The 55,648-nt window shown below is 65.3% G+C and carries 56 protein-coding genes (2 of these 56 running past the window's edge); 36 read left to right on the top strand and 20 right to left on the bottom strand.

The features are described from left to right. The 4 genes in view from HT578_RS02395 to exbB are tightly spaced (at most 53 nt apart) and all read right to left on the bottom strand, a layout consistent with a single transcriptional unit that may run on beyond the window. Window positions 1-571, bottom strand: the 5' portion of a protein-coding gene (locus HT578_RS02395; RefSeq protein WP_213502000.1) for a TonB-dependent receptor. Its footprint begins 1,781 nt before the window's first position; 571 of the gene's 2,352 nt are visible here — the first part of the coding sequence; the start codon lies at window positions 569-571; the stop codon falls past the left edge of the window. Between the two features lie 53 nt (window positions 572-624). Then, a complete protein-coding gene (locus HT578_RS02390) occupies window positions 625-1,410 on the bottom strand; it encodes a TonB family protein (protein WP_213501999.1) in 786 nt (261 codons plus the stop codon). Between the two features lie 2 nt (window positions 1,411-1,412). Continuing rightward, complete coding sequence (gene exbD, locus HT578_RS02385) at window positions 1,413-1,838, bottom strand: TonB system transport protein ExbD (RefSeq protein WP_039393430.1); 426 nt, start codon at window positions 1,836-1,838, stop codon at window positions 1,413-1,415. Between the two features lie 6 nt (window positions 1,839-1,844). Then, window positions 1,845-2,579, bottom strand: coding sequence for a tonB-system energizer ExbB (exbB, locus tag HT578_RS02380; protein ID WP_239026590.1), 735 nt, complete (start codon window positions 2,577-2,579; stop codon window positions 1,845-1,847). 466 nt (window positions 2,580-3,045) lie between these two features. Here exbB and HT578_RS02375 point away from each other — a divergent pair, with 466 nt between their 5' ends. The 3 genes from HT578_RS02375 to HT578_RS02365 all read left to right on the top strand — a co-directional run bounded on the left by HT578_RS02375 (window position 3,046) and on the right by HT578_RS02365 (window position 5,953). Beyond that, window positions 3,046-3,297: an FtsB family cell division protein gene (locus HT578_RS02375; RefSeq protein WP_338422159.1), complete on the top strand. Its 252-nt coding sequence runs from the start codon at window positions 3,046-3,048 to the stop codon at window positions 3,295-3,297. 182 nt (window positions 3,298-3,479) lie between these two features. Continuing rightward, window positions 3,480-4,568 (top strand): pyruvate dehydrogenase (acetyl-transferring) E1 component subunit alpha, encoded by a 1,089-nt coding sequence (gene pdhA, locus HT578_RS02370; RefSeq protein ID WP_213501997.1) that lies wholly within the window; start codon window positions 3,480-3,482, stop codon window positions 4,566-4,568. Beyond that, complete coding sequence (locus HT578_RS02365; RefSeq protein ID WP_039393437.1) at window positions 4,568-5,953, top strand: pyruvate dehydrogenase complex E1 component subunit beta; 1,386 nt, start codon at window positions 4,568-4,570, stop codon at window positions 5,951-5,953. The genes pdhA and HT578_RS02365 overlap by 1 nt, the downstream gene beginning before the upstream one ends. An 85-nt stretch (window positions 5,954-6,038) precedes the next feature. Here the strand turns inward: HT578_RS02365 and HT578_RS02360 are convergent, their stop codons facing one another. From HT578_RS02360 to HT578_RS02350, 3 genes are read right to left on the bottom strand one after another with little or no spacing between them, the layout of a single operon-like run. Further along, window positions 6,039-6,728, bottom strand: coding sequence for a TadE/TadG family type IV pilus assembly protein (locus tag HT578_RS02360; protein WP_213501995.1), 690 nt, complete (start codon window positions 6,726-6,728; stop codon window positions 6,039-6,041). Then, window positions 6,725-7,321: a TadE/TadG family type IV pilus assembly protein gene (locus HT578_RS02355; protein WP_213501993.1), complete on the bottom strand. Its 597-nt coding sequence runs from the start codon at window positions 7,319-7,321 to the stop codon at window positions 6,725-6,727. Before HT578_RS02355 ends, HT578_RS02360 begins: the two co-directional genes overlap by 4 nt. Beyond that, window positions 7,318-9,210 carry a Tad domain-containing protein gene (locus HT578_RS02350; RefSeq protein ID WP_213501991.1) on the bottom strand — a complete coding sequence of 631 codons (1,893 nt, stop codon included), beginning with the start codon at window positions 9,208-9,210 and terminating at the stop codon, window positions 7,318-7,320. The genes HT578_RS02355 and HT578_RS02350 overlap by 4 nt, the downstream gene beginning before the upstream one ends. 276 nt (window positions 9,211-9,486) lie before the next feature. Between HT578_RS02350 and HT578_RS02345 the strand changes: the two genes are divergently transcribed. Further along, window positions 9,487-10,200: a squalene/phytoene synthase family protein gene (locus HT578_RS02345; protein ID WP_239026448.1), complete on the top strand. Its 714-nt coding sequence runs from the start codon at window positions 9,487-9,489 to the stop codon at window positions 10,198-10,200. 75 nt (window positions 10,201-10,275) lie between these two features. Continuing rightward, complete coding sequence (locus HT578_RS02340) at window positions 10,276-10,767, top strand: EF-hand domain-containing protein (protein WP_213501989.1); 492 nt, start codon at window positions 10,276-10,278, stop codon at window positions 10,765-10,767. A gap of 63 nt (window positions 10,768-10,830) precedes the next feature. Here the strand turns inward: HT578_RS02340 and trmFO are convergent, their stop codons facing one another. Further along, on the bottom strand, window positions 10,831-12,195 hold the full coding sequence (gene trmFO / locus HT578_RS02335) for a methylenetetrahydrofolate--tRNA-(uracil(54)-C(5))-methyltransferase (FADH(2)-oxidizing) TrmFO (protein WP_213501987.1): 1,365 nt from the start codon (window positions 12,193-12,195) through the stop codon (window positions 10,831-10,833). 190 nt (window positions 12,196-12,385) lie between these two features. On the opposite strand from trmFO, the gene HT578_RS02330 reads away from it, so the two are divergent. Further along, on the top strand, window positions 12,386-13,054 hold the full coding sequence (locus tag HT578_RS02330) for a hypothetical protein (protein WP_239026447.1): 669 nt from the start codon (window positions 12,386-12,388) through the stop codon (window positions 13,052-13,054). Between the two features lie 98 nt (window positions 13,055-13,152). On the opposite strand, the gene HT578_RS02325 is transcribed toward HT578_RS02330, so the two are convergent. Then, window positions 13,153-13,509, bottom strand: a complete 357-nt coding sequence (locus HT578_RS02325) for a DUF952 domain-containing protein (RefSeq protein ID WP_213501984.1) — start codon at window positions 13,507-13,509, stop codon at window positions 13,153-13,155. Next, entirely contained in the window at window positions 13,506-16,220 is a 2,715-nt protein-coding gene (gyrA, locus tag HT578_RS02320) for a DNA gyrase subunit A (RefSeq protein ID WP_422394386.1), read from the bottom strand. Before gyrA ends, HT578_RS02325 begins: the two co-directional genes overlap by 4 nt. Window positions 16,221-16,644: 424 nt before the next feature. On the opposite strand from gyrA, the gene HT578_RS02315 reads away from it, so the two are divergent. The 5 genes from HT578_RS02315 (at window position 16,645) to HT578_RS02295 (ending at window position 19,929) form a co-directional block, all read left to right on the top strand. After that, entirely contained in the window at window positions 16,645-17,961 is a 1,317-nt protein-coding gene (locus HT578_RS02315; RefSeq protein ID WP_213501982.1) for a hypothetical protein, read from the top strand. A gap of 516 nt (window positions 17,962-18,477) precedes the next feature. Continuing rightward, on the top strand, window positions 18,478-18,942 hold the full coding sequence (locus HT578_RS02310; protein ID WP_213501979.1) for a reverse transcriptase family protein: 465 nt from the start codon (window positions 18,478-18,480) through the stop codon (window positions 18,940-18,942). Window positions 18,943-19,071: 129 nt separating this feature from the next. Continuing rightward, on the top strand, window positions 19,072-19,236 hold the full coding sequence (locus HT578_RS02305; RefSeq protein WP_213501978.1) for a hypothetical protein: 165 nt from the start codon (window positions 19,072-19,074) through the stop codon (window positions 19,234-19,236). After that, on the top strand, window positions 19,175-19,474 hold the full coding sequence (locus HT578_RS02300; RefSeq protein ID WP_213501976.1) for a reverse transcriptase domain-containing protein: 300 nt from the start codon (window positions 19,175-19,177) through the stop codon (window positions 19,472-19,474). The genes HT578_RS02305 and HT578_RS02300 overlap by 62 nt, the downstream gene beginning before the upstream one ends. Continuing rightward, window positions 19,471-19,929, top strand: a complete 459-nt coding sequence (locus HT578_RS02295; protein WP_213501431.1) for a group II intron maturase-specific domain-containing protein — start codon at window positions 19,471-19,473, stop codon at window positions 19,927-19,929. The genes HT578_RS02300 and HT578_RS02295 overlap by 4 nt, the downstream gene beginning before the upstream one ends. A gap of 110 nt (window positions 19,930-20,039) precedes the next feature. Here HT578_RS02295 and HT578_RS02290 read toward each other — a convergent pair whose 3' ends face one another. Beyond that, the gene (locus tag HT578_RS02290; protein WP_039393456.1) at window positions 20,040-20,693 is read right to left on the bottom strand and encodes a carbonic anhydrase; all 654 of its coding nucleotides are present in this window, start codon (window positions 20,691-20,693) and stop codon (window positions 20,040-20,042) included. Window positions 20,694-20,847: 154 nt separating this feature from the next. Here HT578_RS02290 and lipA point away from each other — a divergent pair, with 154 nt between their 5' ends. Further along, window positions 20,848-21,780 carry a lipoyl synthase gene (gene lipA, locus HT578_RS02285; RefSeq protein ID WP_039393458.1) on the top strand — a complete coding sequence of 311 codons (933 nt, stop codon included), beginning with the start codon at window positions 20,848-20,850 and terminating at the stop codon, window positions 21,778-21,780. 81 nt (window positions 21,781-21,861) lie between these two features. Beyond that, window positions 21,862-22,308, top strand: coding sequence for a type II toxin-antitoxin system RatA family toxin (locus tag HT578_RS02280; RefSeq protein WP_039393459.1), 447 nt, complete (start codon window positions 21,862-21,864; stop codon window positions 22,306-22,308). Window positions 22,309-22,453: 145 nt separating this feature from the next. Here HT578_RS02280 and HT578_RS02275 read toward each other — a convergent pair whose 3' ends face one another. Genes HT578_RS02275 through HT578_RS02265 form a run of 3 tightly spaced genes read right to left on the bottom strand, consistent with a single transcriptional unit; the run spans window position 22,454 to window position 24,760 of the window. Continuing rightward, window positions 22,454-22,954: a CinA family protein gene (locus tag HT578_RS02275; protein ID WP_213501972.1), complete on the bottom strand. Its 501-nt coding sequence runs from the start codon at window positions 22,952-22,954 to the stop codon at window positions 22,454-22,456. A 1-nt stretch (window position 22,955) separates the two neighbouring features. Beyond that, entirely contained in the window at window positions 22,956-23,549 is a 594-nt protein-coding gene (locus HT578_RS02270) for a hypothetical protein (protein WP_239026446.1), read from the bottom strand. Between the two features lie 26 nt (window positions 23,550-23,575). Then, entirely contained in the window at window positions 23,576-24,760 is a 1,185-nt protein-coding gene (locus tag HT578_RS02265) for a bifunctional 2-C-methyl-D-erythritol 4-phosphate cytidylyltransferase/2-C-methyl-D-erythritol 2,4-cyclodiphosphate synthase (protein WP_213501969.1), read from the bottom strand. A gap of 81 nt (window positions 24,761-24,841) precedes the next feature. Between HT578_RS02265 and dusB the strand changes: the two genes are divergently transcribed. From dusB to hflX, 7 genes are all read left to right on the top strand, one after another. After that, a complete protein-coding gene (gene dusB / locus HT578_RS02260) occupies window positions 24,842-25,870 on the top strand; it encodes a tRNA dihydrouridine synthase DusB (RefSeq protein WP_213501967.1) in 1,029 nt (342 codons plus the stop codon). Then, window positions 25,867-26,991 carry a two-component system sensor histidine kinase NtrB gene (locus HT578_RS02255; RefSeq protein WP_213501966.1) on the top strand — a complete coding sequence of 375 codons (1,125 nt, stop codon included), beginning with the start codon at window positions 25,867-25,869 and terminating at the stop codon, window positions 26,989-26,991. Before dusB ends, HT578_RS02255 begins: the two co-directional genes overlap by 4 nt. After that, a complete protein-coding gene (gene ntrC, locus HT578_RS02250) occupies window positions 26,991-28,412 on the top strand; it encodes a nitrogen regulation protein NR(I) (protein ID WP_422394385.1) in 1,422 nt (473 codons plus the stop codon). The genes HT578_RS02255 and ntrC overlap by 1 nt, the downstream gene beginning before the upstream one ends. A gap of 124 nt (window positions 28,413-28,536) precedes the next feature. Then, on the top strand, window positions 28,537-30,753 hold the full coding sequence (locus tag HT578_RS02245) for a sensor histidine kinase (protein WP_213501963.1): 2,217 nt from the start codon (window positions 28,537-28,539) through the stop codon (window positions 30,751-30,753). Between the two features lie 73 nt (window positions 30,754-30,826). Further along, a complete protein-coding gene (gene ntrX, locus HT578_RS02240; RefSeq protein WP_039393472.1) occupies window positions 30,827-32,224 on the top strand; it encodes a nitrogen assimilation response regulator NtrX in 1,398 nt (465 codons plus the stop codon). A 143-nt stretch (window positions 32,225-32,367) separates the two neighbouring features. Next, window positions 32,368-32,943, top strand: a complete 576-nt coding sequence (hfq, locus tag HT578_RS02235; RefSeq protein WP_213501961.1) for an RNA chaperone Hfq — start codon at window positions 32,368-32,370, stop codon at window positions 32,941-32,943. A gap of 7 nt (window positions 32,944-32,950) precedes the next feature. After that, window positions 32,951-34,297, top strand: coding sequence for a GTPase HflX (gene hflX, locus HT578_RS02230; protein WP_213501959.1), 1,347 nt, complete (start codon window positions 32,951-32,953; stop codon window positions 34,295-34,297). Here the strand turns inward: hflX and mazG are convergent. Both mazG and HT578_RS02220 read right to left on the bottom strand, forming a co-directional pair. Further along, window positions 34,274-35,065, bottom strand: a complete 792-nt coding sequence (mazG, locus tag HT578_RS02225; protein WP_213501957.1) for a nucleoside triphosphate pyrophosphohydrolase — start codon at window positions 35,063-35,065, stop codon at window positions 34,274-34,276. The genes hflX and mazG overlap by 24 nt on opposite strands. Before the next feature lie 55 nt (window positions 35,066-35,120). Continuing rightward, window positions 35,121-36,869: an acyl-CoA dehydrogenase C-terminal domain-containing protein gene (locus tag HT578_RS02220; protein WP_213501953.1), complete on the bottom strand. Its 1,749-nt coding sequence runs from the start codon at window positions 36,867-36,869 to the stop codon at window positions 35,121-35,123. A gap of 204 nt (window positions 36,870-37,073) precedes the next feature. Here HT578_RS02220 and HT578_RS02215 point away from each other — a divergent pair, with 204 nt between their 5' ends. Next, window positions 37,074-37,955 (top strand): DUF1838 family protein, encoded by an 882-nt coding sequence (locus tag HT578_RS02215; RefSeq protein WP_213501951.1) that lies wholly within the window; start codon window positions 37,074-37,076, stop codon window positions 37,953-37,955. 11 nt (window positions 37,956-37,966) lie between these two features. Here HT578_RS02215 and HT578_RS02210 read toward each other — a convergent pair whose 3' ends face one another. Further along, window positions 37,967-39,211, bottom strand: a complete 1,245-nt coding sequence (locus HT578_RS02210; RefSeq protein ID WP_213501949.1) for a serine hydrolase domain-containing protein — start codon at window positions 39,209-39,211, stop codon at window positions 37,967-37,969. A 268-nt stretch (window positions 39,212-39,479) separates the two neighbouring features. Here HT578_RS02210 and HT578_RS02205 point away from each other — a divergent pair, with 268 nt between their 5' ends. From HT578_RS02205 to HT578_RS02155, 11 genes are all read left to right on the top strand, one after another. Next, a complete protein-coding gene (locus tag HT578_RS02205) occupies window positions 39,480-40,658 on the top strand; it encodes an alpha/beta hydrolase-fold protein (RefSeq protein WP_239026445.1) in 1,179 nt (392 codons plus the stop codon). 14 nt (window positions 40,659-40,672) lie between these two features. Then, window positions 40,673-41,692 (top strand): alpha/beta hydrolase, encoded by a 1,020-nt coding sequence (locus HT578_RS02200; protein WP_213501945.1) that lies wholly within the window; start codon window positions 40,673-40,675, stop codon window positions 41,690-41,692. 22 nt (window positions 41,693-41,714) lie between these two features. After that, entirely contained in the window at window positions 41,715-42,431 is a 717-nt protein-coding gene (locus HT578_RS02195) for an SDR family oxidoreductase (RefSeq protein ID WP_213501943.1), read from the top strand. Between the two features lie 148 nt (window positions 42,432-42,579). Then, window positions 42,580-43,995 (top strand): MFS transporter, encoded by a 1,416-nt coding sequence (locus tag HT578_RS02190; protein ID WP_213501940.1) that lies wholly within the window; start codon window positions 42,580-42,582, stop codon window positions 43,993-43,995. Between the two features lie 8 nt (window positions 43,996-44,003). Continuing rightward, entirely contained in the window at window positions 44,004-44,831 is an 828-nt protein-coding gene (locus HT578_RS02185) for an alpha/beta fold hydrolase (RefSeq protein WP_213501938.1), read from the top strand. A gap of 14 nt (window positions 44,832-44,845) precedes the next feature. Beyond that, window positions 44,846-45,991: a DUF3089 domain-containing protein gene (locus HT578_RS02180; RefSeq protein ID WP_213501935.1), complete on the top strand. Its 1,146-nt coding sequence runs from the start codon at window positions 44,846-44,848 to the stop codon at window positions 45,989-45,991. Window positions 45,992-46,173: 182 nt separating this feature from the next. Beyond that, complete coding sequence (locus HT578_RS02175) at window positions 46,174-46,560, top strand: c-type cytochrome (RefSeq protein ID WP_213501933.1); 387 nt, start codon at window positions 46,174-46,176, stop codon at window positions 46,558-46,560. Window positions 46,561-46,562: 2 nt separating this feature from the next. Next, entirely contained in the window at window positions 46,563-47,474 is a 912-nt protein-coding gene (locus tag HT578_RS02170) for an alpha/beta hydrolase family protein (protein WP_239026444.1), read from the top strand. Window positions 47,475-47,647: 173 nt separating this feature from the next. After that, the gene (locus HT578_RS02165; RefSeq protein ID WP_213501932.1) at window positions 47,648-48,214 is read left to right on the top strand and encodes an ureidoglycolate lyase; all 567 of its coding nucleotides are present in this window, start codon (window positions 47,648-47,650) and stop codon (window positions 48,212-48,214) included. An 8-nt stretch (window positions 48,215-48,222) separates the two neighbouring features. Beyond that, window positions 48,223-48,579 (top strand): hypothetical protein, encoded by a 357-nt coding sequence (locus tag HT578_RS02160; RefSeq protein WP_039395444.1) that lies wholly within the window; start codon window positions 48,223-48,225, stop codon window positions 48,577-48,579. Window positions 48,580-48,618: 39 nt separating this feature from the next. Then, entirely contained in the window at window positions 48,619-49,803 is a 1,185-nt protein-coding gene (locus HT578_RS02155) for a class I SAM-dependent methyltransferase (RefSeq protein WP_213501930.1), read from the top strand. Window positions 49,804-49,816: 13 nt separating this feature from the next. On the opposite strand, the gene HT578_RS02150 is transcribed toward HT578_RS02155, so the two are convergent. After that, window positions 49,817-50,884, bottom strand: a complete 1,068-nt coding sequence (locus HT578_RS02150) for an amidohydrolase family protein (protein ID WP_213501927.1) — start codon at window positions 50,882-50,884, stop codon at window positions 49,817-49,819. A gap of 30 nt (window positions 50,885-50,914) precedes the next feature. On the opposite strand from HT578_RS02150, the gene istA reads away from it, so the two are divergent. From istA to HT578_RS02135, 4 genes are all read left to right on the top strand, one after another. Further along, window positions 50,915-51,778: an IS21 family transposase gene (gene istA, locus HT578_RS22355; protein WP_277884187.1), complete on the top strand. Its 864-nt coding sequence runs from the start codon at window positions 50,915-50,917 to the stop codon at window positions 51,776-51,778. Between the two features lie 96 nt (window positions 51,779-51,874). Then, complete coding sequence (locus HT578_RS22350; RefSeq protein ID WP_422394366.1) at window positions 51,875-52,420, top strand: Mu transposase domain-containing protein; 546 nt, start codon at window positions 51,875-51,877, stop codon at window positions 52,418-52,420. Continuing rightward, on the top strand, window positions 52,417-53,184 hold the full coding sequence (istB, locus tag HT578_RS02140; RefSeq protein ID WP_213500153.1) for an IS21-like element helper ATPase IstB: 768 nt from the start codon (window positions 52,417-52,419) through the stop codon (window positions 53,182-53,184). The genes HT578_RS22350 and istB overlap by 4 nt, the downstream gene beginning before the upstream one ends. Before the next feature lie 95 nt (window positions 53,185-53,279). Further along, a complete protein-coding gene (locus HT578_RS02135; protein ID WP_213501925.1) occupies window positions 53,280-53,477 on the top strand; it encodes a hypothetical protein in 198 nt (65 codons plus the stop codon). A gap of 160 nt (window positions 53,478-53,637) precedes the next feature. On the opposite strand, the gene HT578_RS02130 is transcribed toward HT578_RS02135, so the two are convergent. Next, on the bottom strand, window positions 53,638-54,831 hold the full coding sequence (locus tag HT578_RS02130) for a CaiB/BaiF CoA transferase family protein (protein WP_213501922.1): 1,194 nt from the start codon (window positions 54,829-54,831) through the stop codon (window positions 53,638-53,640). Next, a protein-coding gene (locus HT578_RS02125; protein ID WP_213501920.1) for a hydroxymethylglutaryl-CoA lyase crosses the window boundary here: on the bottom strand, window positions 54,828-55,648 show its 3' portion. The gene runs 100 nt beyond the window's last position; only the last 821 of its 921 coding nucleotides appear in the window; the start codon falls outside the window, past its right edge; the stop codon is at window positions 54,828-54,830. The genes HT578_RS02130 and HT578_RS02125 overlap by 4 nt, the downstream gene beginning before the upstream one ends.

The raw sequence follows: 55,648 nt of genomic DNA, 5'->3' as shown, positions 1-55,648 counted from the left end.
CGCCCGAGGCACCGCGCCCGGCGAAGGTCGCGCTGGGACCCTTGGTGATCTCGACCTGATCGACCGCGAAGCTCTCGCGCGTGGTCATGCCCGGATCGCGCAGGCCATCGACGAAGACGTCGCTGCGCGCTTCCTCGCCGCGGATGATGTAGCGGTCGCCGAAGGCGTTGCCGTTTTCACCCGTGCCGATGGTAACGCCCGGCTGCAGGCGCAGCACTTCCTTGAGGTCGGTCGTGCCCGCTTCCTCCATCTGCGTCTCGGTGACAACGGTGATGGTGGCGGGGGTTTCGGCGAGCGGCTTCACGCGGCGCGGGTCGGCCGAGACGCGCGCCTTGTAGGGCGCGCCCTGCGAGGTGTAGGGATTGACGTCGGCCGCACGGTCCTCGATCTGCAGCGTTTCGAGCTGGATCTCTTCCTCGTCCTCGACCTCCTGCGCGATGGCCGGCACGGCGAACGTGGCGGCGGTCACGCCCAGCAGGGCGGCCGTGCCCGAGCGGCGCAGTCCCGAGGCACGCAGGCCAGTTGCGCGCAGGCTGGTTGGACGCAGGATTCCCCCGGAGTTCTTTTTCACGAAACTTCCCTCATTACGAATGTGATCGGTTCTGGATTGTGGCGGCGCGCCGGTCAGTCGGTGCGCAGCGAGTAATCAATCGGAAGCGCCAGCGTGACGCTGTCGCGCTCCATGGAAGACGGCATGCGCGGCAGCGGGGCCACGCGGCGCAAGAGGTCGAGCGTCGCCCCATCAAGCAGGTCGTGCCCGCTCGAGGTCTTGATCGAGACGGCGCTGACCGATCCGTCGCGCGCCACGGTGAAGCGCACCGTCACGGTGCCCTGCTGGCGCGCCTTCTTGGCTTCCGTGGGATAGCTCTTCTTGCGCTGCAGATGTGCGGCGATCATCGCGAAGTAGTCGGCCTGGGCCTTGCGTGCCTTGGCGCTGGTGCCCGGGCCATCGCCCCTCTTGCCACTGCCCGTGCTGCGGCTCGCCGGCGCGGGAGCCGGCGGGGCAGGGGCAGGCACGGAGACGGCTCGCTCAGGCGCCGCGAGTGGCGCACTTTGCGCAAGGGCGACGGGCATGGGACGCGGCATCGGGCGCGGTTCGCTCGGCACCGGATCGGCCGTCTGCAGAGGCGGGATCGGCTCGGCGCGCGCGGGCTGGGCCTGCGTCGGCTGAGGCGGTTGCGGCGTGGTTTCGGGCGTGGCGGCGGCTTCAGCGTCAGCCTGCGAGGCCGCCGGGGCCGAGGCGCCTTCGGGCAATTCGACAAGGACCACGGGCTCGGGCGGGGGCGGCGCTGCGTCGCGGCTCCACAGGAGCACTGCGCCAAGCGCCAGGGCATGTCCCCCAAGGGCAATGCCGGTGGCCCCGGCCCAACGCTGGCGCGCGCCCGGATCGAGGAGGTCGGGGCTGCGCATGGTCAGGCTCCCGCGCCCATTTCCGCGCCAACAAGGGCAACATGGCGATAGCCCGCTGCGCGCAGGACATTCATCGCGTCCATGATCGCTTCGTAGGTCACGTTCTTGTCCGCGCGCAGGAACACGCGCTGTTCCCGGTCCCCCGAAGTGGCGCGGGTGATCGCCTCGCCAAGTGCTGCGGGAGAGACCACCGTCTCGCCCACGCGCATCTCGCCGCTCTGGCGCAACGTCAGGTAGACGGGAGCCTCGGGCTTGGGTGCGGGCGCTGCGGTCGAAGACGGCAGGTCGACCTTGACGTCGACGGTCGCGAGCGGCGCGGCCACCATGAAGATGATGAGCAGGACCAGCATGACGTCGATGAAGGGCGTCACGTTGATGTCGTGGTTGACCGGCAGGTCCTCGCCGCCGTCGGAGAGCTGGATCGCCATCCCGCGTCAGCCTTCCTTGGCGAGCGGGATCGGCTGCCCGCGGCTGAGGTCGCGCGAGACGAGGCGCAGGATGGCGGCCGCGCTGTCGGAAACGAGTGCCTTGTGCGCGGCGATCTGGCGCGCGAAGTGGTTGTAGATGACGACGGCCGGGATCGCCGCGACAAGGCCGATGGCGGTCGCCAGCAGGGCCTCGGCGATGCCGGGCGCGACAACGGCGAGGTTCGTGGTCTGCTTCTCGGCAATGCCGATGAAGCTGTTCATGATACCCCAGACCGTTCCGAACAGGCCGACGAAAGGCGCGGTCGCCCCGATTGTGGCGAGCACGTTGACGCCGCGGGTCATGCGCCGGGTCACCAGCGCTTCGTGACGCTGGAAGCGGGAGACGACACGCTCCTTGATGCCTTCGGGATCGGAAAGCGCATCACTGGAGAGGCGCAGTTCGGCGAGCGCCTCGCGCACCAGCGGGGTGAAGGCAAGGTTGCCGTCGAGCGCGGCGTCGCGCAGCGAGCGCAGCGAGACGAGCTGGTCGTGGACCTGCTTCTCGGCCGCGTTGGCCTTGCGCAGCTCCATGAGCTTGGCGACGAAGATCGTCCAGGTCGCGAGCGAGGCGAGACCCAGGCCGATCATGACGATTTTGACGAGCCAGTCGGCCTGCCAGAACATGGCCCCGACCGAGAGATTTTCGGGAAGGGCGATGGCCGCGGCATGGGCCGGGCTGGTCGCGAGCAGTGCAGCAATCATGGCAGGCACCCCAAGCCTCTTGCCAGTGATCATCGTATGTCCCCCTGATGTTCCGAGCGTTGCCCGGAGATGTCTGCTGTATGTTGTTGCGAACCATTCGCATGGGTTGCGAAGGTTTGCAAGAGTTTTGCAAGAGATTCGCATTAGCGGACTTTAGGGTGTGCCGCGCCCTCGCTGGGAAGTGGCGGAAAGTCTTGGGAAAAGGCTGGCGCGAAGGGGCGGTCTCGACGTGGAACCAATCGCGTTTGCCTGCGTTTCAGGAGGCTCGTTGCAGGGGCTTGCAACTTATCGACACAATTCGTTCCGGGTATCGGACGGACTGATGTGCGCGCCTCTGTATCGAAAAGGGCGAATCGCCTAGAATTAGCGCTTGTCAGGGCGAATCAGTTGTGATTCTATCGAAGTCATGAGGACCATGCGGGGCGATACCACCATCGTGCGAAAGCGACTTGTGCAGGGGCTGCCCGTGGCGGCGCTTCTGCTCATGGGTGCCTTTGCCGTGGCCGGGCCGAGCGGTCTGCTCGCCTGGGGGGAAAACCAGCGCGTGCTCGAACAGCGCCGGACGAGCCTTGTCGACTTGCAGGACAAGCGTGACCGCTTGCGCAACCGGGTGAACCTGCTCGCACCGGACCACGTTGATCCCGATCTTGCCGGCGAATTGCTGCGCAGCAATCTCAATGTCGCCCGTCCCGATGAAAAGGTTCTCCTGCTTCCCTGATTTGCGCCCTCCCGCGCGTCCCGGAAAACGGCGGCTATGCACTTTTTTGCAAGGCTAGTTGCGTCGAATGGTACAAAAAGTGCTTTGAATCGCCCTCGATTCAGGGTTGGAACGCTTCCCGTATCCAAGCGATCTCCCTATATCGCGTGGACGAAGCCATCCTTACCCCAGGGGGAGCAGCATTGCCCAAAACAAAGACTGACGCCGCGTCCGGCACGACCGATACGCCGGTAACGCCAGCCACCCAAGACGACTTCGATCTCGGCAGCCTCCAGCAGGCGCTCGAAGGCGACAAGCGCTACAAGGCGGACAAGGAAGAGCTGCTCAAGCTCTATGAGCAGATGCTGCTCATCCGGCGTTTCGAAGAGAAGGCGGGCCAGCTCTACGGTCTTGGCCTGATCGGTGGCTTCTGCCACCTCTACATCGGCCAGGAAGCCGTTGCGGTGGGCCTGCAGTCCGCGCTCGACGGCGACAAGGACTCGGTCATCACCGGCTACCGTGACCACGGCCACATGCTGGCCTACGGCATCGACCCCAAGGTCATCATGGCCGAGCTCACCGGACGTGCCGCGGGCATCTCCAAGGGCAAGGGCGGCTCGATGCACATGTTCAGTGTCGAGCACAAGTTCTACGGCGGCCACGGCATCGTCGGCGCGCAGGTGCCGCTGGGTGCGGGCCTGGCCTTCGCGCACAAGTACAACGAGGACGGCGGCGTCGCCATGTCCTACTTCGGCGATGGCGCCGCGAACCAGGGCCAGGTCTACGAGGCCTTCAACATGGCCGCGCTGTGGAAGCTCCCGATCATCTTCGTGATCGAGAACAACCAGTACGCCATGGGCACCGCAGTCAAGCGTTCCTCGGCCGAAACCCACTTCTACCGCCGCGGCAGCGCGTTCCGCATTCCGGGCATGCAGGTCGATGGCATGGATGTCCTCGAAGTGCGCAAGGCCGCCGAGATCGCGCTCGAATACGTGCGCGCCGGCAATGGTCCCGTGCTCATGGAACTGAACACCTACCGCTACCGTGGTCACTCGATGTCCGACCCGGCCAAGTATCGCAGCCGCGAGGAAGTGCAGGGCGTTCGCGACAAGCGTGATCCGATCGAACACGCCAAGGCCGAACTGGTCGAACTGGGCGTGAGCGAAGAATCGCTCAAGGATCTCGACAAGACCGTGCGCAAGGCCATCACCGAGGCCGCCGACTTTGCGGAAAGCTCGCCCGAACCCGAAATGTCCGAACTCTATACTGACGTGCTGGTGGAGCGCTACTGATGGCGATTGAACTGAAGATGCCCGCGCTCTCCCCGACGATGGAAGAGGGCAAGCTTGCCAAGTGGCTGGTCAAGGAAGGCGACGAAGTGTCCTCGGGCACGATCCTCGCCGAAATCGAGACCGACAAGGCGACGATGGAATTCGAATCCATCGATGAAGGTACCGTCGGCAAGATCCTCGTCGAGGAAGGCACCGAAGGCGTGAAGGTCGGCACGGTCATTGCCATGCTGGCCGGCGAAGGCGAAGACGCTTCCTCGATCGAAGCGCCCGCCGAACCCAAGGTCGAAGCGCAGCAGGTCAAGTCGGACGTCATCCAGGACGTTTCGGCCACCAGCGGCACCGCCAAGCTCGCGACCGAGGAAAAGCCCAAGAAGCGCGACCCCGAAGTGCCACATGGCACCAACATGAAGACCTCGACCGTGCGCGACGCGCTGCGCGACGCGATGGCCGAGGAAATGCGCCGCGACGAGCGCGTCTTCGTGATGGGCGAGGAAGTCGCCGAGTACCAGGGCGCCTACAAGGTGACCCAGGGCCTGCTCGACGAATTCGGCCCCAAGCGCGTGATCGACACCCCGATCACCGAGTACGGCTTTGCCGGTATCGGCACGGGCGCCGCGATGGGCGGCCTGCGTCCCGTCGTCGAGTTCATGACGTTCAACTTCGCCATGCAGGCGATTGACCACATCATCAACTCGGCCGCCAAGACCAACTACATGTCCGGTGGCCAGATGCGCTGCCCGATCGTGTTCCGTGGTCCCAACGGCGCGGCCTCGCGCGTGGGTGCGCAGCACTCGCAGAACTACGGTCCGTGGTACGCCAGCGTTCCCGGCCTCGTGGTCATCGCGCCCTACGATGCCTCGGACGCCAAGGGTCTCCTGAAGGCCGCGATCCGCAGCGAGGACCCGGTGGTCTTCCTCGAGAACGAGCTCGTCTACGGTCGCAACTTCGAGCTGCCCGAGCTTGATGATCACGTCCTGCCGATCGGCAAGGCCCGCATCATGCGCGAAGGTTCGGACGTGACCATCGTCTCGTACTCGATCGGCGTGGGCGTGGCTCTGGAAGCCGCCGAGAAGCTCGCCGAGGAAGGCATTGATGCCGAAGTCCTCGACCTGCGCACGCTGCGTCCGCTCGACAAGGAAGCGGTGCTGGAGAGCCTCGCCAAGACCAACCGCATCGTGGTTGCCGAAGAAGGCTTCCCGGTCTGCTCGATTGCCTCGGAGATCGCCTCGATCTGCATGGAAGAGGGCTTCGACGATCTCGACGCGCCGGTCACCCGCGTGTGCAACGAAGACGTTCCGCTGCCTTATGCGGCGAACCTCGAGCATGCTGCGCTGATCGACACCGACCGTGTGATCGAAGCGGTCAAGAAGGTCTGCTACCGCTGATCGTGACTGCCGCGGCCTGACCGCGGCGCAAGGAATGACGAAGGGGCCCGTGACCATCCGGTCGCGGGCCCTTTTCTCATGGCGCTCAGGCGGTGGTGTCGGTGAACTTGTCGCAGGAGGAGACGGGCGCGTGGGCCTGGCCCTCGACCTGGTAGATCTGCGAGAGATCCCGGCTCGATCGCACCGTGTAGGAGGCGGTGCTCTCGATCCGGCGTGCGCCCATCAGGGCTTCGGAAATGAGCGGCCGATAGGTGTAGGCGATCTCCACGAAGACGACCGCATCGCCGCTTTGGGCGAGCACCTTGCGATCATCCGGCCCGATGCCGTCGGGCAGCTCATCGCCTTCTTTTCCGTAGCTGGACACGATCTTGAGCGTGCCCATGCAGCGCTGCCAGTGGATGTACTGATCCCCGTCCGCATTGACCTCCAGGCTGCTGACGATCACCCGCCCGTTTTCGTAGAGATCCATGCCCGATCCGGCCTGGACCTTGGCGCCCAGAAGCAGGTCGTTGATGTCGGCCTCGTAGATCTTGCGGTTCTCCAGGGTCGAGATGTCGCCGATGCGCGAGGCGTTGTCCGCGACCTGGACAGCCAGCTGGCCCACGCGCAGCGTCGTCAGCGAGTAGTTGGCCAGCTCGATGCCGGCGAGGCCCGCCCCCAGAAAGAACGGGAGCACAAGGGCTGTCTCGGTTACCGCGACCCCGGCACGGGCGCAGGGCAGGGCCTTGAGGCGGCGCGCGACAGTGGCGATCGCGGGGCAGAGCTGGCGGATCATGGGCAGTTCCCGATGCTGGGCGGAGCGTCGTTGGTCTCGTAGGGCTGGTTACGCAGCACCGTGCGCGCGCGCATCGTGAAGGTGTCGCTCATGCCCAGGAACGCGGCGACGGGGAAGGGGCGCGGATAGGTGACCTCCACCTCGTAGAGCACCGCATCGCGGGCGCTGCCCTGGCCGCGCGTGCCCTGGCTTGCGTCCCATGTGCCGTTGCCGTTGGCGTCCTCGAACGGTTCGCCCGCGTTGCAGGTGCCATCGCCGTTGACGTCGGTGAAGTCCTCCGGCGCGCCGATGTCCGAGAACGAGGCGTAGGCCGTGCGCTCGAAGGTCAGTTCGGCGGCCGGTGCAATCGCATGGACGGCCTCGCGCACCCGCTCGTCGAGTTGGCTTGCGCGGCCCGCCGCGCCCTCGATGGTCGAATCGCGCGCGGCCTTCTGGATCGAGCCTTCGAGCTGTTCGGCGGTGTAGACGTTGTAGCCCAGGTCAAAGAGCCCGAAGATCGTGAGCAGCATGACGGGGGCTACAAGCGCGAACTCCACCGCCGCAACGCCGCGCTGGTCCCGTGCCCAGGCCTGGAAGAGATCGCGCCGGCTCATTGCACGATCCTGAGGTCGCCCATGGCCTTGGCGATGGCATCGAAGGCGTCGTTGAGCTGGTCCGCATTGTCGGCCTGGAACCAGTGGCCCGGCCCCGCACAGGTCTTGAGCATGTCGGTCATTTCGGTGCCGAAGCCGATCACCCAGACGGTGATGTTCTTTTTCTTCACCTCGCTGCAGGCATAGGAGAAGCGCTTCTCCACGGTCTGCGTCAGCGAGTAGGGCGAGGAGGGCGACCAGCGGCGCTCGCTCAGCGGCTCGATCCCGTAACTGCCATAGCTGAAGTCATTGGGCGCCGTCTCGCCATCGGTCAGGAAGATCAGGTGGCGTGTCGTCGGGCGCTGGTTCACGTCCGCATTCTCGCTGGCGAAGATCCCGGTGGGGGACAGCAGGCGTCCGCCCCAGATCATGCCGATGTCGTGGTACGTGCTGCCTTCAGGCCTGAGTGCGTCCACATAGCTCGCGACTTCGCCCGCCGTCATCTCGGCCAGCTTGTGCGCGCGCGAAGGACAGGCGGTGACGCCGTAGTTGCTGGCCTGCAGGAAGTTCTCGTCGGTCATGACCGGCTGCTTGGAGAAGCTTCCCCCGGTCGCCTTCCAGGCGCGCTCGAAGGAAATCTCGTGAAGGATCGGGCGCCACTGGGTGCCGGGCTGGGTGGCCTGGGGGACGCGGTCGATATCGAGATCGAGCGCCTTGGTGAGATCGACATTGTCATAATCGGTGATCTGGTAGGTGTCGCGCTCTTCAATGCAGCCGCGAAAGCTCGCCGACATGTTCTCGGGTGTCGGCGAGGGATTGCCATACATGCGCACGCGAAGAGCGCCGCCCTTGTAGAGTGCGCTGCCTGATGAACCCTTCAGCGAACGCACGTCGAGCGCGACGCTGTCGTACTGCCACTTGTAGACTTCCTTGGTCTCGACACCATCTTCCTGCTTCAATGTGCGGTAGACGTAATCGGTGTAGCGGGTCGGCGTCACGGTGAAGCCGCCGTCGGCGGGCGCGCAGGCGAACGTGTCGCCTTTCACGCGCGTGTCCCACACCTCGTATCCGGTTCCCGAACCATAGGCGATCATCTGCCAGGTTGCGGTGTCGCCGGGACACTCGGTGTCGAACCAGCTTGCCAGCGAGGCGCGCGTTCCGCTGAGCGTCTGGTAGGTGTACTTGTACTTCGGCACCGTTTCAGTCTTGCCGGTGCTCTTGGCGATGCGGCCTTCGTAGCTGGCCGTATTCACCATCCAGTCCGAGCGCAGCAGGTACCCCACGTTGACGTTGGTGGAATAGGGCACGAAGCCATAGCGGATACGTACGCCCGGCGTCTTGCTGCCTTCCAGCTGGGCGTGAAAGTCCTTCACCACGCGGCGCAGGATCGTGATCTTGGGTTCGCTGTCCCCGGCATTGGTGAGGTCCATCGAGCCGGTCGTATCGAGCACCATCATCACGTCGGTGTTCGAGTAATTGAGCTTTGCCTCGCAGCGTACGCGGACGGGAATATGCGTTCTTCCAAAGATGCGCATGATCGTGGTGGGCACCGAGGCACTGGCCAGGCCGGAGATCGAGAAGTCGCTCTCCAGCGCCATCTGGAAGGTCCGATCGCGCGAGCCGTAGGCGCCTTCGCCGAAGTTGCCATTGAAGAAGCGGTTGCCGATCACCGAGACTTCGGTCGGAACCGTGCCGGTGGTCACGACCTGCGAGCCCAGCGCCTTGCGCGCGGCGAGCACGCCCGAATCGCAGGCCTGCTGGAGGCGGGTCTCGGACAGGTAGCTGCGACCCATGTCGATCCCTCCGCCGACGAGCGCGAGCAAGGGCGTCACCGCAGCTGCAAAGATCAGGAAGGTGTTGCCGCTGCGCTCACGCGCAAGCCTTCGAAGGCAGGACAGAACCTGCCGCATGCGATCACCTTGTCCCGGGGGACGCGTCCTATGGTTCATCGGTTGGTAAATGCCTGCTGGGGTAGCTCTGTCCCGAATACCGCTAAATTCCTTATGAATTGAGGAGCAATCGTAGTTAATGGCGGTCTGGGCAGGTTCCCTGATGGCGCAATGCTATCGTTTGCAGTCTGCGAAGGGGAAGAATGGCGGAATTGCGCGGTGCAGCCGCTGGCCCGGACCGGCCTGGCGCGCGCGCAACGCTTGCAAGTGTGGCGGCGGAAGTTAAGAGACGCAGCTGTGTCTGAACAAGAATCCGCCGCCGGACCCGCTCCGCTGAGCTCCGCGCAGATCGAGGAAAGCCTGCTTGCCTCGCTTTCCCCGCTTGCCCGTCTTGCGCTGTCCTATGCGCCGCAACGCACCCGCCAGCAGACGCTCGCGCTCTTCGCACTCGACGCGCGACTTGCCAACCTGCTGCGCCACTCCTCCGAGCCCATGCTGGCGCAATTGCGGCTCTCGTGGTGGCGTGAGACGCTGGGGCAGGATGCGTCGGCCTGGCCGCAGGGCGAGCCCTTGTTGGCGGCCTTTCGCAGCTGGACGGGCGGACATCACGGCGCGGTGGCGCTCGTCGATGGCTGGGAAGCGCTGACCGCGCCCGCGCCGCTGACGCACGGGGCTCTGCAATCCATGGCGGACGGTCGCGCGCGGGCTTTCGGTGCCTTCGCCCAGGAGGTCGGCTGCGCGGCAGCCGCCGGGCAGGCCGAAGCCATCGGCCGCGCCTGGGCGCTGACCGATCTTGCGGTCCGCCTGAGCAAGGAAGAAGAGCGCGCCGCGGTCGAGCGGCTCCTGGCCAACAACGGGGCGACGACGCGTGGACGTGTGCCGCGCGCGCTGCGCCCACTCAAGGTTCTCGAGGTCCTTTCGGCCCGGCGTCATGCCAAGGGCAGCGAAGAGGCGGCCCGTTCGCCTGGCGCCTTGATGCGCGCCATCGGGGTCGGGCTGCTCGGGCGCTAGCCGCGATGAACGATCTGTAATTTTACGTAGAGAACGATCTCCGCCACTCTTGGGCTCAGGCGAAGGGGGGTGGAGATGAGCCGCGTCGTGCTGGGAGCTTTCGGGGCCTTGTGCCTCGTTGCGCTTGGCCTGTTCTGGTTGCAGGGGCGCGCTCTTGTCGAGAGTGCCGCGCCGCCGCCTGATGTCATTCCGACGCTGGGGAGCGGGGATGACGATGCGCTTCCGTCCTATGCGGCGGACGATCTGGAACTTCTGGTGGGGCCTGCGCCGCCCGAGGCCGACGAACTCTCGCGCGAGCAGCGCCGCTTCGCGCGCTATGACCGCGACAGCGATGGTCGTATATCGCGCAACGAGATGCTCTCGACCCGGACCGCGGCGTTTCGTGCGCTGGACAAGGACGGCAACAACCTGCTGACCTTCGAGGAGTGGGCCGTCACCACGGTCGACAAGTTCGAGTACGCCGATGTCGATGGCAACGACTGGCTGACGCCCAAAGAGTTCGCGCGGACGGCACCGCCACCGCGCAAGCCCAAGCCCAAGCCTAGACCCAAGTGCGCTTGCGATTGAGCCCCCGCGCCTGTCCAACGCTGGACGAATGGTGTCGGGCGATGGACAGGCGGGTTATGAGTGTCAGTTCGCCGGGGTCAGTCCGGCAATCCAGGGGCCGATCTCTTCCTTGGCGCGCGCGGTGTAGGCCTCCTTGCGCTGCTTCTTGGAGACCTCGTGGAGTGGTGGGAAGAGCCCGAAGTTGACGTTCATGGGCTGGAAGCTCTCGGCCTCCGCGTCGCCGGTGATGTGTGAGAGGAGGGCGCCCATCGCGGTCGTCGCGGGCGGGGCCTGCCAGGTGCGCCCGGTCAGTTCGGCCGCCGTCATCAGGCCGGCCATGAGGCCGACTGCGGAACTCTCTACATACCCCTCACAGCCCGTGATCTGCCCCGCAAAGCGCACGTGCGGCGCAGTCTTGAGGCGCAGCTGGCGGTCGAGCAGGACAGGGGAATTGAGGAAGGTGTTGCGGTGCAGGCCGCCCAGGCGCGCGAACTCGGCGTTCTCCAGGCCCGGGATGGTCCGGAACAGGCGCACCTGTTCGGCATGCTTGAGCTTGGTCTGGAAGCCGACCATGTTCCACAGCGTGCCCAGCTTGTTGTCTTGGCGCAGCTGGACAACGGCATAGGGCCAGCGGCCGTTGGGATGCTCAGGGGTCGCCCAGTGCGGGTTGTCGAGGCCAACCGGCTTCATCGGCCCGAAGCGCAGCGTTTCCACCCCGCGTTCGGCCATGACCTCGATCGGCATGCAACCGTCGAAGTAGGGGGTGTTGGCCTCCCAGTCCTTGAACACGGTCTTCTCGCCATCGACCAGGCCCTGGTGGAAGGCGATGTACTGCTCCTTGGTCATCGGGCAGTTGATGTAGTCCTTGGTGCCGCCACCGACCTTGGAGGGCTTGTCCCAGCGCGAGGCCATCCAGCAGATGTCCATGTCGATGCTGTCGCGGTAGACGATGGGCGCAATGGCATCGAAGAAGGCCAGGCTGTCCGCACCAGTCGCCGCGCCGATGCTGCCGGCCAGCGCCTCGGCGGTGAGCGGGCCGGTCGCGACAATGGTGGTGCCCTCGGTCGGAAGCTGATCGACGCGTTCGCGCACGATCTCGACGTTGTCCAGCGCGGACAGGCGCTTCTCGACTTCGGCGGAGAACGCGTCGCGGTCGACCGCGAGCGCGGAGCCGGCCGGGACCGCAGCGACCTTGGCTGCGCCCATGATCAGCGAATCGCAGGCGCGCATTTCGTGGTGGAGGAGGCCGACCGCGTTCTTCTCATCGTCGTCCGAGCGGAACGAGTTCGAGCACACCAGCTCGGCCAGGCCATCGGTCTGATGCGCGGGCGTGCCTTCGCCGGTGCCGCGCATTTCCGAGATGCGGACCTGAAAACCGCGACGGGCCAGCTGCCAGGCGGCCTCGCTGCCGGCCAGGCCGCCGCCGATGATGTGAACCTTCTGTGTCATGGCTGAGGCGCCTAGCCGTTCTGCTCGCTGGCGGGAAGAGGGGGATTGCGGGGCACGAACCCGATTTGGGGGGATGACTTGCCGGGCTGGAACGGACAAACAGGGATATTCAGGCGCTTGCACCCATACACCGATGTGGCGGGGCGCGGATGATGGAGGTTGCAAGACAGATATGCCCCGGCGCGCACTCGTGGAACGACGACCCTGGCTCCTCACCAGCCTTGCGCTGGCACTCGGTCATGCCTGGTTCCTTGTCTCGCGCACCCCGGTTCCGGGTGTCTACTGGATGGCTCTGGAGGCGCTGCCATTCGCCTTGCTCGCGGTCTATGCGCTGCTGCGCCACAAGGGGCGCGATACCCAGCTTCTCGCCGCCATGCTCGGGTTCGAGGCGCTGGCAGGCGCGCTGACAGGATTCTATCCAGGCTTTGCGCGGATCGTGCTGATGCTGGGCTGGTTCGCCGGACTTTCGCTCTTCCTCAGCCACCGAAGCCACGATCCTGACATCAACAGGCGGATCGGAACCGCCGGGCTTTTCCTGCTGACGCCGCTCCTGTGCTATTTTGCCGCGAGCCGTGTCGGCGTTCCCGTGCCGTTGTTCTACGGTCTGGCACTGGGTGGTCTTGCGGCGTCGGCCTGGATGAGCACCTTCGTGCAGAGCCGCGTCGGTGTGGGCGGCGTCCTCATCGTGGTGGGCGGTGTGCTCCAGATCACGGTGCCCGAATACCTGGCGGGAGAGGCACCACAGGCGGTGATTGCCTGGCTCGCTCTCTACTTCGGCAATCTGGTCCTGGCGACTGGTGTCACAGGAGAGCTGCGCCAGCGCGAGGAAATCGCGCGGATCGATTGGGACGATTTTTAAGGAAGAAGAGGAAAATCCGAGGGCCATTGCCCTCGGGCTCCCCATAATGTCCAGCGCATCTCTCGCGGCCAGGTTGGTGCGCGAGGTGAGGGCGCTGGTCAGGCCGGAAGAATCAGCTCGCCGTCCGGATCATGTGAAACCGGGGCGTACGCCATCACGGCCGACATCGGCAGTTCGCCGTAGAGATGGGGAAACAGCGCGCCGCCCCGCGAGACTTCCCAGCGGATGGCGCCCTCAAGCGTATCGAGGTTGACCGCGACGATGTGCAGATCGTCCTGCCCGGCGAAGTGCTTGACCAGCGTTTCATTCACCTGTCCGGCGTCGGACAGGTGAATATAGCCATCGGTCAGGTCGATCGGTGCGCCGGTGAAAGCCTGGTCGCGCAGCAGTGTTTCCATCTGCGGCGCGGTCAGGATCTTGTAGGCGACGCCCGTGGTCGCAGGGCCGCTGTTCATGCTTCGCTGTCGCCTTCCGGCGCTTCACTGTCCGGAGCCGGAGCATCGGTCGCCGGAACGTCCGTGCCCGCTTCGACGGCGATGTCCTCGATTTCCTCTTCGGCCGGTTCATCGAGGCGCACCGCGCCCACGACCTGCTCGCCCTTGGAGACGTTGAAGAGGCGCACGCCCGCCGAGCCGCGTCCGATGACGCGCATGGTTTCGAGCGGGAGGCGGATCATCTTGGCCTGGTCGGTGATGAGCATGAGCTGCTGCTCGCGCGTCGCCGGGAAGCTGGCCACCACATCGCCATTGCGGGCGATGTTGTCGATGTTGGTGATGCCCTGGCCGCCACGACCGATGCGGCGGTACTCGTAGGCCGAGGACATCTTGCCGTAGCCGTTGGCGCAGACCGTGAGGATGAATTCCTCGCGCTCGGCCAGTTCGGCCTGGCGCTCCTCGGAGAGCGAGCAGGTGCCTTCGCGCTCACCCTTCCAGGGGGCGAACTTGAGGTACTCGTCGCGTTCGTCCGATTCGGTGCCCACGCGGTGCAGGATCGAGAGCGAGATGACCCGGTCGTCGTCCTTGAGGTTCATGCCGCGCACACCCGTCGAGGTGCGGCTCGAGAACGCGCGGACCTGGTCGCCGGCAAAGCGGATTGCCTTGCCCTTGCGTGTGGCGAGGAGCACGTCGTCGGTATCCGGGTCAAGCAGCGCCACGCCGATCAGATAATCGTCGCTCGGCGTGCCATCGGCGTTGAGATCGAACTTGATCGCGTACTTGCCGTTGGAGGGAATGTTCGCGAACAGGTCCATCAGGTTGCGGCGCACGTTGCCCTTGGACGTGGCGAACACGACCGAGAGCTTGCCCCATTCCGCCTCGTCCTCCGGGAGGGCGAGCACGGTCTGGATCGTCTCGTCCTTGTCGAGGGCGGGCAGCATGTTGATGATCGGACGGCCGCGGGTCGTCGGGCCACCTTCGGGCAGCTTGTAGACCTTGAGGCGGTAGACCTTGCCCGCGGTCGAGAAGAACAGCACCGGATTGTGGGTGGAGGTGACGAACATCGTCGCGACGGCATCCTCCTCCTTCGTCGCCATGCCGGCGCGGCCCTTGCCGCCGCGCGCCTGGGCCCGGAAGGTCGAGAGCGGGGTGCGCTTGATGTAGCCGTCCATGGTGACGGTCACGACCATGTCCTCGCGCTCGATCAGGTCTTCGTCGTCGATCCCGTCGAAGGCGGCGGTGATCTCGGACATGCGCGGCGTCGCGTAGGCGTCGCGCACGGCCTTCAGTTCGTCGCGCATGACGCCGTAGAGCTTCACGCGGTCGGCGAGGATCGAGAGGTATTCCTCGATCGCGGTGGCCAGTTCCTTGAGTTCGTCACCGATCTCGTCGCGGCCGAGCGCGGTGAGACGGTGCAGGCGCAGGTCGAGGATCGCGCGGACCTGGACTTCGGACAGGCGGTAGACACCGTCCGATTCCTCGGCGTTGGGCTCGATCGCCTCGACGAGACGGATGTAGGGCGCGATGTCGCCGATCGGCCACTCACGGGTAAGCAGCTTGGCGCGCGCATCGGCCGGGTTCGACGAGCCGCGGATGATCTTCACCACTTCGTCGAGGTTCGAGACCGCAACGACCAGGCCGAGCAAGATATGCGCACGGTCGCGCGCCTTGTTCAGCTCGTACTTGGTGCGGCGGGTAATGACCTCTTCGCGGAAGTGGATGAAGGCCTGCAGGATGTCGCGCAGGCTCATGATCTCGGGGCGGCCGCCCCGGATTGCGAGCATGTTGGCCGCGAAGTTCGACTGCGCGGGCGTGTTGCGCCAGACCTGGTTGAGGACGACCTCGGGCGAAGCGTCGCGCTTGAGGTCGATGACCACGCGCACGCCTTCGCGGTTCGATTCGTCACGGATGTCCGAGACGCCTTCGATGCGCTTGTCCTTGGCGGCCTCGGCGATCTTCTCGACCAGGTTGTTCTTGCCGACCTGGTAGGGGATCGAGGTGAGGACGATCGAGCGGCGGTCGCCCCGGCCTTCCTCGATCTCGTGGCGGCAGCGCATCATGATCGAGCCGCGGCCCGTCGTGTAGGCGTTGCGCGCGCCGCTCTTGCCCAGGATCAGCGGGGCGGTCGGGAAGTCGGGCCCCGGAATGATCTCGCACAGCTGTTCGTTGCTGGTGGTCGGATCGTCCATCAGCGCGAAACAGCCGTCGATCACCTCGCCCAGATTGTGCGGGGGGATGTTGGTAGCCATGCCGACCGCGATGCCGCCTGCGCCGTTGACGAGCAGGTTGGGGAAGCGGGCGGGAAGGACCGTGGGCTCGCTTTCCGAGCCGTCGTAGTTGTCGGCGAAATCGACGGTGTTCTTGTCGATGTCCGAGAGAAGTTCGTTGGCGCTCTTGTCGAGGCGAGCCTCGGTGTAACGCATGGCGGCCGGCGGATCGGGGTCCATCGAGCCGAAGTTGCCCTGACCATCGACCAGCGGCAGGCGCATCGACCAGGGCTGGGTCAGGCGCGCAAGGGCGTCATAGATCGCGCTGTCGCCATGGGGGTGATATTTACCCATGACGTCACCGACGATGCGGCTCGACTTGCGGTAAGGCTTGCCAGCGACGTAGCCGGCTTCCTGACACGCATAGAGGATGCGTCGGTGCACGGGCTTGAGGCCATCGCGTACGTCGGGAAGCGCGCGGCTCACGATCACGCTCATCGCGTAATCGAGATAGCTCGACTTCATCTCATCGACGATGTCGATACGAGCGTATTCGCCGTCAGGGGCGGTCGGGTCGAGGTTTTCGGTCTGGTCGCTCACGCGCTAGTATCGTCTTCTGCCAAGCTTTCAGGAACGGATAGTCGGCTCTAGGGCATGGATCGGGCGATTGCCACCACAAGCGTGCACATGGCGCCAATTCGAACGTTCTTTTCCACAAATTCAAGGTGTGACGTGCTCGTCGGGCGGCATTGCGCGACGCCTTGGATGAGACACCTGGGGAACATGCTGCGGCCAAGTGCATTCAATCCGCGTTAAGCCGTAAGCCTTTAGGTCGGCTGCAAGGTTGCCAACGGTGGAATTCATCGCCATCACGCGGCGGACTGTCGAATTTACCCGGGAGAGGCGCACGAAGCGCATCCCCGCAGTGCAAGAGGAGTAAGCCTGGATCATGGCTCGCAAATTCCTGATTTCCCGTGTGGCCCTTGCGGTCGCGCTCTCGAGCGGCCTTGCGGTTTCGGTGGCCCCGACGGCCGCTGTCGCGGCCAAGAAGGACAAGGGTGGCTCGGCCGACTACTCGAAGGAGTTCGTCGCCGAGTTCATCCCCATCCAGGAAGCCGACAAGAAGGCGCGCGCCGCGCTGAACGGCACCCCCAATGACGAGACGATGGCCGCGGCCGTTGCGGTCATGAACGCGGAGCTGGGCGGCAACGCCAAGGCGGCCTATGAGAAGGCGGCCTCCGTTGCCACAACCCCGGACGACAAGAACGTTCTGGGTGACTTCATGCGCTTCTTCGCGATCATCTCGAAGGACAACGACCTCAAGATCAAGGCGCTCAAGATGCGTCTCGACAGCGGCAAGGTCGCGGCCGACCAGATCGGTCCGGTCAACTATGACCTTGGCGTAACCTACTATCAGCAGAAGGACTTTGCGTCCGCCGCGCCGTACCTGAAGGCCGCCAAGGATGCGGGCTACCAGGATCCCAACAACCAGCTCGACCTGCTGCTGGCCGACACCTACAAGCGCTCGGGCAACTCCGAAGCCGCGCTTGCGATGGTCAAGGAAGATATCGCGGCAGCCCAGGCAGCCGGTCGCGCGCCGTCCGAAAGTTCGCTGCGCTCGGCACTCCAGTCGGCCTATGACGCCAAGGACCTGGCCGCCTCGACCGAATACGCGGCGATGCTGGCGCAGAACTATCCCTCGCCTGACACCTGGTACATCTCGTCCTCGATCGTGCGCCAGCTCGCCAGCCTGCCCAAGCAGCAGAACCTCGATCTCATGCGCCTGATGTACGAAACGCAGGCCATGAAGGACAAGCGCGACTACCTCGAGTACCTCGAGAACGCCGACCCGCGCGGTTATCCCGGTGAAGCGCTCAAGATCATGAACCAGGGTCTTGCCAAGGGCGCGCTCGCCAGCGCGGACCTCGGCACCGAGAAGGCGGACACCGAAGCGCGCGTGAAGTCGGACAAGGCTTCGCTGCCCTCGCAGGAAGCCGACGCAGCCAAGCCTGGTGCAACTCTCGCCACCCTGACCAATGCGGGCGACGTGTTCCTGAGCTACGACGAGAACGCCAAGGCTGAGACCTTCTACGCGCGCGCTCTGGAAAAGCCGGGCGTCGATGCGAATACCGTCGCGCTGCGCCTGGGCATCGCGCAGGCCCGCCAGGGCAAGTTCGCCGAGGCCGAGGCCACCCTCGCCAAGGTTGGCGGTGCCTCGAAGCCGGTCGCGGAGCTGTGGTCGGCTTACGCCGCCAGCAAGTCCTGATCGACGGATAAGGGCGGGGCGGCCGGATCTTCCGGTCGCCGCCCTAGCCTGCGGGCAATGAAAAAAGGAGGCGATGGACCTAGTGTCCATCGCCTCCTTTTTGTGTGCCGGGCACGGCGTTGATGCAGGAGGTGTAAGTCCTTTGCAGGCCTGCTGGTGGGAACTGCTAGCTGAAGGCAACTGCGTCGCCGCGAGGCGGGGTGGGGAGGAAGCCGGAGGCAAAGCTCGGAGCTGACGAACAGGAATCGGATAGAAGGCCGGTGCGGCGGGATAACCCAGCAATGGATGGGGATGTCCGATAGCCAGACAGACGCGCGCATTGGTAAATCCGGCAGCGACCGAGTGAAGGATCAACGTCTTACCCCGGGAGATCTCCTGGCCTCTCCGGACGATCCGGAGAACAGCGGCAGTGATGTTGCTGGATGGGCCCGGAGAAGTCAGCAGCGGTCATAGTAGCGGGCGCAAGCCGGCGAAGGACCAAATTCGGTACCCAAGGAGCAAGACTGGGCACATTCGATGGGTGTGGAGCGGCAGCAAGGTAGCGGGAAGCAGCAGGACTTCTTCGATGAAGCCCTGAAGGCATCGCTTGGCCACGACGTCACCGGCAAAGGCGGAACTGGCGCTGGGACGATCGAGGAGCGGCAATCACCCACGGCATGGGCCGAGCCCCTCGCCTTGACGCGTTACGTGATGGAGGAGGTGGCCAGCTCGGCCAACCTGAACCAAGCCTACAAGCGGGTGAAAGCGAACAAGGGGGCGCCGGGCGTGGACGGGATGACCGTCCCCGACCTGCGTGACTGGATTGCAGGAAACCGTGAGAGGCTGATCGCCTCGTTACTCGACGGTACTTACCGTCCAAGCCCGTGCGCGGAGTTGAAATTCCCAAACCCGGCGGGAAAGGAGTGCGCCAGCTGGGCATTCCGACGGCTGTCGACCGGCTGGTACAACAGGCGATACTGCAAGTCCCGATCCCGTCCTTGATCCGACATTCTCGGCATCGAGTTTTGTTCCGCCCGGACGCGGCGCACACGATGCGCTGCGTCAGGCCCGACTATGTGCGGGACGGCTATGCGATCGTCGTAGACCTCGACCGAGAAATTCTTTGATCGGGTGAACCACGACATCGTCATGGCCCGTCTGGCCCGGCACATCGCCGACCCACGCCTGCTCGTCATCATCCGCCGGTTTCTACAGGCCGGGATGCTGTCGGGTGGTGTGCACGTCGAACGGCAGGAGGGGACCCCGCAAGGCGGCCCTCTCGCCGCTGATCGCTAACCTCATTCTGGATGACCTCGACAAGGAGCTCGAACGCCGGGGCCACCGGTTCTGCCGCTACGCCGACGACTGTAACATCTATGTACGGTCACAGGCAGCGGGGGAGCGCGTCATGGCTTCGGTTACCGCCTTGCTGGAAGGCAAGCTCCGACTCCGCGTCAATCAGGCCAAGAGCGCGGTTGCACACGTCCGGGAACGTACCTTCCTCGGCCACCGTCTGACAGCGGGAGGCTTTTGAGCATAGCGAACAAAAGTCTCACGCGGCTGAAGGAGCGGCTCAGGGCGATTACGCGCCGCAACCGAGGCATCAGCCTCGCGGCGATGATCGCACAGACCAATGCCTTCACTACAGGGTGGGTCACCTACTACCGACACGCCCGGGCTCAGACGGTTTTGCGCGAGATCGACAGCTGGCTCCGGCGCAAGCTTCGCTGCGTCCGGCTCAAACAGTGCAAGCGCACCATGACGATCGCCACTTTCTTAAGGGAAAACGGCGTCCCAGAATGGCAGGCTTGGATCTTCGCGCTCTCGGGAAAGGGCTGGTGGCGCCTGTCGGGCAGCCCTCAGGCCGCCCACGGCATGCCCAACGCATGGTTCGATCAGGCAGGTCTCTCAAGCCTCGCTCTCCAACATGCCGCCTTAAACCGTACCGGAAACCGCCGTGATACGCAGTACGTACGTCCGGTGGTGTGAGAGGGGGGCGCCGTGAGGCGCCCCCCTACTCGATTGTGGCCATATGAATGGCTGGTTGTCGAGCGCGGGACAGGATACTGTCCCGCGCTCGACAGAATTAGGGCTGCCGATCAGGCGGCGGGTTCGAATTCCTTCGTTTCCGGGTTCATCAGGTGCAGGATGCCGTCGGAGATGGCGAAGAACGAACCGCGCAGGGTGAGCTCTCCACTGGCGACCTTTTCCTTGACCCAGGGGAAGGTCATCAGGTTCTCGAGGCTGACGCGCACGCCGGCGTGCTCCATCTCGATCTCGGCGGCGCGGCCACTGTCGCCATGGTCGGCAACGACCTTCTCGCGGGCCTCGTCGAGAAGCGAGATCCAGTCGTCGACGAAGCCGCCCGCGCCCGGCGCATTGCCGCGCAGGCTCTGGCTGAGTGCGGCCTTGCAGCCGCCGCACATGCCGTGGCCCATGACCAGCACTTCCTTGACCTTGAGTACCTGCACCGCGAACTCGAGCGCGGCCGAGACGCCGTGGTGGCCAGGCGTGGTCTCGTAGGGCGGGACGAGGGCGGCGACGTTGCGGACGACGAAGATCTCGCCGGGGTCGACGTCAAAGATCTGGCTGGGATCAACGCGGCTGTCGGAGCAGGAGATTACCATGACCTGCGGCTCCTGCCCGTCCTTGAGCTGCGCCCAGCGGTCACGGTTCTGGCTCCATCCGGAGGACCGGAAGCGGCGGTATCCCTCCACGAGATCTTCGAGCACGGGGGACTTGGCTTCGCTCATTGAAAACTCCTTGGGATTATCTGGCAAACCATTGCGGCAGGTATAACGCAGTTTCTTCCGTTGCGTTTCGCGTGCGCGACAAAGCACGATTGCGCGATCAATAGCGTGCATATTGGGGGTGGCAAGCGGCGCCGGGAGGGACTATCTGGGCCCCATGAACGATCTTTCCTCCGCTCCCAAGCCCGAACGCAAGCGCAAGCCCGACTGGATCCGCGTGAAGGCGCCGACCAGTCGCGGTTATGGTGAAACCCGCCAGCTGATGCGGGATCTCAGCCTCAACACGGTGTGCGAGGAGGCTGCGTGCCCCAACATCGGGGAATGCTGGGAAAAGAAGCACGCGACGGTGATGATCCTGGGCGATACGTGCACGCGTGCCTGTGCGTTCTGCAACGTGAAGACCGGCATGCCGGGACGCGTCGATCCCGCCGAACCCGAGCATGTTGCCGAACTCGCGCTGAAGACGGGCCTTGAGCACATCGTCATCACCTCGGTCGACCGTGACGATCTTCCCGATGGCGGCGCAAACCAGTTCATCAAGGTGATCGAGGCGCTGCGCGCGGCGACCCCCAAGACCACCATCGAGATCCTGACCCCCGATTTCCGCGGCAAGATGCGTCCCGCCATCGAAGCGATCGCCGCCGCGCGTCCCGACGTGTTCAACCACAACCTCGAGACGGTCCCCCGGCTCTACCCGACGATCCGCCCCGGCGCGCGCTACTACGCCTCGCTGCGGCTGCTCGAAGAGGTCAAGGCGCATGATCCCTCGATCTTCACCAAGTCGGGCATCATGCTGGGCCTGGGCGAAGGCCGTCTCGAAGTCCACCAGGTCATGGACGACATGCGCTGCGCGGACATCGACTTCCTGACCATGGGCCAGTACCTCCAGCCTACGCCCAAGCACGCCGAAGTCGCCGAGTTCGTCACCCCGCAGGCGTTCAAGTCCTACGGCGCGATCGCCCGTGCCAAGGGTTTCCTGCAGGTTGCCTCGTCGCCGCTGACGCGCTCGAGCTATCACGCCGGCGATGATTTTGCGCAGATGCGGGCCGCGCGCGAAGCGCGTCTCGCCAAGGAACAGAAGAAGCGCTGAGCTCCGACGGCCCGCGGTCCCTGTCCAGAGCTGGACAGGCGCGGGCACGGAACTGGCCCACGGAAAGCCCGTTACACCCAAATGCCCGGAATTCATGAAACCTACCGGCTCCCGTACAGCGCGGAGCAGATGTTCGATCTCGTGGCCGATGTCGGCCGCTACCAGGAGTTCCTGCCCTGGGTGGTGGCGACCCGTGTCCGTTCGGACAGCGAGACCGAGATGGTTGCCGACATGCTTGTCGGCTTCAAGGCGCTGCGCGAAAAGTTCACGTCGCGCGTCGAGAAGACCCGTCCGCGCGAAATCCGCGTTCACTATGTCGATGGTCCGATGAAGGACCTCGACAACGTCTGGACCTTCCATCCGGTCGACGAGACCAGCTGCGATGTGGAGTTCGACGTGCGCTTCTCATTCCGCAACGCGCTGTTCGAGAAGCTGGCAGGCCAGTATTTCGACAAGGCCTTCCGCAAGATGGTGGCCGCGTTCGAGACGCGCGCCAGCGAGCTTTACGGCGCACCTGCCGGAGGCTGACCGGTACGGTGGCTTGCCGTGGTTGCAATTTGTAACCACGGCGTCCGAGCTGCACTTAAAGTGGTTTCTAAAGAAAACCCCGCAGGCGTCCTGCGGGGTTTTCTTTTGTTACCTTTGCCTTTCAAGGTTCTGAAATAACGTCTTTTTAAGGAAGGAGGAGCTTGAGCGCCTTCAGCGCCGCCTGGTGGCGTATCGCGGCGCGGTCCTCGCCTTCGATGTGCTGCTGTTCGGCGTTGACCTCTTCGTCACCGCGAAAGGCGCGGGCGAAAACGACCGTGCCGACCGGCTTCAACTCGGTGCCGCCGCCCGGACCTGCAATGCCGCTGATCGCCACGGCGACGTCCGCGCGGCTCTGGCGCAGTGCCCCTTGCGCCATGGCCCAGGCGGTGGCGGGCGAAACGGCACCGAAGGCCTCGATCAGGTCAGGCTGGACGCCGAGCATTTCCTGCTTCGATTCGTTGGAATAGGTCACGAACCCGCGCTCGAGCACGGCCGAGGACCCGGGCACTTCGGTCAGCGCCGCGCAGACGAGGCCGCCGGTGCAGCTTTCGGCCACGGCAATGGTGCGGCCCAGCGCCTTGTTCTCGGTGATCACGCGCTCGGCGAGATCGAACAGATCGGTCGGGATGAGAAGCTGTTTACCCATGTCAGTCCTTGCAGATGGTCAGGCCGCCGAGCGCCTTGGAGTTGGCCGCGCCTTGCCGGGCGACCGTCTCCGAGCGGGCCGCGACTTCGATGAAGAGCGCGATGAGGCCCGCGGTGTTCTGAGGCGGGAGCGGCGAGAGCAAATCGATGGCAAAATCGATCTTCTCGCACGATTCCAGGTGAATGGCCTGCGCGACGAGGCCCGAAACGGTGGCGTCGACAAGCGGCTTGAGTGTTTCGTCAGGAAGCTGTGCGGCGATGGCCCCCATGCCCTCGTCACGTCCGCGGCTGAGCTTGAGGAAGGCCGAACGCGCCTGCGGCCAGTATTGCTCGCGCGGGCCGGAGTAGCGCTGGACAATTTCCTGTCCATGGGTGGACAGGAAGGCGTCGGCGGGCAGCGCCTGGCGGCAGCGCCGCGCCGTTCCGTCGATCACCTGGGGGAGCGAGTAGGTCAGGACCGAACGGGCTTCGCTGCGGGTCAGGCAGGCCTGCGTGGCGGCGCTGGCGAGCGTTGGACAAAAAGCGACGCTGGCGGCAAGTCCTGCGGCCAGCCCGCGGCGCGCATGTTGTCGAAGGCGAGAAGCAAATCGAGTCACCAGACGTCTCCTTGAAAAGCCTTGGGTCAGATCCGCACGAGGCTGACGGCGGCCTGGGCGGCAATGCCTTCGCGGCGCCCGGTAAAGCCCAGCTTCTCGCTGGTGGTTGCCTTGACGCTGACAAGTTGCAGGTCGACGCCCAGAATTTCGGCCAGACGCGCGCGCATCGCGTCGCGGTGGGGGCCGATCTTGGGCGCCTCGCAGATGATTGTCACGTCCGCATTGCCCAGCGCGTAGCCCGCTTGCGCCACGAGCGAGGCGGCGTGGGCGAGAAAGCGGTCCGAGGAGGCCCCCTTCCAGCGCGCGTCGCTGGGCGGAAAGTGCTGCCCGATATCGCCGGCCGCAATCGCGCCGAGCAGTGCATCGACGAGCGCATGGATGGCCACGTCGGCGTCGCTGTGGCCCGCCAGGCCGTGGGTATGCTCGATCTTGACGCCGCACAGCCACAGGTCTTCGCCTTCTTCCAGCTGGTGGACGTCGAACCCGGTGCCCACGCGCATGGGCGGCGCGGCGGGGGTGAAGTCGTGGCTGTAGGTCAACTTGTGCAGGGCTTCGTCTCCTTCGACGAGGGCAATGTCGCAGCCCCAGGCCTGGGCGACCTGGGCGTCGTCTCCGGCGCTGGCGGGACCTTCCCAGGCGCGGTGGGCGTTGAGGATTTCGGTGAATCGGAAGGCTTGCGGGGTCTGGATCCGCCGCAGGTCCTCGCGCCGCGCGCTTGCGCCCATACGCGCCCCATGCGCGCCCGGCTCACTGTGGGCAAGGCTGTCGACCACCGGGAGGGCCGGGATTGCGCCCTTGTGGTGCTCCAGTGCGGTGAGAAGCCGTGCGATTACCGCCTGGGGCAGGATCGGCCGCGCGGCATCGTGGATCAGGACATGCTCGGGCTGCGAACCGGCCAGGATTTCAAGGCCAAGACGCACCGATTCTTGCCGGGTTTCGCCGCCCGCTGTAAATATCACCCCGGCGATTCCGGAAAGCGCCTCGCGCGCCACGGGCCCCGCGTTTTCGGGGATCACGACGCAAATCGGAGCGATTCCAGCGGCGGCGAGGGCCTCCACCGAATGGCGCAGGACCGGCTTGCCGCGCCAGTTCGCAAACTGTTTGGGGAGGGGCTGTCCAGCGCGCAAACCCTTGCCCGCAGCCACCACGACGGCGGCGGCTCTGGGTGTGTCGGATATGGCGCGGGGGGGAGTCGAAGTGCTCTGCGTCATCGCGATTGCGGGTAATCGCTTGCTGCGGCGAGGGCAATCCACTATGCGCCTGCCTGTTTTTTAGGCAGTACTGCACAAGATATGACTCGAGACGACACTCACCTGCCGGCCGCGCCCGCGCTCAAGCCCATCGACATCGGTCCCGTGCGGATCGACTGTCCCGTCGTGCTCGCGCCAATGACGGGGGTTTCCGACCTTCCGTTCCGCAAGATGGTGCGCAGCTTCGGCTCCGGTCTCAACGTGACCGAGATGATTGCCAGCCCGGCTGCGATTCGCGAGACGCGCGTCTCGGTGCAGAAGGCAATGTGGGATCCGTGCGAGGATCCGGTCGCGATGCAGCTCGTCGGCTGCGAGCCCGCGCAGATGGGCGAGGCCGCCAGGCTGGTCGAGGATCGCGGCGCGGCGATCATCGACATCAACATGGGCTGCCCGGTGCGCAAGGTCGTCAACGGCGATGCCGGTTCGGCGCTGATGCGCGACGTGCCGCTCGCGACCCGCCTGATCGAGGCGACGGTCAAGGCGGTCAAGGTCCCGGTGACGGTCAAGATGCGCATGGGCTGGTGCCACGACAGCCTCAACGCGCCCGAACTTGCGCGTATTGCCGAGGATCTGGGCGCGCGCATGATCACTGTCCACGGCCGCACCCGCAACCAGATGTACAAGGGCAGCGCGGACTGGAGCTTCGTGCGCAAGGTCAAGGATGCGGTCTCGATCCCCGTCATCGTCAATGGCGACATCTGCGGTATCGAGGATGCGGCGAACGCTCTGGAGCAGTCGGGCGCGGACGGCGTGATGGTCGGGCGCGGCGCTTACGGCAAGCCCTGGATCCTCTCGCAGATCATGCAGTGGTGGCGCGGCCAGGAGGTCGCTGCAGAGCCCGATTTCGGCGCGCAGTACGCGATCATCCGCGAACACTACGAAGCGATGCTGGAGCACTACGGGCGCGACACCGGCGTCAAGATGGCCCGCAAGCACCTGGGTTGGTACGTGAAGGGCATCAAGGGCTCGGCCGAGTTCCGCAACCGCGCGAACTTCATCGACGATCCCGACGAAGTGCTGCGCGCGCTGGCCGAATTCTACGCCCCGTATCGTGAGGCGCAGGCCGCATGAGCGAGGCGGCGGGCATCACCTTGCCCGAAGCCGACCGCGTTCTGGCCAGCCTTCCGCAGGCGGTCGTGCTGCTCGAGCCGGGCCTGCGCATCGCCTCGGTCAATCCGGCCGCGGAGCAGTTCTTCGGCCAGTCGCTGCGGCGCCTGGTGGGGGTTGGCCTGCGCGAGCTTGTCGATGTGACAAGCCCGCGAGTACTCGATCGCCTGGACGACTATGAGACACCGGTCTCGGCGCGCGAACTGGCGGTGCAGGTCAAGGGCATGGGCATGCGCCGGATCGACCTCAACGTCGCGCCGGTTGCCGATCATCCGCGCTGGCAGGTGCTGACGATCCACGATCACACGACCGCCGAGGCTCTGGGCGACGATTCGGGCGGTTTTGATGCCGCTGCGCTGCGCGGGCCCGAGATCATGGCGCACGAGATCAAGAACCCGCTTGCCGGGATCCGCGGGGCGGCGCAGCTCCTGGCGCGCCAGGTCGACGAGAAAGGGCACGCGCTGACCCATCTCATCACCAGCGAAGTGGACCGCATCGCCGATCTTATCGGGCGCATGCAGGACCTCAGTCGCCAGACGGCCCCCGCCATGGCTCCCTGCAATCTGCACGAGGCGGCGCGCCGCGCGATTGACGTGATCCACGCCGGACGTGCCGAGCACCCGGAATACTGCACGATCCAGGAGGAGTTCGACCCCTCTCTGCCCCCGGTCCTGGGGAGCGCGGATGCGCTGGTGCAGGTGATTATCAACCTGCTGTCGAACGCGATGGAAGCCAGCCTCTCGCAAGCCGTGCCCCGCGTCATGGTGCGCACCCGCTTTGCCAGCGGGTTGCAGCTGCACACCACCGAGGATGGCAAGCCGCTGCGCCTGCCGGTCGAACTGCGCGTGACCGACAACGGGGAAGGCGTGGCGCCGAACCTGCGCGAGCATATTTTCGAGCCCTTCGTTACCAGCAAGAAATTGGGACAGGGGCTGGGCCTGCCGCTCGTGCGCAAGCTGGTGCGCGAGATGAACGGGCGTATCACGCATGAGCGCGACGACGTGAAGGGGCTTACCCACTTTCGCGTTCACTTGCCGCTTGCGAAGGAAACACGAAAGACACTCTTGGGAGGGAGGCCATCGTGATCGAAGTCCTGTTGGTCGAGGACGATCCCTCGATCGCGCTTGTCATCGACGCGGCGCTCGTCGCCGAAGGCGCGAACGTGACTCATGTCGAGACGCTGGCCGAGCGCGACCGGCTTTTGCAGCGGCAGCGCTTCAATGCGCTGGTGACCGACGTCATGCTGCCCGATGGGGACGGGATCGAGACCCTGGGGGTGGTGCGCACGCTGTGCCCCGAGATGCCGATTGTCATTCTCTCGGCCCAGAACACGCTCGACACCGCCGTACGCGCGACCGACACCGGGGCCTTCGAGTACTTCCCCAAACCCTTCGATATCGACGAACTGGCGCGCACGGTGTGCCAGGCGGCGGGCAGCGCGGGCGGTGGAGACGCTCTGGAGGATGAGGACATCGTCGAGGATGGCCTACCGCTGGTGGGCCGCAGTCCTGCGATGCAGTCGGTCTTCCGCATGATCACGCGGGTTCTGCGCAATGATCTGACCGTGCTGATCCTCGGCGAATCGGGGACAGGCAAGGAACTGGTCGCCGAGGCCATCCACCAGCTCGGCAATCGCCGGGCGGGGCCGTTCATCGCGGTCAACACCGCCGCGATCCCGGCCGAGCTGATCGAAAGCGAACTGTTCGGGCACGAGAAGGGCGCCTTTACAGGGGCGGTCGCGCGCCATTTTGGCAAGTTCGAGCAGGCGGCGGGCGGCACGCTCTTTCTCGACGAGATCGGGGACATGCCGATGCAGGCGCAGACGCGTCTCCTGCGCGCGCTCCAGTCGGGCACGATCCGCCGCGTGGGCGGGCAGGAAGACATCCGCCTCGACGTGCGCATCGTGGCGGCCACCAACAAGTCGCTCGAACCCGAGATCGCGGCCGGGCGCTTTCGCGAGGACCTGTTCTACCGCCTCAACGTGGTGCCCATTCACATGCCGCCCCTGCGCGAGCGGCGCGATGATATCGAGGTCCTGGCCCGCCATTTCCTCCAGCAGGCCGCAAGCGAGGGGCTGCCGCGCCGTCAGCTGACCCCGGCGGCTTCGCGCCTGCTGGGCGAGCAGGCCTGGCCGGGCAACGTGCGCGAGCTCAAGAACTTCATCTACCGGCTCACCCTGCTGGCGCGTGAGGACATGATCGACGTGGAAGTCGTTGTCCCGCTGCTGCGCCAGGCGGCAAGTGCAGAGCCTGCGCCCGAGGGCGACCCGGAAAGGTCCGATATCGAGACGGCCATCGTCCAGTGGCTGGAAAGCGCGCAGCCCGCCTCGGGAACGATCTACGCCTCGGCGCTCGCGGCGCTCGAGCGCCCGCTCTTCGCCTCGATCCTGCGCCAGACCGCTGGAAACCAGCTGCGCGCGGCGCAGGCCTTGGGGATCAACCGGAATACCTTGCGCAAGCGCTTGAGCGAACTGGCTCTCGACCCTGAGGAATTCGCCCGGCGTTAATCCGCGAGCGGGCAGACGGCGATGCGGACACCGCGTCGTCTCGCCGATATGTGCCTGCAACCGAACGCAGGACGCAGATTTGGAACTTGCGCTGGCGCAACAGGGGTGTTGTATAGGTGCAACGATGAGTGCAGTACCCGCGACACGACGAAACTGGCCCCGGTGGTGGAGGCGCTTCCAGATTGCCGCGCGCCGGGCCAACATCTTCGCGGTGATCGCCGCGCTGTGCGTGGTCGCCTTCGTGGTCATGAGTTCGATCACCTGGATCAGCCTCAATTCAGGGTGGGACGCGGCACGGCCCATTCCCTCCAATCTCACAGCGACGCTCCTGGTCGGCATGCTGGTGCCCGCGATGGCGCTGATCGTGCTTCTCGGGCGCTACATAGCCCTGCAACGCGCGGCGGAGAGTATCGGCGGCACCGGGCAGATGCACGTGCGTCTGGTGTTCATTTTCTCGCTCATTTCGGCAATTCCGACGCTGCTGGTGGTGGTCTTCGCCTCGTGGCTGTTCCAGTCGGGTGTCGAGTTCTGGTTTTCCGACAACTCGCGCGGTCTCCTCGAAAACGCGAACAAGCTGGCACGGGGCTACTACGAACAGACGGTGCGTGACGTGGGTTACGAGTCTGCGGCGATGGCGCAGGATTCGCGTGTCACCCTCGAAAGCCATCCTGTCGTCAGTCCGACTTTCCAGCGTTTCCTTGCCGAGCAGGTCCTGCTCCGCAATCTGTCGGTTGCGGCGGTCATCCAGATCGACTCCAATGGGGAGCAGCGCACCCCGATCATCGTTGATCCGGACAACAAGTCCGAGAACAACCGTCTGAGCAAGGAAATGCTCGAACGCCTCGACAAGGGCGAACCCTATGTCGCGGAATCGAAGAACAACCGCATCGTTGCGGGCGCACCGATCGAGCGCCAGTCGGGTGTCTACCTCCTGGTCGCGCGCACCAATGACCTTGTTTCCCTCAGTCAGGGGCAGCGCGCCGAGAATATCGTGCAGGCCTACGAGGTCCTGACCAGCCGTGCGCGGATCATGCAGTTGCAGTTCAACGTCGCGCTGTTCGTCGGTTCTCTGGCGCTGGTCGGGCTCTCGGTCTGGTTCGCGCTGCGCTTTGCAGACCGGCAGGTGCAACCTCTCTACGAACTGGTGGAGGCGGCGCGCCGCGTGGGGGCGGGCAACTACTCGCTGCAACTGGAGGGGCGCACCGGCACCGACGAGATCGGCCTTCTCAACCGCGCCTTCAACCGCATGACCGCGCAGATCGACAAGCAGACGCAGGCGCTTCTGGGCGCCAACCGCCAGCTTCACGAGCGGCGTCTGTTCATCGAGGCCGTTCTGGAATCGGTGACCTCGGGCATCATCTCGCTCGACGAGAAGGGCTGCATCCTCCTGATGAACAGCTCCGCGCTCAAGCTCACCAACCAGGACGACGTGCCCGAGGGCATGCCGATTGCCGAGCTGGCCCCGGCCATTGCAACCATGATCGAGAGCGATGACCGCAGCGGCATCGTCCAATACAGCCGGGGTGGCGAACTCCTGACCCTCGCCGTGAAGACGAGCCGCGATGCGACCGGCCACGTCATCACTTTCGAGGACATCACCCGCCAGCTGGTCGACCAGCGTACCGCGGCCTGGTCGGACGTCGCGCGCCGTATTGCGCACGAGATCAAGAACCCGCTCACGCCGATCCAGCTGGCGACCGAGCGTCTCAGCCGTCGCTACCGCAAGCAGATCACCGACAACCCGGAGCTTTTCGAGGACCTCACCGCCACGATCATCCGGCAGGTCGGGGACCTGCGCCGCATGGTCGACGAGTTCTCCTCGTTCGCCCGGCTGCCCAAGCCCGTGTTCCGTGCAGAAGACCCCGTGGCGCTCACCCGCCAGGCCCTGTTCCTTCAGGAAGTCGCCCGTCCCGATGTGGATTTCACTTTCGCGGCCGGAGACGAGATCGGCACCATCGATTGCGACCGCCACCAGTTCGGCCAGGCCATGACCAACGTCCTCAAGAACGCGGTCGAGGCCACCGAGACCAAGGCGCGGGATGCCGGGGAGGACTACAAGGGGCGGATCGCGGTGGACATCACCGCCAGCGAGGACTGCATCCAGGTGCGCATCGCTGACAACGGCATCGGCCTTTCCCAGGCGCGTGAACGGATCATCGAACCTTACGTCACCACTCGTGAAAAGGGCACTGGCCTTGGCCTCGCGATCGTCAACAAGATCGTCGAGGAACATGGCGGTGACATGACCTTTACCCCCGCGGAAGGCGGCGGGACCGTGGTGACAATGCGCTTCGCAGCGGACCCGCTGCTGCGCCAGCGCAAGCAGGAGGCCGCCGAATGAGGGCGGCCATGCGGGAACACAGGCGCTTCGCGCTTGCTAGGAACGACACGAGAAACAAGAAGAAGATTGGGCCATGGCACTGGAAATCCTGATTGTTGACGACGAGCGTGATATTCGTGAGCTCGTGGCCGGGGTTCTGAGCGACGAGGGGTACGATTGCCGCACGGCGGGCGACAGCACCCAGGCGCTTGAGGAAATCGACAAGCGCCGTCCCTCGCTGGTGCTCCTTGACGTGTGGCTGCACGGAAGCCGGCTTGACGGGCTCGAGGTGCTCGACGCGATCAAGGCGCGCGAGCCCGAACTGCCGGTCATCATCTTCTCGGGTCACGGCAACATCGACACGGCGGTGGCGGCCATCGGGCGCGGTGCGGTCGATTTCATCGAAAAGCCCTTCGAAGCCGAGCGGCTGATCCACCTCGTCGGCAAGGCGACCGAAACCGAGCGCCTGCGCCGTGAGAACGCGCAGCTGCGCCAGGATTTCTCGACCGGGGAGGAGTTCACCGGCTCGAGCGCCTCGATCAACCAGGTGCGCGCGACCCTGAAGCGCGTGGCCAACACCGGCAGCCGCCTGCTCATCACGGGGCCCGCCGGTTCGGGCAAGGAAGTGGCCGCACGGCTTCTCCACGCCTGGAGCCCGCGTGCGGACAAGGCCTTCGTCAGCGTCAACTCGGCGCGCATCACGCCCGAGCGCTTCGAGCAGGAGCTGTTCGGGGAGGAAGCCGAAGGCGCGCTGGTGCGCCCCGGCCTTCTCGAAACTGCCGATGGCGGCACGCTCTACCTCGATGAAGTGGCGGACATGCCGCTGTCGACCCAGGCACGGATCCTGCGCGTGCTGACCGATCAGGCCTTCGTGCGCGTGGGGGGTACCCGCCAGATCCGCGTTGACGTGCGCGTTGTCTCCTCGACCTCGCGCGACCTTGAGAAGGAGATTTCCGAGCGGCGCTTCCGCGAGGACCTGTTCTACCGCCTCAACGTCGTGCCCGTGGCCATCCCGGCGCTGCGCGAACGGCGTGACGACATTCCCGCGCTCGTCGACCACTTCTTCGCACGCTATGCCAACGAGCAGGGCGTCGCGCCGCCGCAGGTCTCGCCCGAGGCCATGACCGCGCTCCAGGCCTACGAGTGGCCGGGCAACGTGCGCCAGCTGCGCAACGTGGTCGAGCGTACGGTCATCATGGCCCCGCGCGAGAAGCTGGACCGGATCGAGCCCGACATGTTGCCCCCGGAAATCTTCAACGCCCGGGGCGGCGGCGATGGCGGCGTTGCGGTGATGATGAGCGCACCGCTTCGCGAGGCGCGCGAGAGCTTCGAGCGCGAGTACCTGCGCGTCCAGATCCGGCGGTTTTCCGGGAATATCTCGAAGACGGCTTCGTTCATCGGCATGGAGCGCTCGGCGCTGCACCGCAAGCTCAAGCTGCTTGGCATGTCCGAGCGCAAGGAGGAGGAAACCCCCGGTGAAGGCGAGGGGTGAGACACGCGTAAGGCAAACGACATAACTTTCGGATTTACTGCATTGCAGCAAGCGGGTAATTTCGATTCGCTTACGGCATGATCCGGGATGGGCATGCCAGATCGCGGACCGCATCAGCGGCCGCCAAAAAGAAGGAGAATACAATGGCTGGTCGAACGCTTTCCGCGCGGCCGAGAGCGAGCGCCACCACGGAGCCTGCGGACACCAAGCCCGCGGCAGCTCCGGCGCAATCGGCACCTGCATCCGGTAAGGGCCAGAACCTTCAGGATCAGTTCCTCAACCTCCTGCGCAAGAACAAGACCCCCGTGACCATGTTCCTGGTCAAGGGCGTCAAGCTGCAGGGCATCGTCACCTGGTTCGACAACTTCTCGATCCTGCTGCGCCGCGATGGGCAGTCGCAGCTGGTCTACAAGCACGCCATTTCGACGATCATGCCCTCGACGCCCGTCGATGCGGCCCAGTTCAACAGCGGCGAGGGTTCCAAGAAGACCCGCGCGCTTCAGGACGTCTTCCTCTCCAGCATCCGCAGCGCCGGCGTGCAGGTGACTATGTTCCTGATCAACGGCGTCATGCTCCAGGGCCGGGTCGCGGCCTATGACCTGTTCTGCATGCTGCTCGAACGCGAAGGCTATGTGCAGCTTGCCTACAAGCATGCGGTCTCGACGATCCAGCCGGTGACCCCGGTGGACCTGCAGAGCCACGAAGAAGCGGAAGACTGATTCCAGCTTGGACGACGAACTGAAAGGAGAGGTCACGCGCGGCGCGCGTGCCCTCGTCGTATATCCGCACATGCGCGGCAACCGGGGCAGCGCCGATCTGGACCCGGAAGCCCGCCTCGAGGAAGCCAAGGGGCTCGCACTCGCGATCGGCCTCGTGATCGCGGATGGCCAGATCATCCCGATCCGCGAGCCGCGCGCGGGCACGCTCTTTGGTGAAGGGCAGATCGAGAACATCTCGGTCGCCTGCAACCTGCACGAGGCTGAGCTGGTGGTGGTGGACGGATCGCTCACCGCCATCCAGCAGCGTAACCTGGAAGAAAAGCTCAAGCGCAAGGTCATCGACCGCACTGGCCTGATCCTCGAGATCTTCGGCGAGCGCGCGGCGACCGCCGAAGGGCGCCTGCAGGTCGAACTGGCCCACCTCGATTACCAGGCCGGACGCCTGGTGCGCAGCTGGACCCACCTGGAACGTCAGCGTGGTGGCTTCGGCTTCCTCGGCGGCCCCGGCGAGACCCAGATCGAGGCCGACCGCCGGATGATCCGCGACCGCATGGGACGCCTGCGCCGCGAACTGGAGCAGGTGCGCCGCACGCGCGGCCTGCACCGTGACCGGCGCGAGAAGGCGCCCTGGCCGATCGTCGCGCTGGTGGGCTACACCAACGCGGGCAAGTCGACGCTGTTCAACCGCGTGACGGGCGCGGACGTGATGGCGGAGGATCTCCTGTTCGCCACGCTCGATCCGACGATGCGCGCGGTGCGCCTGCCGGGCGTGCAAAAGGCGATCCTGTCGGACACCGTGGGCTTCATCTCGGACCTGCCGACCCAGCTCGTCGCGGCCTTCCGCGCCACGCTGGAGGAAGTGACGGCAGCCGATGTCATCCTGCACGTGCGCGACATTGCCAACCCCGACACCGAATCGCAGAAGCGCCAGGTGCTCTCGGTCCTTTTGGACCTGGGCGTCATTCCGCGCGAGGACGACGAGGAGGAGCCGGGCGAGGAACCCACGATCCCGATCATCGAGGTCTGGAACAAGTGGGACCTGCTCAGCCCCGAGCGTGCAGAGGAACTGCGCGAGGTCATCGACTACCGTTCGGACGAGACTATCATTCCGCTCTCGGCGGTCACCGGCGAGGGCTGCGAGCACCTGCTCGATGTTGTTGGCCATGGCCTCAACGCCGATGCCAAGGTCTATACCTTCGTGCTGCCCGCAGCCGATGGGCAGCGGCTCGCGTTCCTGCACGCGCGGGGCGAGGTGCTCTCCGAAGTTGCGGATGGCGAGGACGAAAATGGTCCCCGCATCCGCATCGAAGTGCGCCTGGCCGAGCGTGAACTAGGCCGTTTTCGCGCGCTCTGACGCCTTTACCGCCTGCCAGAGCGCTTCCTGCGCGTCGAGATCGAGTTCGGCAAAGACCTCGTCTCGCTGGCTGGCGAGGGCTTCCATCCCTCGGAAGCGCCGTTCGAACTTGGCGTTCGCGGCGCGAAGCGCGTCTTCGGGCGCGATCCCGTTGAGGCGCACCAGGTTGACGGCGGCGAACAGCAGGTCGCCGGCTTCCTCCAGCTTTTCCGCATCCGATGCTTCGGCGAGTTCGACGAGTTCCTCGCGGACCTTGTCTTCCGCCCCGCTCGGATCGGGCCAGTCAAAGCCGACGCGCGCGGCGCGCTTCTGCAGCTTTTCCGCGCGCATGAGCGCGGGGAGAGCACCCGCGACCCCATCGACCGCACTCGTCTCGCCCTTGGCGGCGCGCTCTTGCGCCTTCAGCTTTTCCCAGCGCTCGGTCTGGCCGGTTTCCGTATCACCCTCACCGAAGATGTGCGGGTGGCGCGCTTCCAGCTTGTCCGAGATTGCGGCAGCGACATCGGCAAAGGCGAAGGCGTCCTGTTCCTCAGCCATGCGCGCGTGAAAGACCACCTGGAGAAGCAGGTCGCCCAGTTCCTCGCGAAGCGCAGGAAGGTCCGCGCGCTCGATGGCGTCGGCGACCTCGTAGGCCTCCTCGATGGTGTAGGGCGCGATCGAGGCGAAGTCCTGCGCGCGGTCCCATTCGCACCCGTTCACCGGATCGCGCAAGGTGGCCATGATGGAGAGCAGGCGGTCGATCTGGTCGTGACGGGAAGCGGCGGTCATGGCTGTCCTTGGGCAGGCGGGAAAGGGGAGGCGACGGTGCGCCTCCCTCTAGCGCTCAGAACAGCTCGGCGTCCATGCCCATGATGGTTTCGGGCCCCGCCTCGACTTGCGCGGCAAGCGCGTGGACCTGGGGAAGCACGCGCGCGAAGAAGTAGCCGGCAACGGCGCGCTTCTTGCGCGCAAGGGCGCTGTCCTCGCCCTCGCAGGCCGTGACCATGCGCACCCACATCCAGCCCAGCGAAACCAGCGCGACAAGCCGCAAGGTGTCGGTCGCCGCGGCGCCCAGCGCCTCGACATCGCCCTTCTGCGCGACAAGGGCCTGCGTGATCCGGCGCAGCGGGACGAGGGCCTCGGTGAGCTGCGCAGCGAATGGCGATCCGTCCGCGGCGGCCAGATCGCTTTCTACCAGGGTGAGGAAGCGCGCCATCAGATCGCCGTTCTCCATCGGGAGCTTGCGGCCGACCAGGTCCATGGCCTGGACCCCGTTGGTGCCCTCGTAGATCTGGGTGATGCGCGCATCGCGCACGAACTGTTCCATGCCCCATTCGTGGATGTAGCCGTGCCCGCCAAAGACCTGCTGGGCCTTGACCGCCGTCTCGAAGCCCATGTCGGTGAAGGCGGCCTTGATGACGGGGGTCATCAGGAGGACCATGCCGTTGGCCTGGCTGCGCACCTCGGGATCGGGGTGGCGTGCGGCGATGTCCATCTGCATCGCGGTCCAAACCGCCAGAGCGCGCCCTGCGTCAAGGAAGGCGCGGCCTTCCAGCAGCATCTTGCGCACGTCGGCGTGTTCGATGATCGGCACCGGCGCGCGGGTGTTGTCCGAGGAGCGGCCCTGCAGGCGCTCGCGGGCATAGGTCGCGGCCTTCTGGTGCGCGGCCTCGGCAATGCCCAGGCCCTGGATGCCCACGAAGAGGCGCTCGTTGTTCATCATCGTGAACATGGCGTTGAGCCCGCGTCCCGGCTCGCCCACCAGCCAGCCGATGGCCTCGTCGTAGTTCATCACGCAGGTCGGCTGCGCGTGGATACCCATCTTGTGCTCGAGCGCGCCCACCGACATCGTGTTGCGTGCGCCAAGGCCGCCGTCCTCGGCAGGCAGGAACTTGGGCACGAGGAACATCGAGATGCCCTTCACGCCAGCCGGCGCATCGGGAAGGCGGGCCAGCACCAGGTGGACGATATTGTTGCCGAAGTCCTGGTCGCCCGAGGAAATGAAGATCTTGGTGCCCGTAACCTTGTAACTGCCATCGCCGACCGGCTCGGCGCGGGCGCGCAGGAGGCCAAGGTCGGTGCCCGCATTCGCTTCGGTCAGCGCCATCGCGCCGCAGGTCTCGCCGGTGACGAGCCCTGTCAGCCATTGGGCCTTGAGTTCCTCGCTGCCATGGTGTTCGAGCGCTTCGGCCGCTCCACTGGTCAGGCCGGGGAACAGGCCGAAGGAGACGTTCGCGCCGCTCACCATTTCATCAAGCAGGATCTGGAGCGTGCGCGGGAGGCCCTGGCCGCCGAACTCGGGATTTCCGGAAAGGCCGACCCAGCCCGCCTCGACGAAATCGCGGTAGGCTTGGGGGAAACCCTCGGGCGTGGTGACCTTGCCCTCGCTGAGCGATGCGCCCTGTTCGTCGCCCGGAAGGTTGAGCGGGGCGAGCTTTTCGGCCGCGAAGCGCGCAGCTTCGCTCAGGACTTCGCCCGCGAATTCGGCCGACACATCCTCGCAGCCGGGCAGGGAGGCGATCAGGCCGTCGAAATCGAGCACCTGCGTAAGCAGGAAGCGCATGTCGTCCACGGGCGGCGTGAAGCTGGTCATCGCGCAAACATCCTTTCCAAACCGGGTTCGAGGGTCAGTCCCTCCTGTTGCGCGATCCTATGTACCAAACAGTTGTTACAATCAAGCTGGCGCGAGGTTTGAGCGCGTACACAGGCGCGCAGGTCTGTCCGACACGCGAATATCCATGGTGTCGCACATGGCGCCCACGGAAGGTCCGCCGGATGTTTCCTGCAGGAAAACGGGATGGGGAAATACGGTATGTCGGGATGGAATCGGCGCGGTGCGATAGGCGCAGGGCTCACGGCGCTGGGGGCGTTCGCAAGCCTGGGGTCACAGACGGCACTGGCGCAGCAGGGCGACGGCGGTGTGCCACTGGATATCGAGACCGCCAAGGGGCGTTTGCGGACCTTCATGATGCTGCGCGGTGCACTGGACGAAAGGCTTACCATGAGCTGGGTCTCGGCGCGCTACTATGGCGTTGTCGAGGATCGCATGGACCCGCTTTTCGCGGTCGTATCTGCAGTTTTCTCGCGTTCGCGCCAGTTGGCCGATGGCCGCTTCGAGGCGGTCAACGCCGAGATCGCCTGGTTCACCGATCCGGTCAGCGGAGATGCGCTCGATAGCTATCGCAATCCCTATACCGGGGAGGATGTCGAGGTGCCGCAGGGGGGCTATGCGCCTTCCAGGGTGCGTTTCGGACCGGAGTTGGAACTGCGGCTTGAAAAGGAGATCCCCGGCTTGACGATGGAGCACGAAGTGCTGCCCTTTGACCTGCGCGGCGATGACCTCTGGGTGACCGAGCGCACGCGGACCGCGATGCAGGTGCCGGGCGTCGCCAAGCCGTTCCGCTATTCCGAAAGCAACACCTACCACGCAAGCCGCGCGGCGATGGAGGCCCCGGGGGTGACCCGCGTGCCGGTCTCGGTGGCGTTCACCAATGTCTGCTCGTGGCGGCCCTGGATGAGCATGGGGGACAGGCCCGGGCATCTCACCGCGACGGGCGTCGGCGCACACAACGCGGACTGGGCGCAGATGCCGCCCGCCTGGATCGCGGCAACGCGCGCGCGCCGTCCCGAAGTGCTGGCGGACCCGGCCGCGCTGCTTGCGCCGCTCTGGGACGCCTGATCACCTCGCGCTCATTCGGGGGAGGACATTCCCCGGATGAGCGTGTTCACGAGATAGCTGTTGTCCCATTCCTCGGGGTTTTCCTCTGTGGGACGCGGCGGGTTGCCCCCCATGCGCAGCACGACAAGATCGTGGCCCGGCGCTATGTCGACGATCTGGTCAGCGTTGCCGTCGAACAGGAACAGGTCGGGATCGAGATAGGGCTCGGAATGCAGGACGGTGGGGCCGGGCTGGTCGGGCGCGCCAAAGGAGCGTCGTTCGACATGGGGCGCGCCAATCCACACGCCGAGGCCGAAGTGCGGGTTCTGCGCGGTGCCCGTGCGCATCTGCGCCACGTAGCCTTCGGGGAGTAGCTTGCGCCCGCCCCATGCCCCGTCGTGAAGGAGCAGCACGCCAAGCCGCGCGAACGTCTCGGCGGGTAGCATCATGCAGCAACCCGAGTGGGCCTCGCCGCCCGGCCGATTGAGCCAGAACGTACCGCCCATCGCACCAATGGGGCGCAGGACTTCGGTGTCGACGAACTCGGCGTAGTCCCGGCCCGTGGCCCGTGTGATGACTTCGCCCACAAGGTCTGTGGGGGCATTCGCGTAGGAGTAGAGCGTGCCCGGCTCGGCGATCATCGGATAGCTTTCGATGATATGCCGGGTGTGCTCGGGCGAGAGGAAGCCGAGGTTGAGCGGACTTTCGGGATCGGGCGAGAAGCTCTGGTGCTGCATGCCTGAGCGCATGTCGAGCAGGTGGCGCACCTTGATCCGCCCTTTCTGCGTACCTGCCAGCTCGGGGATGAAGTCGGCGATCGGCTGATCGAGCGAGGTGATCTTGCCGAGCGCGATCGCGCGGCCAACGGCTATTGCGGCAAGCGGCTTGGAGAGCGATTTGGACACGAGCGGCGTGGTGCGCGTGACGTCTTCGCCGTACCATTCGAGCGCAATCTTGCCCTTGTGCCATACGATCAGCGCGGTGCTGTTCATGCGCCGGGCATAGGTTGTGGCCTTTTCCAGGGCGGCCTGGCTGATGGCACTATCCGGCGCAGAGGGCAGGGGCGCCCAGTCCGGCGCCCCTGAGACCGCTGCCATCGGGGTGTAGACGAACTTGCTGTAGTCGGTGACGTAGACTTCGAGCCGTTCGCGGTAGACGGGATCTTCGGAGGGCTTCGTGGGAGCTGCGTCGGCGCCCAGGGTCGGGGCGGCAAGGCTTGCGCACAGCAGCGCGGTGGCTATCGTGCGTGCATGTCTGCGCTTGTGCCTGGAACCCATCCTTCTTCGCCTCCCTGAATGTGCGCGGCAAAGGTGGCATGATCGTCCGCAGGCTCCGTCCGACCTTGGAGGTGCTGTCCACCAGTCGGACAACGGGCCAGAAAAAGCTCGCGTGCAAGGGGGCTTGGTGTCGATCCTGCAGGCCGAAGGCCGGATTGTCGGCCGCTGGACACGCGGCCGTGCGGGTTCAGGCACAAGCAGGGGGAATGCCGGGATGCGGCCTTGGGGATATCACGCAAAGCGCGGACTTGCAGGTGCAGCCGGGGCCATGGGGCAGCTGGCGGGCACCTTCGCGATGGCGCAGATGCAGCCGCCCAAGCTTGACCCCACGACCTGCGTTACACCGCCCTTCTATTCCGGGCCGATGCCCTATTCGTCGGTCGAGCAGCTCCCTGACCAGCGGGTGACATTCCGCCTCTGCGCACCTCAGGCAAAGGGCGTGCGGCTCACCAGCAGCGATATCGCCGACGTCATTCCCATGGGCTTCCCGCCGGGCACGCCCAGGGGGCTGGGCATGACGAAGGACGCGACGGGGCTGTGGTCGGTAACGACGCCCAAGCCGGTCGCGGCCGATGTCTACCGCTTTGCCTTCGAGGTCGACGGGGTGAAGACGGTCGATCCGCTGGGCCAGACCTTCTCCGAAGAGCTCAAGGGTATCAACTCGACCTTCGAGGTGACGGGTGAGGAGGGCGCCTTCCAGACCTGGCGTAAGGAGGTGCCACACGGCACGGTCGCGACGCTGGAATACTGGTCGCAGGCCCTGGGCATCAAGCGCCGCGCGCATGTCTACACGCCGCCCGGCTACATGAAGGATGCGGTGTCCTACCCGGTGCTCTATCTGGTTCATGGCGCAGGCGACAGCGACGACAGCTGGACCAGCGTTGGCCATGCCCACACGATCCTCGACAACCTCATCGCAGCAGGCAAGGCCAAGCCGATGATCGTGGTCATGCCCGATGGCCATACGCCGCTGCGCGAAGGGGTGATGACGCTCGACAATCCGGATTTCGGCAACGATCTGCTGGGCGATCTCATTCCCTACATCGATGCCCATTACCGCACCGATGCGCGGGCCCAGGCGCGCGCGATGGCGGGGCTTTCGATGGGCGGCTCGCACACCTTGCGCAATGGTCTGACCCACCCGGAAACCTTCCACTGGATCGGGGTCTTCTCGATGGGTCTGATGGAAGGTTCGGCGTTCAATGGCGCGGATACCTACGCGGCCCGGTACGATGCGGCCCTGCGCCGCGATGCAGCCGAACTGGATCTCGTCTACTACGCCATGGGCCGCGAGGATTTCCTGCACGAGACCGTCGCGCCGACGCGCGCGCTGCTGGACCGCTACGGTATCGCGCATGTCTACAACGAAACAGGCGGCGGGCATGAATGGGTGAACTGGCGGCGCTATCTGGCCGACTTCGCGCCGCGTCTGTTCCAGGGCGAATAAGGGAGCAACGCGAGATGAAATCGAACCTGTTCATGGGCGCGGCCCTGGTGGCCCTGACCTTGGCCACGCCGCTGCACGCAGCCGGAACGGTACGCCCCACGGGCCTGGAGGCAACTGCGCCCGGCCTCCAGGCAGACGGCGTGCGCGTGCTGGCTCCCGAAGCGATCTGGCCGCAGGGCGCACCGGTGGACCCGGATTGGCCCGGGCTCATCGACCAGCCGGTCACCGAAGAAGCGCGCGACGGCGGGGAGAGCCTCTGGAACGTCACGGTGCCCAGTTACCAGGCCTTCCTGCCCGATCCGGCCAAGGCTACGGGCGCGGCGGTGATCGTGGCGCCGGGCGGTGGTTTCCGCCTTCTGGCGATCCACCACGAAGGCTCGCGAGTGGCGCAGTGGCTGGCTGACCATGGGATTGCGGCCTTCGTCCTCAAGTACCGGCTGATCCAGACCCCTCCGGGTGAGACCAACGAGGCGATGCGCACGCGCGTCAACACGACCATGCGTCCCGGTGTCGGCGGCGAGCCGGGCGTGGCGGATGGCCTGGAGGCTCTGCGCCTCATTCGTGGGCGCGCCAAGGACTACGGGATCGCACCGAACCGTATCGGTGCGGTCGGCTTCTCCGCGGGCGGGCACGTCGCGGGCAAGATGGCGCTGGCCCAAGAGGGCGCGCGGCCCGATTTCACCGGGCTCATTTATGGTTTTCCGTTCGGGGAGCGCCTGCCCGAGCTTCCGCCCGCGAACCTGCCCTGGCCCGAAGGCACGCCCAATGAGCCTTGGCTGCGCCCGGCCCCCACACCTGCGCCCGGACGGCTCGCGCCGATGTTCATGGCGGTCGCGCAGGACGATGTCGCGGTGGGGCAGGGCTTCGATGCCTGGGAGGCCGCCCTCAGGGAGGCGGGCTACACCCCGGAGACGCACCGCTACGAGCGCGGTGGACACGGTTTCGGCATGAAGAAGACAGGGGGCACGCAGGACCATTGGATCGAGGAGTTCGCCTGGTGGATCGAGGCCGAAGGCTTCACCAAGGCCGATTGATCGCACCCAAGGAGTTATCCGCATGACCCGAACCTGGCTCGTTACGGGCGCCAATCGCGGCATTGGCCTGGAATATGTCCGGCAACTGGCGGCTGCCGGTCAGCGGGTCATTGCAACCGCCCGCGATCTGCAGGCGGCCGAGCCGCTCTCGGCCCTCGCGTCCCAGTATCCAGAGCGTGTCCGCATCGAAACCCTCGACGTGGCGGACGCGGATTCGCTTACAGCATTCGTCCAGCGACTGGGGGACGAGACCGTCGATGTCCTCGTCAACAATGCGGGGCTTTACGGGGGGAGCTGGAACAGTGATGCGCAGCGCCAGTCGCTCGAGGGCATGGACTACGCGCTCTGGGAAGAGATCCTTCGGGTGAACACCATCGCGCCCTTCCGGCTGACCGTGGCCTTGCGCGCGAACCTGCGTCGCAGCGCGCAGCCGCTGGTGGTGATGATGGGATCGGACCTCGGCTCGATCACGGCCAACACCATGGGCCAGAGCCACGCCTACCGTTCGAGCAAGGCGGCCCTCAACATGGTGATGAAGGGTTTGTCGATTGATCTGGGCGGGGAGGGCATCACGCTTGTGTCCATGGCGCCGGGCTGGACGCGCACCGATCTGGGCGGCCCGGCTGCGACCTGGAGTGTGGAGGAAAGCGTCGCCAGGCAGCTAGACGTGATTGCAAGCCTGGGCCCTGTGGACACCGGACGCTTCGTCAACCTTCTTGGTGAAGACGTCGCCTGGTGAAATTCATTCCGCCTGTCGGATAGCGTATCCCTAAAGCAGTGCGTGCACGCGGCGAAAGGAGAACACCACTCGGCCATAGACGCCTTGCGTTGAAGATCCTTGATTTAACGCAATTGGCACATGGACTTATTCGGAGCTTCCCCCCTCGATGACCGATCTCTCCCCGAGCGGTGCCGTGCCCCCGCCTTCGACCGTGTCTCTCCCGTCCGGTCCGGATGGCGGCAAGGTCGCCACATCCGTCCTGTTGCGGTATGGTACGGGCCAGCTGGGCGCGCAGGTTTTCCGCGACACGCCCGCCGTGCTGCTGCCGCTGTTCATGACCACGATGCTCGGCGTCGAGGCCTGGCTGGCCGGGCTTGTCGTGCTCATTCCCAAGCTCTGGCTGATCGCCTGTGACCCGCTTGTCGGCGCCTGGTCGGACCGAGTGCGCAAGCTCTACGGGCGCACGCCGTTCCTGGTGGGCGGCGCCATCCTGACCAGCCTTGGCTTCGTCGCGCTCTTCACCCTGACCGAAAGCGCAAGCCCGATGGTCTCGGCGGCGCTCACCTGTCTTCTGTTCTTCCTGGCATCGACCGCATTCTCGATGTTCTCGGTGCCCTATCTCGCGATCGCCGCGACGCTTTCGCCCGACCCGCACGAGCGCACCCGGATCATGATCTTCCGCATGATCTTCTCGACCTTCGGCGTCCTTGTCGGTGTCGGGGTCGCGCAGCCGATGATCTACTGGCTGGGCGGGGGCGAGCATGGCTGGACGGTCATGGCGTTCACGCTGGGCGCGGTGTGCCTGGTGACCATGCTGGTGACCGCCATCGGGCTTGCCCGCGTGCCGATGATCGAGGACGATTCCGTACAGGGAAGCCTCATCAGCCAGCTCAAGGTGATCGGCACCAACAAGCCTTACCTGGTCCTGGTCCTCACCTGCCTGATCCAGAACATCGGGCAGGCTTCGGGCTATACCGTGATCGGTTTTGTCTTCCTCTATGCGCTCCAGGCGGTCTGGATCATTCCGGCCTTCATTCTTGTGATGTCGATTGCGGGCATTGCCGCGCAGCCGCTGTGGTTCACGCTCTCGCGCCGCTGGGGCAAGGAGAAGACTTATGTCTTCGCCTCGGCCATGTGGACCGCGGTGACCGTGTCCTGGTACTGGATGGCGCCTGCCACCGACGAGATCATGACGCTGCCCGGCGTCGGTGTGCTCGGCACGCAGCACCTCCTCGTGCTGGTGCGCGGCGCGCTGATCGGGATCAGCAACGCGGCCTTCATCATGCTGGCGCTCTCGATGCTGACCGACACCATCGACTTCCAGCGCCGCCGGGCCGGCACTGCGAACGAGGGTGTCTTCGCCGGGCTTTTCTCCGCCATCGAGAAGCTGTCCTTCGCTCTGGGCCCGGTCATCGCGGGCCTCGTGATGAGCGCCTTCGGCTTTGTCTCCTCCAAGGGCGGCGCGGTTGATCAGACCCCGCATGCGATTACGGGCATCCTGCTGCTCTACAGCCTGATCCCGGCGGCGCTGCAGGTTGTCAGCCTCATCGTCTTCTCGCGCTATCGCATCGCCAAGGACTGATCCCTGCCATGCAGCATTCCCGGCTCCGCCGTGCGTACGTCCCCTCCCGTTTCGGGCAGCTGCACGTGCGGATTGCGGAGCCGGAAGCCGTGCCGGTCGCGCCGCCGCTGGTCTGCTTCCACCAGACGCCGAGCCACGGTGGCGACTGGGACGCCGTGCTGGCGCTGATGAGCCGGGACCGGTGGGTCATCGCCCCCGATACGCCGGGCTATGGGCAAAGCGATGCGCCGCCCGAGCCGGCTTCGCTCGAGGCACTCGCTGCGGCGCTGTCCGAAGGGCTCGAAGTCCTGGCCGCAGATGAGGGCTTCGCACTTACCCGCTATGATGCGATGGGCCATCACACCGGCTCTGTCCTCGCCGCCGAACTGGCCCGGCACGATAGCCGCGTGCGGCACCTGGTATTCTGCAGCCTGCCCGCGTTCGGAGAGGCGGCCCGCCAGGACATGCTGCGCGGGATCGATGGCATGTTCCCGCCCGTGGATGGAAGCCTTGCACGTGCCGAACAGCTCCATGCCTTCCAGTCGAGCTTTGCCGATCGCCGCCTTGATGGCGCGCAGCGACAGGTCGCGATGGCCGAATGCCTGCGCCTGGGCGAGCGTATGGACTGGGGCTATTGCGCGGTCTTCGACTACGATCTGATCGCGGTCCTCTCGGCACTGCCGCACCGCGCGCTCATCCTCAACAGCGAGGATGACCTGAACGCGGTAACGGGCGAGGCGGCAGGACTGCTCGAACGCGGGATCTACCGCGAACTGGAAGGGTGCGGGCACGGCTTCCTGGCCTTTGCCGACGAAGCCTTCGCGGGCGATCTACGCGCCTTTCTCGACGGACACTGACAAAGGGGGGAACGATGGTCAGGACTGGACCGATCCACACAGGCTGGCTGACGCGCGCGGCGCTGGGAGCCGCGCTGGCGTGCGCGAGCCCTTGCGTGCTCGCACAGGGCGTGGGCCCCGTTCCTACCCCCGCGCAACTGGAAGAAGGTGCGCGCGAGGTGCGCGAAGGCGCGGTTACGCCCCCCGATTACGCCGATCCGGCCATGTGGTCGGCGGGACCTGAAGGGCCGGGGCCGGCCGGAGCCCTGCCGCAAGGCGCAACTCCAAACACCGCCGATCCGGGCGTTGCCGTGTTCTACGTCCACCCCACGACTTTCCTGTCCCAAGAGGATGACTGGACCCAGGACCCGGCCGATGCCGAGGCGAACCGCTGGACCGATGAGAGCGTGGTCCAGCGCCAGGCCAGTGCGTTCTCGGCGTGCTGCGAAATCTGGTCCCCGCGCTACCGTGCGGCGAGCGCCAACGCCTTGCGCTCACGCCCTCATACCGACGCGGCCTATGCCCTGGCCTATACTGACGTCGAGCGCGCCTTCGACTGGTTCCTGGAGCACATCGGGGAGGGGCGCCCGTTCATTCTTGCCGGGCACAGCCAGGGCGGCAAGCACGTGGGCGATCTTCTTGAGAAGAAGGTTGCAGGAACGCCCCTGCAGGAGCGCCTCGTCGCGGCCTACATAGTGGGCATCAACATTGCCGAGGCCGAAGTGCCGCTGCGCTTCGGGTCCGTGCCCGTGTGCGACCATGCCGACCAGACCGGATGCCTTGTCCAGTGGAACGCCATTCTCGCGGGAACCAAGCTTGATCCGATCGTCTCGGCCTACGAGAAGAGCTTTACCGATATCTACGGCGCGCAGCCCGGGCAGCAGATGGTCTGCGTGAACCCGGTCACCTTTGAGCGCAGCCAGCCGTCCAGCCTTTCGGCACAGGCCAAGGGCGTGGTGCCCGGTTCGCCCGGCTTTGGTCCGATGAAGCCCTTGCGCAAGGGGGTGGTCGCTGCCCGTTGCGAGCGTGGAATGCTGGTGGTCTATCCCGCGCCGGGGCTCGGCCTGGAGCCGCTGCCCGGGACCGGAGTGATGCATTATCACGACATAGGTTTGTTCTGGGCGGATATTCGAGTGAATGCGCGCTTGCGTGCGCAGCGCTGGCTTGCAACACATCGTTGACCGCTGCGCGGATAAAGGGTGCAAACCTTTCCCGACGCCGTGGCGTAAATGGCTACATTTTATAACAATTAATCGAAAAGCGCGCAGGCACAGCACTTTGGTGCAGCTTTCAGACAGGTAGAACCTGCTAAAGAGAAGCGGTTAATCAAGGCTCAGGCCTGCAAGGAAGGACACAGGATTTCATGCGGAAGATCGTCTCGCTCTCCACTCTCTCCATGGTCGCCGCGGCTACGGCCATGCTCGCACCCTCGGTCGCCTCGGCCGATGCGGCGCGCGGCAAGCAGCTGTTCATGCGCTGCATGGCTTGCCACACGGTGAACAAGGGCGGCGCCAACAAGGTCGGTCCGAACCTCGCCGGTGTTGTCGGCCGCAAGGCGGGCTCGGTAAAGAACTTCAAGTACTCGGCCGCCATGCAGAAGGCCAACCTGACCTGGGATGAAAAGACCCTCGACAAGTGGCTGACCCGCCCCGCGACGGTTGTTCCGGGCACGTCGATGGTCTTTGCCGGCCTTCCCAAGCCGGAAGACCGCAAGTCGCTGATCGAATACATGAAGGCAGCGGGCAAGTAAGCATGACGATGGGTTCCGCGCATTCGCGCCGTATGGTCCTGGGTGGATCGCTGGCTTTGGCAGCGGCGCTGGCGGCAAGGCCGGTGCTGGCTCTGGACCAGCCTGCTAGGGCCACGCGCACACTCATGGCTCCGGGAGGCCGTGAGGTCTCGGTGAGCGAGTGGGTGCCCGAAGGTACGGTGCGCGGAACCATCCTCTTCTCGCATGGCGCGGGTTCCGCGCCCTGGCACTATGACCTCATTCTCGCGCCGTGGATCGCAGCCGGGTATCATGTGCTCGCCCCGCTTCACGTGGATTCGCGCGAACATCCGCGGACCAAGGACTTCCCGGGCCTAGCCAGCTGGAAAACCCGCATCGAGGACATGCGCCTGCTCATCGCCGCGATTGGTGATACGCCCTTCATTGCGGCAGGCCACTCCTACGGCGGCCTTGTCGCGACGACGCTGGGCGGTTCGCAAGGCGTGGCGCCTGAGGGAATTTCGGCGCCGTTCTATCCGCGTCTGGCCAAGGCCGTGGTCGCCTTTTCGCCGCCCGCGCCCGTGCCGGTGCTGATGACGGCTGAAGGCTATGGCAAGATTGCTGTTCCTGCGCTTATCCAGACCGGCACGATCGACAATCCTCCGAGCATCGACGATCCCGAGAGCGAGGCGTGGAAGGGCCACCTTGCACCGTTCGACGCGGCCGCCGAAGGCGGGAACCGCTACGGTCTGGTTCTGCAGGGCGCGAACCACTATTTCGGTGGCATCATCTGCGATGACAGCCAGCCCGGTCCGCCGCAGCTGGCCCAGATCGACCTTGCCAACCGCTACGTGGGGCTATTCCTCGAAGCCTACGGGCAGGGCGATGCGGCTGCGAAATCCGCACTCGATGCCCGGATCACCGACGCGCTTCCGGCGCGCCTGATGGCCAAGTAACCAGGTCGCATCCGCCATTCGCCCCCTTGCAGTGGGGCTCTGGTGACCAATCTGAACGCCATCCTGTCCGCTAGCCGGACAGGATGACGATCCAGTCCGCGCCAAGGTGCCCGAGGGGTCAAAGTGTCGTCCTGCAAAGCCCGGGCACAACATCGGGCGGGGGGACATTACCAATGGACGAACACACCATCATTTCTCTGACGGTCGAGGAGGCCACGGCGGAGAATACGGCCGCGTTTGGCGACATCGTGGGCCGACAGGCACCGGTCGAGCCGGTCTCGGTGGACTTCTACAAGGGCGCTGTGCGGATGAGCTATCCCACGCGCTTCACCTCCGAACACCCGGTCGAGATGACGCTGGCGCAGATGACGCGCCGCGAACCCGAAGTGCGCTACATGGAGCGCCACTTCCAGCACACGCAGGCGTTCCTGCCGTTGGGCGGCAAGCCCTTCATCGCGGTCATGGCACCGCCGAGCGAAGGCGAACTGCCCGACCTCTCCAAGGTGCGCGCATTCCGGTTCGACGGTACGGCGGGCTTCGCACTGCACCTTGGAACCTGGCACGAATTCCCCTTTGCCATCGAGGACGAGACCGATATCGTGGTCGTGCTCTCGAGCCAGACGGGATACGATCTCAAGGCCAAGGACGCCGAGACCGAAGAGGCCCACGGCCCCGATCTCGACAAGAAGGACATTGTCGCCCGCACCGGCAACGTGTTCCGTTTCGAACTTACGGAGTGACCCTCAAGATGGTGGAACGCAAGAACCGCGAGCGTATCGCCCGCTCCAAGGGCAGCCAGCCGGTCGTCTTCGAGAACGAGACGGTCGATGCGCTGGCGAGCATGGTCCTCTCGCTCATGGGCGAGGTGGTCGTCCTCAAGGACCGGCTCGATGCCAACGAGCGCCTGCTCGCCGCAGCCGGGCTGCACGGTCCGGCCGATGTCGACAGCTTCGCGCCCGACGCGGCCGCCAAGGCCTACCGCGCGGGCTACCGCGAAGGCATCTACGACCGCGTGCTGGGTGCAGGGCGCGACAAGCTGGTGCCCCAGGCGCTGGCTGAGCAGCAGGAATACGAAGGTGTGCTCGACGCGGTCACCCGCGACTGAGCGTACCCCCAACATACATCCTCACGGCGGGAGACGGCCATGGAACAGTATAAGCAGGAACATTTCGGCCACGCGGTGATGCCGCAGGCCAACCACGATGAACAGGCGCTGGAGGATCACTTCCTCGCCATGCGCGCGTGGACCAACCGCAACATCGATCCGCTCGACCGGCGCCTCCTCGACGAGGTGATCGTGCCCGAAGTCGAGAAGGAAACCGGCGCAGCTCCGACGAGCAGCCGCCAGGTCCGCCAGAAGCTGGAAGCGCATCCGCTCCACCAGTACTGGCTGACGCTCTCGCTGCACTACCAGGACCGTATCTGGTACGGCCTCGATGCCGCGATCAACCGCCAGTACGACGAGTTGTCGGAAAAGGTTGGTGCGCAGGTGGCAAGCCCCAAGGGCTCGCTGACCCTCAACCCGGAGCTCGAAATTCCGCGCTACATCGCGGCCTTCGACCACCACCGTATGCCCGGCAGCTACGTGGTTGATACCTCGGATTTCGACTTCCGTGCCGGCGCGCTCTACGACCGCTTCGCCTCGACCTATCTGCGCAATCTCAACGGCGGGTGGAAGAACGACGGGCGCGGGCACACGCTCGCCAGCCACGTGCAGGACTTCCATCCCGACCTGAAGCCCATGCGCATTCTGGACCTGGGCTGCTCGGTCGGCCACTCGACGCTGGCGATTGCCGAGGCTTTCCCGGATGCCGAAGTCTTCGCGCTCGACGTCGGTGCGCCGATGCTGCGCTACGGCCATGCCCGCGCGGAATCGATGGGCGTCCCCATCCATTTCAGCCAGCAGGACGCCGAGCACACCAACTTCGAGGACGGGAGCTTCGATCTCGTCTGCTCGTCGGCCGTGCTGCATGAGACTTCAGCCAAGGGCATGCGCGGCGTGTTCAAGGAGTGCTTCCGCCTCCTGCGCAAGGGCGGCGTGATGTGCCACGTCGACGTGCCGCCGCGCCATGAGCACATGGCCCTGTGGGATCAGATGCGCTGCGACTTTGAAAGCCACTACAACAACGAGCCGTTCATGACCTCGCTCGCCCGCACCGACTGGGTGAAGGTGGCTACCGATGCCGGTTTTGCGGAAGAGAACGTTCACGTAGGGTACCGCAAGGGCACTACCTGCCTGAAGCCCGACCGCGCGGACTTCTTCACCGAGGGCCACCCCGAAGGGCGCGCCTTGCTCGGCAGCTGGTACGCGTGCTCGGCGACCAGGTAGGCCGCCGAGGCTTTCAGATACGATAGATGGAGCGGGCCGTGCTGGAAAACAGCGCGGCCCGTTCGCTTTGGGACAGTCCGCGGGTGGCGAGCTTGAAGGCATTCCAGATCTGGCCGTAGGTTGAGGCAGGGCGGTTGGCTGGCCAGTTGCTCTCGAACATGCAGCGCTGCGGGCCGAACAGCTCGATGGCGGTCTCGATCCAGGGCTTCCAGTCGCGTGCTAGCGAAACCGATGACGTCTCGGGTCCCGCCATCTGTCCCATGAAGGGGCCGAGACCACCGATCTTGGCAACCACGTTCGGACACTGCGCAAGGCGTGCCATCGCCGGGCGCCATTCGGCAAATGTCGTGTCGAGCTTGCCCGCATAAGGCCCGAGCCCCAGCGGGCAGCCCAGGTGTTCCAGCACGATGGTCGTGGCCGGACAGGCTTTCGCAAGGTACGCCAGTTCGTCCATCTGCGGATGGAACAGCCAGGACTCGAACACCAACCCCTTGCGTCCGAGCAGGGTGATGCCCGCGCGAAGGGACGGGTCCTGCAACAGCTTGGGATCGTTGTGGATACCCGAGAGTGGTGGGAACGAGGCAGTCGCGATCGAGTTGCGCACGCCGCGAAGATGCCCCCTGCCAGCCTCTTCGTGGTGGGCGAGCAAGGCATCGAGATCTTCCGTACGGGTCAGGTCCACCTTGGCAACGATGCCCGAGGCAAGGCCGCTCTTGCGATGCGCCTGCGCGAGTTCGCCGACGTATCGGGTCTCCCCCAGCGAGCGCACGGCGTCCTCGCCTTCGGCATCGTACATGATCCCGCATTCGATGAAGACACTGCCCGTGATGCGGTGTCCCGAACGGGCGATGTCGTCCCTGAAGTCCTGCGCCAGATAGCGTTCGCCCGATGCTTCGGAATCGGAAAAATCGCGCAGGTGGAAGTGCGGATCGACTATCTCGAACTCGGGTTCCAGAGCGGGTTCCTCGGCCATGGCCTCGGCCGCGCGCGCCGGGAAAGGGAGCGCTGAGAACGGCGGAGCAATATTCGACCACGCTAGCGGCGGGATAGTCCTGCTGCGGGCGGCGTAAAAGTCGTCCACCTTGAAGCCTTTCTGCCAAGTCAGGGAGGTGTGGGGATCTACAGCGTGGAACTTTATCTTCAGGTCCGTTTGGCTTGCGCGGATGGCATGAGCCAGCGGGCGGCGGCGAAGCGTTTCAATGTGTCGCGCGACACGGTGCGCAAGATGCTGTCGTTTTCATCGCCACCGGGTTACCGGCGTCAATCTGTCCCGCAGCGTCCGAAGCTGGACGGGTTTGTGGCGATCATTGATGGATGGCTTGAAGGGGACCGCTGCGTCCCGCGCAAACAGCGCCATACGGCGAAGCGGGTATTCGACCGCTTGCGCGCCGAGCATGGTTTCACCGGCGGCTATACGATCATCAAGGATTACATCCGCGAGCGTGAGCAACGCAGCCGGGAGATGTTCGTGCCGCTGGCCCACCCGGCGGGGGATGCGCAGGCCGATTTCGGGGAAGCGCTGGTGGAGATCGGCGGGGTGCAGCAGAAGGCCTACTTCTTCGCACTCGATCTGCCGCACAGTGATGCCTGCTATGTGCGGGCCTATCCGGCGGCGGTGGCGGAGGCCTGGGTGGACGGACACGTTCATGCCTTCGCGTTCTTCGGCGCGGTGCCGCGCTCGATCGTCTATGACAACGATCGCTGCCTTGTGGCGAAGATCCTGCCAGACGGCACGCGTAAGCGTGCCACGCTGTTCAGCGCTTTCCTGTCGCATTACGTGATCCGCGACCGCTATGCCCGCCCGGGCAAGGGAACGAGAAAGGCAATGTGGAAGGGCTGGTTGGTTACTGCCGCCGCAATTTCATGGTGCCGATCCCGAAGTTCCCGACACGGGAGGCCTTCAACCTATGGCTGGAGGAGCAATGCCGCAAGCGCCAGCGGACAAGGTGCGCGGACAGAGCGAGACGATCGGTGAGCGCTTGCAACGCGATCTGGCAGCCATGCAGCCTCTGCCCGCTACACCCTTCGAGGCCTGCGATCAGACGAGCGGGCGGGTCTCCTCGCAATCCCGGTGCGCTACAGGACCAACGATTATTCGGTTCCGGTGGCACGGGGCCATCAGGAGGTCTGGATCAGGGCCTATGTCGATGAGGTGGTGGTCGGCTGCCGCAGCGAAGTCATCGCCCGTCATCCTCGTTGTTATGCCCGCGAGGAGGTTATCTTCGACCCGCTCCACTATCTCCCGCTGATCGAGCAGAAGATCAACGCATTCGACCAGGCCGCGCCTTTGCAGGGCTGGGATTTGCCCGAAGCGTTCACGACACTGCAGCGGTTGATGGAAGGCCGCATGCACAAGCATGGCAGGCGTGAATATGTACAGGTGCTGCGCCTGTTGGAAACGTTCACCCTCGCCGATCTCCAGGCGGCGGTGGAACAGGCCATTGATCTTGGCGCCATCGGCTTCGATGCCGTCAAGCACCTCGCCCTGTGCCGGGTCGAACGCGTACCGCCGAGGCTGGACCTGGACGTCTATCCCTTCCTGCCACGCACAACGGTCGAGAAGACCTTTGCCAGAGCCTATCTGAGCCTGCTCTCCGACCAGCAGGAGGCCGCATGAGCGATCAGACCCCGGAGCTTCTTCTCGCTCACAATCTCAAGGCACTCAAGCTGCCTACGTGCCTGCGAGAGCACCACAAGCTCGCCCGGCAATGTGCCGCTGAAGGCGTCGATCATATCCGCTTCCTCGCCCGCCTTGTCGAGATGGAGATGATCGACAGGGAGCGTCGTATGGTCGAGCGGCGCATCAAGGCCGCGCGCTTCCCCGCCGTCAAAAGCCTCGACAGCTTCGACTTCACCGTCATCCCGAGGCTCAACAAGATGCAGGTGCTCGAGATGGCGCGCTGCGAGTGGATCGAGCGGCGTGAGAACGCCATCGCTCTGGGGCCATCGGGCACCGGAAAGACGCACGTAGCGTTGGGGCTCGGACTGGCAGCATGCCAGAAAGGGCTGTCGGTGGGCTTCACCACTGCGGCGGCGCTGGTCAGCGAAATGATGGAGGCGCGCGACGAGCGGCGTCTCCTGCGCTTCCAGAAGCAGATGGTCGGATACAAACTGCTCATCATCGACGAACTGGGCTTCGTACCGCTCTCCAAGACCGGCGCCGAACTGCTGTTCGAGCTGATCTCCCAGCGTTACGAACGCGGCTCCACCTTGATCACCAGCAACCTGCCCTTCGACGAATGGACCGAAACCTTCGGATCCGAGCGTCTCACAGGCGCGCTCCTCGATCGCCTGACCCATCACGTCAGCATCCTCGAGATGAACGGCGAAAGCTATCGCCTCGCTCACAGCCGGGCCCGCAAGGCCAAAATCAGACCCTGAAAAGCAAGCCAATGCCGGGGGGAGTGGCCCTCGGGCTACGCCCTCACGCCACTCCCCCCGGCGTGTAACACGATGGCCTGGTTTTACGCCGCCCCATGGCCGACTTTTGCTCCGCCGTTGACAGCTGGATCATGCGCCTGTGGACGGTGCGTTTCCGTCGTCTGGCCGAAGGTCCCAACCCGGCCGAGGAAGCCGCTCTCGAGCGGGAGTTCATGTATGGCCGGATGATGGCCTACGTCTACTGGATAACGATTTCCGGCATCTGCTTCCTGGGTACGGTCAAGCCGTTCTGAGGAAAGCCGATGTTCTGATAAAGGAAATCGCAGGAGGAAAGGGCGGTCCCATAGGGATCGCCCTTTTTTCATGGGGAGGAAGGGCCCCCAAAGCCCAAGGAAAAGGGCCCCGGAAGCGTGCACTTCCGAGGCCCTTTTGCATGTCGTGTATCCGGGCGGATCAGGCCGTGCCGACAGCACCCTTGGCGGTGAGAGCGTCGATCTTCTCGGCCGAGTAGCCCAGGCTCTCGAGCACTGAGCGGCTGTCCTGGCCCGCGCCGGGGAGCGTAACCGGAGCGCCCGGACGCTTGCCGCCCATCTGCAGCGGGATGGTGGGCAGGCGGGTCTGTTCGCCGCTGTCGAGGGTCACGTCCTCAAGGCCGCCTTCGGCAAGCTGGGGATCGTCGAACATGTCCTCGGGCTTGCCGATCGGGGCGAAGGGAAGACCCGTGCCTTCGAGCATGCCGACAACTTCGTCACGGGTCATGCCCAGGAACATCTCGCGCACTTGCGGCAGGATGCGGTCACGCGCCTTCACGCGCTCGTTGTTGGTGCGGATGCTCTCGTCGGCCCAAAGCTCGTCGAGCTGGAAGATCTTGCAGAACTTCTCCCACAGGACATCGCTGACCACGCCGATGAAGACGGGCTCGTCCTTGGTTTCGAAGACGTCGTAGATCGCCCAGGCCGAGATGCGCGCGGGCATCGGGTTGGCGGCCTTTCCGGTGACCGCGAACTGCGCCATGTGCTGGCCCACGAGGTAGATCGTGGTCTCGAACAGGCTGGCGACGACCTTCTGGCCCTTGCCGGTGCGGTGGCGTTCTTCAAGTGCGGCTAGGATGCCGATCACGCCAAACATGCCGCCCGTCACGTCGACGACGCTGGAGCCGGCGCGCAAGGGGCGTCCCGGAGGGCCCGTCATGTAGGCAAGGCCGCCCATCATCTGCGCCACTTCGTCGAGCGCGGTGCGCTCTTCGTAGGGGCCGGGCAGGAAGCCCTTTTCGGAGCAGTAGATGATGCCCGGATTGGTCTCGGCGAGCGTCTCGTAGGAGAGGCCGAGGCGATCAAGCGCGCCGGGGCGGAAGTTCTCGACGAGGACATCGGCCTTGGCGCACAGGTCCTTGGCGACCGCGATGCCTTCCGCGCTCTTGAGGTCGAGGCAGATCGACTTCTTGCCGCGGTTGTACATCGGGAAGTAGCCCGAGCCCGAACCCAGCAGCTTGCGGGTGCGGTCGCCGCCGATGGGCTCGATGCGCACGACATCGGCGCCAAGCCCGGCAAGGATGTGGCCGACCGTGGGGCCCATGACCATGTGGGTGAATTCGATGACCGTGATCCCGGCCAGCGGCGTCGGTGCGCCGCCCTGTTCAGCGCTCATCGCGCAATCCTTTCCTTGTAGTCCAGCATCGGACCTGCATCGGGCGTGAAGCCGTAAAGCGGTTCGCCCGGAAGTGCCTCTGTCAGGATCGACCGCACTTCGAGCAGTTTTTCCAGGTCGATGCCGGTGTCATAGCCCATGGAATTGAGCATGAGAACGAGATCCTCGGTGACGAGGTTGCCCGAGGCACCGGGCGCGTAGGGGCAGCCGCCCAGACCGCCGAGCGAGGAATCGATGGTGGTGATCCCTTCCTCAAGGCCCGCCAGGGCGTTGGCCAGGCCAAGGCCGCGTGTGTTGTGGAGGTGCAGCGTGGTGAGCATGTCATCGCCTACCGCGGCCTTTACCTTGCGCACGAGACGCTTGACCTGCGCAGGGTCGGCATAGCCGGTGGTGTCGGACAGGCTGAACTCCTGGCCGCCCGCTTCGGCGGCGGCGACAGCAAGGCGCACCACGGTGTCTTCGGGCACCGCACCCTCGATGGTGCAGCCGAACGCGGTCGAGAGACCCACCGCGAAGTGGATGCCGGCATCCTTGGCGATCTCAGCTACTTTCGCGATCTCGGCGAGCATCGCGGGGTGGTCCTTCTTGACGTTGCGGATCGAGTGGGTCTCGCTCAGCGAAAAGGGGATCGACATGCCGTGAACGCCCGCCTTCGCCGCGTTCTCCGCGCCGCGCGCGTTGGGGACGAGAGCCACGACGTTGAGGCCCTCGATGCCCTTGGCGAATTCCACCAGTTCAGCGGTATCGGCCATCTGCGGCAGGAGCTTGGGCGGGACAAAGCTGCCCACCTCGATCTCCTTGACACCGGCGGCGGCCT

It is taken from the genome of Novosphingobium decolorationis (assembly GCF_018417475.1).
Taxonomy (GTDB): domain Bacteria; phylum Pseudomonadota; class Alphaproteobacteria; order Sphingomonadales; family Sphingomonadaceae; genus Novosphingobium; species Novosphingobium decolorationis.
This window is presented reverse-complemented; position numbering and strand designations above follow the sequence as displayed.

What these genes read in the sequence shown, in the direction of transcription:
- HT578_RS02165 (WP_213501932.1), top strand. Translation starts at nt 47,648, where the DNA reads ATGGACGAACACACCATCATTTCTCTGACGGTCGAGGAGGCCACGGCG.
- HT578_RS02245 (WP_213501963.1), top strand. Translation starts at nt 28,537, where the DNA reads ATGAGTGCAGTACCCGCGACACGACGAAACTGGCCCCGGTGGTGGAGG.
- hfq (WP_213501961.1), top strand. Translation starts at nt 32,368, where the DNA reads ATGGCTGGTCGAACGCTTTCCGCGCGGCCGAGAGCGAGCGCCACCACG.
- HT578_RS02365 (WP_039393437.1), top strand. Translation starts at nt 4,568, where the DNA reads ATGGCGATTGAACTGAAGATGCCCGCGCTCTCCCCGACGATGGAAGAG.
- HT578_RS02280 (WP_039393459.1), top strand. Translation starts at nt 21,862, where the DNA reads ATGCCCGGAATTCATGAAACCTACCGGCTCCCGTACAGCGCGGAGCAG.
- HT578_RS02170 (WP_239026444.1), top strand. Translation starts at nt 46,563, where the DNA reads ATGACGATGGGTTCCGCGCATTCGCGCCGTATGGTCCTGGGTGGATCG.
- HT578_RS02220 (WP_213501953.1), bottom strand. Translation starts at nt 36,869, where the DNA reads ATGACCAGCTTCACGCCGCCCGTGGACGACATGCGCTTCCTGCTTACG.
- HT578_RS02160 (WP_039395444.1), top strand. Translation starts at nt 48,223, where the DNA reads ATGGTGGAACGCAAGAACCGCGAGCGTATCGCCCGCTCCAAGGGCAGC.
- HT578_RS02275 (WP_213501972.1), bottom strand. Translation starts at nt 22,954, where the DNA reads ATGGGTAAACAGCTTCTCATCCCGACCGATCTGTTCGATCTCGCCGAG.
- HT578_RS02155 (WP_213501930.1), top strand. Translation starts at nt 48,619, where the DNA reads ATGGAACAGTATAAGCAGGAACATTTCGGCCACGCGGTGATGCCGCAG.
- HT578_RS02200 (WP_213501945.1), top strand. Translation starts at nt 40,673, where the DNA reads ATGAAATCGAACCTGTTCATGGGCGCGGCCCTGGTGGCCCTGACCTTG.
- HT578_RS02135 (WP_213501925.1), top strand. Translation starts at nt 53,280, where the DNA reads ATGGCCGACTTTTGCTCCGCCGTTGACAGCTGGATCATGCGCCTGTGG.
- HT578_RS02390 (WP_213501999.1), bottom strand. Translation starts at nt 1,410, where the DNA reads ATGCGCAGCCCCGACCTCCTCGATCCGGGCGCGCGCCAGCGTTGGGCC.
- HT578_RS02325 (WP_213501984.1), bottom strand. Translation starts at nt 13,509, where the DNA reads ATGAACAGCGGCCCTGCGACCACGGGCGTCGCCTACAAGATCCTGACC.
- HT578_RS02215 (WP_213501951.1), top strand. Translation starts at nt 37,074, where the DNA reads ATGGGGAAATACGGTATGTCGGGATGGAATCGGCGCGGTGCGATAGGC.
- HT578_RS02310 (WP_213501979.1), top strand. Translation starts at nt 18,478, where the DNA reads ATGGGTGTGGAGCGGCAGCAAGGTAGCGGGAAGCAGCAGGACTTCTTC.
- lipA (WP_039393458.1), top strand. Translation starts at nt 20,848, where the DNA reads ATGAACGATCTTTCCTCCGCTCCCAAGCCCGAACGCAAGCGCAAGCCC.
- HT578_RS02350 (WP_213501991.1), bottom strand. Translation starts at nt 9,210, where the DNA reads ATGCGGCAGGTTCTGTCCTGCCTTCGAAGGCTTGCGCGTGAGCGCAGC.
- HT578_RS02190 (WP_213501940.1), top strand. Translation starts at nt 42,580, where the DNA reads ATGACCGATCTCTCCCCGAGCGGTGCCGTGCCCCCGCCTTCGACCGTG.
- dusB (WP_213501967.1), top strand. Translation starts at nt 24,842, where the DNA reads ATGACTCGAGACGACACTCACCTGCCGGCCGCGCCCGCGCTCAAGCCC.
- gyrA (WP_422394386.1), bottom strand. Translation starts at nt 16,220, where the DNA reads ATGAAGTCGAGCTATCTCGATTACGCGATGAGCGTGATCGTGAGCCGC.
- HT578_RS02180 (WP_213501935.1), top strand. Translation starts at nt 44,846, where the DNA reads ATGGTCAGGACTGGACCGATCCACACAGGCTGGCTGACGCGCGCGGCG.
- HT578_RS02205 (WP_239026445.1), top strand. Translation starts at nt 39,480, where the DNA reads ATGGGGCAGCTGGCGGGCACCTTCGCGATGGCGCAGATGCAGCCGCCC.
- exbD (WP_039393430.1), bottom strand. Translation starts at nt 1,838, where the DNA reads ATGGCGATCCAGCTCTCCGACGGCGGCGAGGACCTGCCGGTCAACCAC.
- HT578_RS02265 (WP_213501969.1), bottom strand. Translation starts at nt 24,760, where the DNA reads ATGACGCAGAGCACTTCGACTCCCCCCCGCGCCATATCCGACACACCC.
- HT578_RS02130 (WP_213501922.1), bottom strand. Translation starts at nt 54,831, where the DNA reads ATGAGCGCTGAACAGGGCGGCGCACCGACGCCGCTGGCCGGGATCACG.
- HT578_RS02315 (WP_213501982.1), top strand. Translation starts at nt 16,645, where the DNA reads ATGGCTCGCAAATTCCTGATTTCCCGTGTGGCCCTTGCGGTCGCGCTC.
- istB (WP_213500153.1), top strand. Translation starts at nt 52,417, where the DNA reads ATGAGCGATCAGACCCCGGAGCTTCTTCTCGCTCACAATCTCAAGGCA.
- HT578_RS02185 (WP_213501938.1), top strand. Translation starts at nt 44,004, where the DNA reads ATGCAGCATTCCCGGCTCCGCCGTGCGTACGTCCCCTCCCGTTTCGGG.
- HT578_RS02255 (WP_213501966.1), top strand. Translation starts at nt 25,867, where the DNA reads ATGAGCGAGGCGGCGGGCATCACCTTGCCCGAAGCCGACCGCGTTCTG.
- HT578_RS02195 (WP_213501943.1), top strand. Translation starts at nt 41,715, where the DNA reads ATGACCCGAACCTGGCTCGTTACGGGCGCCAATCGCGGCATTGGCCTG.
- HT578_RS02210 (WP_213501949.1), bottom strand. Translation starts at nt 39,211, where the DNA reads ATGGGTTCCAGGCACAAGCGCAGACATGCACGCACGATAGCCACCGCG.
- HT578_RS02360 (WP_213501995.1), bottom strand. Translation starts at nt 6,728, where the DNA reads ATGATCCGCCAGCTCTGCCCCGCGATCGCCACTGTCGCGCGCCGCCTC.
- ntrX (WP_039393472.1), top strand. Translation starts at nt 30,827, where the DNA reads ATGGCACTGGAAATCCTGATTGTTGACGACGAGCGTGATATTCGTGAG.
- trmFO (WP_213501987.1), bottom strand. Translation starts at nt 12,195, where the DNA reads ATGACACAGAAGGTTCACATCATCGGCGGCGGCCTGGCCGGCAGCGAG.
- HT578_RS02355 (WP_213501993.1), bottom strand. Translation starts at nt 7,321, where the DNA reads ATGAGCCGGCGCGATCTCTTCCAGGCCTGGGCACGGGACCAGCGCGGC.
- exbB (WP_239026590.1), bottom strand. Translation starts at nt 2,579, where the DNA reads ATGATTGCTGCACTGCTCGCGACCAGCCCGGCCCATGCCGCGGCCATC.
- mazG (WP_213501957.1), bottom strand. Translation starts at nt 35,065, where the DNA reads ATGACCGCCGCTTCCCGTCACGACCAGATCGACCGCCTGCTCTCCATC.
- HT578_RS02290 (WP_039393456.1), bottom strand. Translation starts at nt 20,693, where the DNA reads ATGAGCGAAGCCAAGTCCCCCGTGCTCGAAGATCTCGTGGAGGGATAC.
- HT578_RS02175 (WP_213501933.1), top strand. Translation starts at nt 46,174, where the DNA reads ATGCGGAAGATCGTCTCGCTCTCCACTCTCTCCATGGTCGCCGCGGCT.
- HT578_RS02340 (WP_213501989.1), top strand. Translation starts at nt 10,276, where the DNA reads ATGAGCCGCGTCGTGCTGGGAGCTTTCGGGGCCTTGTGCCTCGTTGCG.